General features: G+C 45.3%; 52 protein-coding genes (2 of these 52 cut by a window edge). 33 read left to right on the forward strand and 19 right to left on the reverse strand.

Features of this window, described 5'->3' with window-relative positions; genetic code table 11:
- Positions 1–895, forward strand: the 3' portion of a protein-coding gene (hldE, locus tag AACS00_RS14430; protein WP_110167812.1) for a bifunctional D-glycero-beta-D-manno-heptose-7-phosphate kinase/D-glycero-beta-D-manno-heptose 1-phosphate adenylyltransferase HldE. It extends 536 nt beyond the left edge of the window; only the last 895 of its 1,431 coding nucleotides appear in the window; its start codon lies beyond the left edge, outside the window; its stop codon occupies positions 893–895.
- 106 nt (positions 896–1,001) lie between these two features.
- Here hldE and tolC read toward each other — a convergent pair whose 3' ends face one another.
- Complete coding sequence (gene tolC, locus AACS00_RS14435; protein WP_072671442.1) at positions 1,002–2,315, reverse strand: outer membrane channel protein TolC; 1,314 nt, start codon at positions 2,313–2,315, stop codon at positions 1,002–1,004.
- A 317-nt stretch (positions 2,316–2,632) separates the two neighbouring features.
- On the opposite strand from tolC, the gene nudF reads away from it, so the two are divergent.
- The 6 genes from nudF to parC all read left to right on the forward strand — a co-directional run bounded on the left by nudF (position 2,633) and on the right by parC (position 9,532).
- Positions 2,633–3,262, forward strand: coding sequence for an ADP-ribose diphosphatase (gene nudF / locus AACS00_RS14440; protein WP_110167813.1), 630 nt, complete (start codon positions 2,633–2,635; stop codon positions 3,260–3,262).
- Positions 3,263–3,269: 7 nt separating this feature from the next.
- The gene (locus tag AACS00_RS14445; RefSeq protein ID WP_072671440.1) at positions 3,270–3,719 is read left to right on the forward strand and encodes a DUF1249 family protein; all 450 of its coding nucleotides are present in this window, start codon (positions 3,270–3,272) and stop codon (positions 3,717–3,719) included.
- A 16-nt stretch (positions 3,720–3,735) separates the two neighbouring features.
- The gene (cpdA, locus tag AACS00_RS14450; protein WP_110167814.1) at positions 3,736–4,557 is read left to right on the forward strand and encodes a 3',5'-cyclic-AMP phosphodiesterase; all 822 of its coding nucleotides are present in this window, start codon (positions 3,736–3,738) and stop codon (positions 4,555–4,557) included.
- Between the two features lie 4 nt (positions 4,558–4,561).
- Complete coding sequence (yqiA, locus tag AACS00_RS14455) at positions 4,562–5,149, forward strand: esterase YqiA (RefSeq protein ID WP_110167882.1); 588 nt, start codon at positions 4,562–4,564, stop codon at positions 5,147–5,149.
- A 218-nt stretch (positions 5,150–5,367) separates the two neighbouring features.
- Entirely contained in the window at positions 5,368–7,251 is a 1,884-nt protein-coding gene (gene parE, locus AACS00_RS14460; protein ID WP_072671501.1) for a DNA topoisomerase IV subunit B, read from the forward strand.
- A gap of 1 nt (position 7,252) precedes the next feature.
- Positions 7,253–9,532 (forward strand): DNA topoisomerase IV subunit A, encoded by a 2,280-nt coding sequence (gene parC / locus AACS00_RS14465; protein WP_110167815.1) that lies wholly within the window; start codon positions 7,253–7,255, stop codon positions 9,530–9,532.
- A 91-nt stretch (positions 9,533–9,623) separates the two neighbouring features.
- On the opposite strand, the gene yacG is transcribed toward parC, so the two are convergent.
- From yacG to nadC, 8 genes are all read right to left on the reverse strand, one after another.
- Positions 9,624–9,821 (reverse strand): DNA gyrase inhibitor YacG, encoded by a 198-nt coding sequence (yacG, locus tag AACS00_RS14470; RefSeq protein WP_072671437.1) that lies wholly within the window; start codon positions 9,819–9,821, stop codon positions 9,624–9,626.
- A gap of 41 nt (positions 9,822–9,862) precedes the next feature.
- Positions 9,863–10,603, reverse strand: a complete 741-nt coding sequence (zapD, locus tag AACS00_RS14475; protein WP_072671436.1) for a cell division protein ZapD — start codon at positions 10,601–10,603, stop codon at positions 9,863–9,865.
- A 31-nt stretch (positions 10,604–10,634) separates the two neighbouring features.
- Positions 10,635–11,243: a dephospho-CoA kinase gene (gene coaE / locus AACS00_RS14480; protein WP_110167816.1), complete on the reverse strand. Its 609-nt coding sequence runs from the start codon at positions 11,241–11,243 to the stop codon at positions 10,635–10,637.
- A 5-nt stretch (positions 11,244–11,248) separates the two neighbouring features.
- Positions 11,249–12,115, reverse strand: coding sequence for a prepilin peptidase (locus AACS00_RS14485; protein ID WP_110167817.1), 867 nt, complete (start codon positions 12,113–12,115; stop codon positions 11,249–11,251).
- A 173-nt stretch (positions 12,116–12,288) separates the two neighbouring features.
- Entirely contained in the window at positions 12,289–13,515 is a 1,227-nt protein-coding gene (locus tag AACS00_RS14490) for a type II secretion system F family protein (RefSeq protein WP_110167818.1), read from the reverse strand.
- A gap of 18 nt (positions 13,516–13,533) precedes the next feature.
- On the reverse strand, positions 13,534–15,222 hold the full coding sequence (pilB, locus tag AACS00_RS14495; RefSeq protein WP_110167819.1) for a type IV-A pilus assembly ATPase PilB: 1,689 nt from the start codon (positions 15,220–15,222) through the stop codon (positions 13,534–13,536).
- Between the two features lie 14 nt (positions 15,223–15,236).
- Positions 15,237–15,647: a pilin gene (locus tag AACS00_RS14500; protein WP_110167820.1), complete on the reverse strand. Its 411-nt coding sequence runs from the start codon at positions 15,645–15,647 to the stop codon at positions 15,237–15,239.
- Positions 15,648–15,928: 281 nt separating this feature from the next.
- A complete protein-coding gene (nadC, locus tag AACS00_RS14505; protein ID WP_110167821.1) occupies positions 15,929–16,819 on the reverse strand; it encodes a carboxylating nicotinate-nucleotide diphosphorylase in 891 nt (296 codons plus the stop codon).
- A 108-nt stretch (positions 16,820–16,927) separates the two neighbouring features.
- Between nadC and ampD the strand changes: the two genes are divergently transcribed.
- Positions 16,928–17,473, forward strand: coding sequence for a 1,6-anhydro-N-acetylmuramyl-L-alanine amidase AmpD (gene ampD, locus AACS00_RS14510; RefSeq protein WP_110167822.1), 546 nt, complete (start codon positions 16,928–16,930; stop codon positions 17,471–17,473).
- Here ampD and fldB read toward each other — a convergent pair.
- Positions 17,470–17,988 (reverse strand): flavodoxin FldB, encoded by a 519-nt coding sequence (fldB, locus tag AACS00_RS14515; RefSeq protein WP_110167823.1) that lies wholly within the window; start codon positions 17,986–17,988, stop codon positions 17,470–17,472. The genes ampD and fldB overlap by 4 nt on opposite strands.
- A 131-nt stretch (positions 17,989–18,119) precedes the next feature.
- Between fldB and xerD the strand changes: the two genes are divergently transcribed.
- From xerD to lpdA, 7 genes are all read left to right on the forward strand, one after another.
- Positions 18,120–19,028: a site-specific tyrosine recombinase XerD gene (xerD, locus tag AACS00_RS14520; protein ID WP_072671427.1), complete on the forward strand. Its 909-nt coding sequence runs from the start codon at positions 18,120–18,122 to the stop codon at positions 19,026–19,028.
- Between the two features lie 15 nt (positions 19,029–19,043).
- Positions 19,044–19,796 (forward strand): thioredoxin fold domain-containing protein, encoded by a 753-nt coding sequence (locus AACS00_RS14525; protein ID WP_110167824.1) that lies wholly within the window; start codon positions 19,044–19,046, stop codon positions 19,794–19,796.
- A gap of 60 nt (positions 19,797–19,856) precedes the next feature.
- The gene (recJ, locus tag AACS00_RS14530) at positions 19,857–21,593 is read left to right on the forward strand and encodes a single-stranded-DNA-specific exonuclease RecJ (protein ID WP_110167825.1); all 1,737 of its coding nucleotides are present in this window, start codon (positions 19,857–19,859) and stop codon (positions 21,591–21,593) included.
- Between the two features lie 307 nt (positions 21,594–21,900).
- The gene (pdhR, locus tag AACS00_RS14535; RefSeq protein WP_004394247.1) at positions 21,901–22,671 is read left to right on the forward strand and encodes a pyruvate dehydrogenase complex transcriptional repressor PdhR; all 771 of its coding nucleotides are present in this window, start codon (positions 21,901–21,903) and stop codon (positions 22,669–22,671) included.
- 50 nt (positions 22,672–22,721) lie between these two features.
- Positions 22,722–25,382 carry a pyruvate dehydrogenase (acetyl-transferring), homodimeric type gene (gene aceE / locus AACS00_RS14540; RefSeq protein WP_110167826.1) on the forward strand — a complete coding sequence of 887 codons (2,661 nt, stop codon included), beginning with the start codon at positions 22,722–22,724 and terminating at the stop codon, positions 25,380–25,382.
- A 19-nt stretch (positions 25,383–25,401) separates the two neighbouring features.
- Complete coding sequence (gene aceF / locus AACS00_RS14545) at positions 25,402–27,324, forward strand: pyruvate dehydrogenase complex dihydrolipoyllysine-residue acetyltransferase (RefSeq protein ID WP_110167827.1); 1,923 nt, start codon at positions 25,402–25,404, stop codon at positions 27,322–27,324.
- 266 nt (positions 27,325–27,590) lie between these two features.
- On the forward strand, positions 27,591–29,018 hold the full coding sequence (gene lpdA, locus AACS00_RS14550; RefSeq protein WP_072671422.1) for a dihydrolipoyl dehydrogenase: 1,428 nt from the start codon (positions 27,591–27,593) through the stop codon (positions 29,016–29,018).
- A 93-nt stretch (positions 29,019–29,111) separates the two neighbouring features.
- On the opposite strand, the gene AACS00_RS14555 is transcribed toward lpdA, so the two are convergent.
- Entirely contained in the window at positions 29,112–29,741 is a 630-nt protein-coding gene (locus AACS00_RS14555; protein WP_110167828.1) for a LuxR/HapR/OpaR family quorum-sensing transcriptional regulator, read from the reverse strand.
- A gap of 385 nt (positions 29,742–30,126) precedes the next feature.
- Here AACS00_RS14555 and hpt point away from each other — a divergent pair, with 385 nt between their 5' ends.
- Positions 30,127–30,657, forward strand: a complete 531-nt coding sequence (gene hpt / locus AACS00_RS14560; protein WP_072671420.1) for a hypoxanthine phosphoribosyltransferase — start codon at positions 30,127–30,129, stop codon at positions 30,655–30,657.
- Positions 30,658–30,735: 78 nt separating this feature from the next.
- Here the strand turns inward: hpt and can are convergent, their stop codons facing one another.
- Complete coding sequence (can, locus tag AACS00_RS14565) at positions 30,736–31,404, reverse strand: carbonate dehydratase (RefSeq protein WP_072671419.1); 669 nt, start codon at positions 31,402–31,404, stop codon at positions 30,736–30,738.
- A 260-nt stretch (positions 31,405–31,664) separates the two neighbouring features.
- Here can and AACS00_RS14570 point away from each other — a divergent pair, with 260 nt between their 5' ends.
- Positions 31,665–32,588, forward strand: a complete 924-nt coding sequence (locus AACS00_RS14570) for an ABC transporter ATP-binding protein (protein WP_110167829.1) — start codon at positions 31,665–31,667, stop codon at positions 32,586–32,588.
- Positions 32,588–33,358 carry an ABC transporter permease gene (locus AACS00_RS14575; protein ID WP_072671417.1) on the forward strand — a complete coding sequence of 257 codons (771 nt, stop codon included), beginning with the start codon at positions 32,588–32,590 and terminating at the stop codon, positions 33,356–33,358. Before AACS00_RS14570 ends, AACS00_RS14575 begins: the two co-directional genes overlap by 1 nt.
- A 125-nt stretch (positions 33,359–33,483) precedes the next feature.
- On the opposite strand, the gene panC is transcribed toward AACS00_RS14575, so the two are convergent.
- From panC to sfsA, 7 genes are all read right to left on the reverse strand, one after another.
- Positions 33,484–34,365 (reverse strand): pantoate--beta-alanine ligase, encoded by an 882-nt coding sequence (panC, locus tag AACS00_RS14580; protein WP_072671416.1) that lies wholly within the window; start codon positions 34,363–34,365, stop codon positions 33,484–33,486.
- An 11-nt stretch (positions 34,366–34,376) separates the two neighbouring features.
- Positions 34,377–35,171: a 3-methyl-2-oxobutanoate hydroxymethyltransferase gene (panB, locus tag AACS00_RS14585; protein WP_072671415.1), complete on the reverse strand. Its 795-nt coding sequence runs from the start codon at positions 35,169–35,171 to the stop codon at positions 34,377–34,379.
- 15 nt (positions 35,172–35,186) lie between these two features.
- Positions 35,187–35,678 carry a 2-amino-4-hydroxy-6-hydroxymethyldihydropteridine diphosphokinase gene (folK, locus tag AACS00_RS14590; RefSeq protein ID WP_110167830.1) on the reverse strand — a complete coding sequence of 164 codons (492 nt, stop codon included), beginning with the start codon at positions 35,676–35,678 and terminating at the stop codon, positions 35,187–35,189.
- Complete coding sequence (gene pcnB / locus AACS00_RS14595) at positions 35,675–37,042, reverse strand: polynucleotide adenylyltransferase PcnB (RefSeq protein ID WP_208604795.1); 1,368 nt, start codon at positions 37,040–37,042, stop codon at positions 35,675–35,677. Before pcnB ends, folK begins: the two co-directional genes overlap by 4 nt.
- A 110-nt stretch (positions 37,043–37,152) precedes the next feature.
- A complete protein-coding gene (gene gluQRS, locus AACS00_RS14600; RefSeq protein ID WP_110167883.1) occupies positions 37,153–38,022 on the reverse strand; it encodes a tRNA glutamyl-Q(34) synthetase GluQRS in 870 nt (289 codons plus the stop codon).
- Positions 38,023–38,178: 156 nt separating this feature from the next.
- Complete coding sequence (gene dksA / locus AACS00_RS14605; protein ID WP_072671411.1) at positions 38,179–38,625, reverse strand: RNA polymerase-binding protein DksA; 447 nt, start codon at positions 38,623–38,625, stop codon at positions 38,179–38,181.
- Positions 38,626–38,757: 132 nt separating this feature from the next.
- A complete protein-coding gene (sfsA, locus tag AACS00_RS14610) occupies positions 38,758–39,504 on the reverse strand; it encodes a DNA/RNA nuclease SfsA (RefSeq protein WP_110167831.1) in 747 nt (248 codons plus the stop codon).
- A gap of 229 nt (positions 39,505–39,733) precedes the next feature.
- Here sfsA and hrpB point away from each other — a divergent pair, with 229 nt between their 5' ends.
- The 15 genes from hrpB to AACS00_RS14685 all read left to right on the forward strand — a co-directional run.
- On the forward strand, positions 39,734–42,196 hold the full coding sequence (gene hrpB / locus AACS00_RS14615; RefSeq protein WP_181397596.1) for an ATP-dependent helicase HrpB: 2,463 nt from the start codon (positions 39,734–39,736) through the stop codon (positions 42,194–42,196).
- Positions 42,193–44,574 (forward strand): penicillin-binding protein 1B, encoded by a 2,382-nt coding sequence (mrcB, locus tag AACS00_RS14620; protein WP_110167833.1) that lies wholly within the window; start codon positions 42,193–42,195, stop codon positions 44,572–44,574. The genes hrpB and mrcB overlap by 4 nt, the downstream gene beginning before the upstream one ends.
- A 40-nt stretch (positions 44,575–44,614) precedes the next feature.
- Positions 44,615–46,930: a patatin-like phospholipase family protein gene (locus AACS00_RS14625; RefSeq protein WP_072671407.1), complete on the forward strand. Its 2,316-nt coding sequence runs from the start codon at positions 44,615–44,617 to the stop codon at positions 46,928–46,930.
- Positions 46,931–47,192: 262 nt separating this feature from the next.
- Positions 47,193–49,790, forward strand: a complete 2,598-nt coding sequence (gene acnB / locus AACS00_RS14630) for a bifunctional aconitate hydratase 2/2-methylisocitrate dehydratase (protein ID WP_072671406.1) — start codon at positions 47,193–47,195, stop codon at positions 49,788–49,790.
- A 211-nt stretch (positions 49,791–50,001) separates the two neighbouring features.
- Positions 50,002–50,628 (forward strand): PepSY-associated TM helix domain-containing protein, encoded by a 627-nt coding sequence (locus tag AACS00_RS14635; protein ID WP_110167834.1) that lies wholly within the window; start codon positions 50,002–50,004, stop codon positions 50,626–50,628.
- Positions 50,629–50,692: 64 nt separating this feature from the next.
- On the forward strand, positions 50,693–51,205 hold the full coding sequence (locus AACS00_RS14640) for a DUF2271 domain-containing protein (RefSeq protein WP_072671404.1): 513 nt from the start codon (positions 50,693–50,695) through the stop codon (positions 51,203–51,205).
- Between the two features lie 83 nt (positions 51,206–51,288).
- On the forward strand, positions 51,289–52,110 hold the full coding sequence (locus tag AACS00_RS14645; protein WP_181397600.1) for a DUF4198 domain-containing protein: 822 nt from the start codon (positions 51,289–51,291) through the stop codon (positions 52,108–52,110).
- Positions 52,111–52,120: 10 nt separating this feature from the next.
- A complete protein-coding gene (locus AACS00_RS14650) occupies positions 52,121–52,423 on the forward strand; it encodes a hypothetical protein (protein ID WP_110167836.1) in 303 nt (100 codons plus the stop codon).
- A complete protein-coding gene (locus AACS00_RS14655; protein WP_110167837.1) occupies positions 52,407–53,000 on the forward strand; it encodes a DUF6162 family protein in 594 nt (197 codons plus the stop codon). The genes AACS00_RS14650 and AACS00_RS14655 overlap by 17 nt, the downstream gene beginning before the upstream one ends.
- Positions 53,001–53,016: 16 nt before the next feature.
- Entirely contained in the window at positions 53,017–53,949 is a 933-nt protein-coding gene (locus AACS00_RS14660; protein WP_072671401.1) for a metal ABC transporter solute-binding protein, Zn/Mn family, read from the forward strand.
- Positions 53,949–54,716, forward strand: a complete 768-nt coding sequence (locus AACS00_RS14665) for a metal ABC transporter ATP-binding protein (RefSeq protein WP_110167885.1) — start codon at positions 53,949–53,951, stop codon at positions 54,714–54,716. Before AACS00_RS14660 ends, AACS00_RS14665 begins: the two co-directional genes overlap by 1 nt.
- Complete coding sequence (locus AACS00_RS14670; RefSeq protein ID WP_072671400.1) at positions 54,716–55,594, forward strand: metal ABC transporter permease; 879 nt, start codon at positions 54,716–54,718, stop codon at positions 55,592–55,594. The genes AACS00_RS14665 and AACS00_RS14670 overlap by 1 nt, the downstream gene beginning before the upstream one ends.
- Complete coding sequence (locus tag AACS00_RS14675; RefSeq protein WP_258306873.1) at positions 55,587–56,492, forward strand: metal ABC transporter solute-binding protein, Zn/Mn family; 906 nt, start codon at positions 55,587–55,589, stop codon at positions 56,490–56,492. The genes AACS00_RS14670 and AACS00_RS14675 overlap by 8 nt, the downstream gene beginning before the upstream one ends.
- An 88-nt stretch (positions 56,493–56,580) precedes the next feature.
- Positions 56,581–57,264 carry a response regulator transcription factor gene (locus tag AACS00_RS14680; protein ID WP_072671398.1) on the forward strand — a complete coding sequence of 228 codons (684 nt, stop codon included), beginning with the start codon at positions 56,581–56,583 and terminating at the stop codon, positions 57,262–57,264.
- 49 nt (positions 57,265–57,313) lie between these two features.
- Positions 57,314–57,671, forward strand: partial view of a HAMP domain-containing sensor histidine kinase gene (locus tag AACS00_RS14685; RefSeq protein WP_258306874.1) — the start only. Its footprint extends 947 nt past the window's final position; 358 of the gene's 1,305 nt are visible here — the first part of the coding sequence; it begins with the start codon at positions 57,314–57,316; its stop codon lies off the right edge, out of view.

A 57,671-nucleotide genomic window follows, 5' to 3' on the forward strand; every position in this document is an offset into this window, starting at 1 on the left:
AGGCGCTGACTTTGAACGCTATCGTGGTGCAACCTTATTGACGCCGAATATGGGCGAGTTTGAGCAGGTAGTAGGAAAAGTTAAGTCGGATCAAGAGTTGGTTGATAAAGGACTTCAACTGATTGAGCAATTTGATCTACAAGCTTTGTTAGTGACTCGTAGTGAGCATGGTATGACGTTGTTGCGTCGTGGTATGGAGCCTTTCCATTTGCCAACGCAAGCCAAAGAAGTTTTTGATGTGACAGGGGCTGGTGACACGGTAATTTCGGTGCTTGCAGCCTCGGTGGCAGCGGGTAAATCCTTAGATGAAGCGTGTGTCTTAGCCAATGCTGCCGCTGGCGTTGTGGTTGGAAAGCTGGGAACCTCGACGGTATCGACCATTGAACTGGCTGAAGCCATTCACGGCAGCAAAGAGGCGGATTTTGGCATTATTGGTGAAAGTGCACTGATTGAAGCGGTTAAAAAAGCCAAAGCTCGCGGTGAAAAAGTTGTCATGACTAACGGCTGTTTTGATATTTTGCATGCTGGGCATGTGTCTTATTTGAATCATGCAGCAGAGCTTGGCGATCGCTTAATTGTAGCGGTGAATACCGATGATTCCGTGAAACGTTTGAAAGGGCCTGGGCGTCCGGTTAATCCAACTGATCGTCGAATGGCGGTATTGGCTGGGCTAGGTGCCGTGGATTGGGTGGTTCCATTTAGCGAAGATACACCACAGCGCTTAATTTCAGAAGTGTTACCAAGCATTTTAGTTAAGGGGGGGGATTACCAACCAGAACAAATTGCTGGCGGTGCAGAAGTGATTGCCGCGGGTGGTGAAGTGAAAGTACTGAATTTCGAAGAAGGCTGTTCGACCACAGACATTATCAAGGCGATCAAAGGCGGTAAAGGTTAACGACTATCATCTCGATAGAGATAACCAATCACTGCGTTTTCAGTGCGTAAGAGTATAAAAAATAAGGGGCTTCAATTGAAGCCCCTTATTTCATTTAGGGATCGCTTTATCGACTCACGCGTTGTAGTCCGGCGTTAATATCGAGAATATCTTGTTCGCTGAGAGAGCCAATCGCTTGACTAAGTTGTAGGCGATTCAAAATATAATCGTAGCGCGCTGAAGAGAGATTACGGTTGGCATCATACAGACGTCGAGTGGCATCTAATACATCGACAATCGTCCGAGTACCGACCTCAAAACCAGCTTCGGTTGCTTCTAAGGCTGAACGAGCGGAAATTACCGATTGTTCATAAGCACGTAATGCGCCAATTGAAGCGTTAATATTGTTGTTATAGGCGCGCACATCTTTAACCACGCTGCGGAAGGTCGCTTCTAACTCTTGGCTTGCGGCAACAAACGCATGTTCGGCTTGTTTGGTTAAGGAGGTGACATTACCGCCAGTATACAGCGGAACATTGAGATTTAGCCCAATAGTAAAATCGTTAAAATCGGTATTATTCGCGGAATTATTGCTATTCGATTCACGCGCATAATTATAGCCACCGTTTAATTTTAATGACGGTAAATGGCCTGAGTTAGCAAGCGCAATATTATCTTTTGCGACATCCTGAGCAATACGTGAAGACAGTAAAGCTAAGTTTTGTTGCTGAGCTCGTTCGATCAACGCCTGCATTGATTCAGTATTGCGGCTCGCTGAGAAACGTTGAGTGTCAAGAATGCTTAATTGTGAATAGCCTTGCCCAGTAATTTCTCTCAAAGATTCATAGCTATTGATTAAGGTGTTATCAGCCAAAACTTCTTGCGCTAAAACGCTGTCATATTGCGCTTGTGCATCATGGACATCAGTAATCGCGGAGAGCCCAACATCAAAGCGCTGCTTGGTCTGTTCTAGTTGACGCGCAACGGCGGCCTTTTCGGCACGAACAAACTCTAAGTTATCTTGTGCACTTAATACTTCAAAGTAGGCTTGAGCGACGCGCAACATCAAACCTTGTTGCACGGCGGCATATTGGGCATCGGCTTGGCGAGCTTGTTTCTCAGCGGTATCTAATGATACCCAACTTGAGCGGTTATACAGTTCTTGAGCAAAACTGATGCCTGCAGATAGACGATCGCTATCACGTGCATCCACATCGCTGCGAGTAAGGTTATATCCCGCTGTTAAATTAATTTGTGGTAACAACGAACTGCGGCTCGAGTTAATGGCTTCAAAAGCGGCTTCACGACGAGCAGCAGCACTGAGCAATTGCGGATCATTTTGTTTTGCTTGATCATAAATTTGTGCAAGATCATCGGCCCATGCGTTAATACTAAAGCTACCAAGGGTTGCACTCACTAAAAAAGGAAGCAGTTTTTTCATCGGTCCTATTCCTGCCTAAATATGAAAGGAGTTACGTTGACAGAGTGTAACTCAAATTGTTGGTATTTCATGCGAAAGTTTGCACTTTTTTACACTTAATTATCCACTTGTGCAATATAAATCGATATGTTTACGGATAAGTAACCTGGCTTACGAATGGTTCATTACACAAAATGTTTATTTAATCAGCTATCTATCATCATAAAAGAGCAATTACTTAAATAAAAACATAACTTTTATACAAAAAGTTGAGCAATGTCGTTGGCAGTCGTAAACCTAGATGAGTAAACTAGAAGATTCACCGATAAGGAATAACCATGCAACCGATAGACAAAGAAAAAGACCAGTTTGGCCTTGATGATCTACAAATTGTCTCAAAACAGACACTATTCCAAGGTTTTTTTCGTATGGTTAAATACCAATTTAAGCATCGATTATTCCAAGGTGGCTGGAGTGGGATTATCGAGCGAGAAATGTTCGAGCGTGGCCATGCCGCTGCCTTATTAGCTTATGATCCTCAACGTGATGAAGTGGTGATCATTGAGCAGATCAGGGTAGGAGCATTAGAGCATCAGCAGCCGTGGCAAAAGGAAATTATCGCGGGCATGATTGAGGTTGGTGAAGAGGCACAAGAGGTTGTACGTCGTGAAGCCTTGGAAGAAGCAGGTATATCAGTAGGCCGGCTAGAAAAAATTACCAGTTATTATCCTTCTTCAGGTGGATGTTCTGAGAAACTCGATGTCTATATTGGTGAAGTGGATACGACTCAGGCAGGCGGCGTGCATGGTTTAGACTCAGAAGGGGAAGACATTAAAGTGCACGTACTTAGGCGTCAGCAGGCCTATCAATGGATTAAAGATGGCCAAATTGAGAATGGTGCCTCAATAATCGCACTACAATGGTTAGAGTTGCATCATCAACAATTACAATCTCAATGGCGGAGTTGATAACCTCATGCGCAGATCGATTGCCACTAAGCCGTATCATGTGGATCTTGCGGATCTGATGCGAACTTACGAAACCAATTACGCAAAACTCAATGCTCTGTTGCCAAAACCATCGAGTGTGGGGCAAGTACGTTGCTATCAAGCGGCGGAGCTGATTTATCAGTTACAAGTGCTCGAGGTCACAAAGTACACAACTTTGGTGGAAATTTGTCAAAGTGATGATATTTCAACATTTTCATTGCCCGTGATGTCTGTCAGGCTGTATCACGATGCACGGGTTGCGGAAGTTTGTGCTAGTGATCAATTAACACGTGTTGCGGCTCGTTATGAATATCCTAATCATAAAATGATGCAAAAAGACGAGAAAGCACAAATCAACCGCTTTTTAGGCGATTGGCTAACCTTCTGTTTGAAGCAAGGCATTAGCCGAACACCGATTAATATTAACTATTCATAGCATTAGGTTTATCAATTTGAACGTATCGCCCAGTTTAGACCCATCAGATAATATTAAGCTTGTTCAGATAACGGACACGCACCTGTTTGCGGCTGATGACGGTTGTTTACTTAGTGTGAATACAGCAGACAGTTTTCATGCCATTGTCCAAGCGATTATTGAGCAAAAGGTCGCCTTTGATGCTCTGCTTGCTACTGGCGATATCTCACAAGATCATAGTGCCGAGTCTTATCAGCGTTTTGCCTCTGAAATTAGCGCATTAGAGAAAATGTGTTTTTGGTTGCCGGGCAATCATGATTATAAACCCAACATGGGGAGTGTTATGCCTTCCTCACAACTGCATGCGCCAGAGCATGTCTTGCTTGGGAAGCACTGGCAAATGATTTTACTCGACTCTCAAGTGGTGGGTGTACCGCATGGCCGTCTTAGTGATTATCAGCTCAATCTATTAGATGAAAAACTGACTCAGCACCCAGAGCGCTATGCGTTGATTTTATTGCATCATCACCCTCTATTAGTCGGTAGTGCTTGGCTTGATCAGCATACGTTAAAAGACAGTGATGCATTTTGGCGCGTCATTCAGCAACACAAAAACGCACGGGCTGTTTTATGTGGTCATGTTCATCAAGATATGGATCGCATTTACGCTGGAGTAAAAGTAATGGCAAGTCCGTCAACGTGTGTACAGTTTAAACCGAATTCTGATGATTTCGCGTTAGATCAATGCTCTCCTGGTTGGCGTGAGCTTGAATTGCATGCCGATGGTCAAGTGACGACGCAGGTCAAGCGATTAACGCGCGGAGCTTTTGTGCCGGACTTTACTTCAAATGGGTACTAACTCGATGACTGCGCGTCCTTCATTGCTATTGTATATTCATGGTTTTAATAGCTCACCGCTCTCACATAAGGCACAGGTGATGCGGCAGTATTGTGCTGAGCATCGTTCGGATATTAAAGTGGTTATCCCTAAATTAGCACCTTTTCCACAGCAAGCCGCTGAGCAGTTATGCTGTTTGATTGAGTCTTATCAAGCTGATTACCAGATTGGGTTGGTGGGCAGTTCATTAGGTGGCTATTTAGCAACTTGGCTGAATGCGCATTATGCGGTTCCTGCGGTGTTGGTGAATCCAGCGGTGAAACCGTATGAATTATTGCGTAATTTTCTTGGTGAGCAGCAGAATCCGTATACTCAACAACGTTACCTGCTGACGGTTGAGCATATTGATGAGTTAAAAGCCTTGGAAGTTGAATCAATTGCTCAACCTGATGATTTTTGGTTGTTGCAACAAACGGGTGATGAAGTACTCGATTATCGACAAGCGGTGGATAAGTATCGTCATGCCCGCCAGACGGTTGAAGAGGGGGGAGATCATAGTTTTGTCGGGTTTGAGCGCTATCCTGCGGCAATTATCGAATTTCTCAACTTATAAACTCACGGCTGCCATGCGGGAAAAGTCATAATTTTACCTTAGGCTTACGGATGTCACTTGACATCCAAGAGGCTCTTCCAGACTATGTCTGTCTTGTTCTTACTCCATTAAGTTGCTCCGTTTTACCTTCAAATCTACTTTTTGATGGATAATTCAAGCGTAAATCTTTAATGGGTAGTAAAGTTACCAATCATTTATCGATAAAAGCATTCCGTATTATGACTGAACAATATAATGCTGGAGCCATCGAAGTACTCAATGGCTTAGAACCAGTACGTCGCCGTCCCGGGATGTATACGGATACCACGCGCCCCAATCATCTTGGGCAAGAAGTCATCGACAACAGTGTTGATGAAGCGTTGGCCGGATACGCCACCAAGGTTCAGGTGATACTTCACGCTGATCAATCACTGGAAGTGATTGATGATGGGCGTGGTATGCCCGTAGACATCCACCCTGAAGAGAACGTTTCTGGGGTTGAACTTATTTTATGTAAGCTTCACGCTGGCGGTAAATTCTCTAATAAAAGCTACCAATTTTCTGGTGGTTTACACGGAGTGGGCATTTCGGTGGTTAACGCCCTGTCTAAACGGGTTGAAGTGACGGTTCGCCGAGAAGGTCAGGTGTATGACATTGCTTTTGAGCATGGTGAAAAAGTCTCTGATTTAACGGTCACTGGGACTTGTGGACGCCGTAATCGTGGTACTTCGGTACATTTTTGGCCTGAAGCGCGTTATTTTGATTCTGCTAATTTTTCCGTCTCGCGTTTAGTAAATAACTTGCGCGCCAAAGCCGTACTTTGTCCCGGTCTAGAAATTACTTTCACCGATAAAGTGAACAATAAAGAGTATCGCTGGCTGTATGAAGATGGTTTGAAAGACTATCTTGCCGAAGGAGTAAAAGGTTATACCTTACTGCCTGAAGAGCCATTTACGGGCGAGTTGAAAACCGAGACAGAAGCCGCCAATTGGGCAGTGATTTGGTTACCAGAAGGCGGAGATTTAATTACCGAAAGCTACGTTAACTTAATTCCTACTCCGCAAGGTGGTACGCACGTTAATGGTTTACGTCAAGGCTTACTTGACGCAATGCGTGAGTTTTGTGAGTTTCGTAATTTGTTGCCGCGTGGTGTTAAACTCACCGGTGAAGATGTGTTCGATCGCTGCGCCTATGTTTTGTCAGTAAAAATGCAAGATCCACAATTTGCAGGGCAGACCAAAGAGCGCCTCTCTTCTCGTCAAACCGCTTCATTTGTTGCCAGCGTTGTCAAAGATGCTTTTAGCTTGTGGTTGAATGAAAAACCACAGTTGGCCGAGTTATTGGCCGAAGTGTGTATCAGCAATGCGCATCGTCGAATGCGGGCAAGCAAAAAAGTGGTACGTAAGAAAATCGCTTCTGGTCCCGCGCTGCCAGGTAAGTTAACCGATTGTTCGCAGCAAGATTTGAGTCGTACCGAACTGTTCCTTGTTGAAGGAGACTCGGCGGGGGGCAGTGCTAAACAAGCGCGAAACCGTGAGTTTCAAGCCATTATGCCACTGCGTGGGAAAATCCTTAACACTTGGGAAGTCTCGGCCGATCAAGTGCTGGCTTCACAAGAGGTACATGATATTTCTGTCGCCTTGGGGATTGATCCTGATAATGATGATTTAGAGGCGCTGCGCTACGGTAAAGTTTGTATTTTAGCCGATGCGGACTCTGATGGTTTACACATTGCGACGTTACTATGTGCGTTATTTACTCGTCATTTCCGCGCCTTGGTTCGTGCTGGTCACGTCTACGTGGCGATGCCACCGCTGTATCGGATTGATTGTGGTAAAGAAGTGCATTATGCACTTGATGACAATGAAAAACAGGCGATCATCGAACGCCTCAGTAGTAAGAAAGCCAAAATTAACGTCCAACGTTTTAAAGGCTTGGGGGAGATGAATCCTCTGCAATTGCGTGAGACCACCATGGATCCGAATACTCGTCGCTTAGTACAGTTAACCATTGATGACGATAAAGAGACTGATGAAATGATGGATATGTTGCTGGGTAAAAAACGCGCGGATGATAGACGCAGTTGGTTACAACGCAATGGTGATATGGCCGAGGTACAATAGAATGTCGACTGAAATCAGTTTTGAGGGCGTAGAGCAGCTACCCCTGCGTCAGTTTACCGAGGACGCTTATCTCAATTATTCCATGTATGTCATTATGGATCGTGCGCTGCCTTATATCGGTGATGGTTTAAAGCCGGTTCAGCGGCGGATCATTTATGCCATGTCTGAGCTCGGTTTATCGGCATCGGCCAAATACAAAAAATCGGCACGAACTGTCGGTGATGTGTTGGGTAAATATCATCCTCATGGTGATTCTGCTTGTTATGAAGCGATGGTATTGATGGCGCAGCCGTTCTCTTATCGTTACCCTCTGGTTGATGGTCAAGGTAACTGGGGAGCTCCGGATGATCCTAAATCGTTTGCTGCGATGCGTTATACCGAAGCTAAATTGTCTAAATTTGCTGAAGTGCTATTGGGTGAGCTAGGCCAAGGCACTGTCGAATGGCAGCCTAACTTTGATGGCACTATGCAAGAGCCGAAAATGTTACCGGCTCGCTTACCGCATATTTTACTCAATGGGGTTACTGGTATTGCTGTTGGTATGGCAACCGATATTCCGCCCCATAATGTCCGTGAGGTCGTTGAAGCGACAATTCATCTTATCGAGCATCCGTCCGCTAGTCTTATCGACTTAATGCAGTACGTGAAAGGCCCTGATTTTCCCACCGAAGCGGAAATTATTTCTCCACCGTCTGATTTAGAAAAAATCTATCAAACTGGCCGTGGTAGCATCAAAATGCGTGCTGTATGGCACAAAGAAGGCTCGGATATCGTTATTTCAGCGCTGCCACACCAAGTCTCTGGTGCGAAACTGTTGGAGCAGATCGCGGGACAAATGCGCGCTAAAAAGTTGCCGATGGTGGAAGATTTACGCGATGAGTCGGATCATGAAAATCCGACACGAATCGTGATCGTGCCGCGCTCAAGCCGAGTTGATTGCGATACCTTGATGAATCATTTGTTCGCTTCAACCGATTTAGAAAAGAGTTTTCGGGTTAACCTCAATATGATTGGCCTGAATAATCGCCCTGAAGTCAAAGGCTTAACGCAGATTCTGAGTGAGTGGATTGAATTTCGCCGTGAAACCGTACGTGCTCGTTTGCAATATCGCCTTGATAAGGTCTTGGCTCGTTTGCATATCTTGCAAGGTTTGTTGATTGCTTATCTCAATATTGATGAAGTGATAGAGATTATTCGTCAAGAAGATGAGCCAAAAACCATTTTAATGCAACGCTTTGGGATTAGTGATATTCAAGCCGACGCGATTTTAGACACCAAACTGCGCCATTTAGCGAAACTCGAAGAAGTGAAAATTCGTGGTGAACAAGATGAATTAGATAAAGAGCGCGCTAAGTTAGAAGAGTTACTCGGTTCTGAGCGACGCTTGAACACGCTACTCAAGAAAGAATTAAAAGCGGATGCGGAAAAATACGGTGATGATCGCCGCTCACCGATTGTTGAGCGGTCGGAGGCCAAAGCCTTAACCGAACGCGATTTGATGCCCAATGAAATGATTACCGTGGTGATCTCAGAGAAAGGTTGGGTACGTCATGCTAAGGGGCATGATGTTGATTGCCATAGTCTGAGCTATAAAGCTGGTGATAACTATCTCGCGCACGCTTGTGGAAAGAGCAATCAACAGGTGGCTTTTTTAGGTAGTGATGGACGTAGTTATTCATTAGAAGCACATACTCTGCCTTCTGCTCGTGGTCAGGGAGAGCCGATAACGGGCCGTTTGAACATTACTGAAGGCAGCTCAATTCGCCAAGTGATTATGGGGGAAGATGATCAGCTATGGTTGGTCGGTTCTGATGCGGGTTATGGCTTTGTGTGTAAAGGTTCGGATCTGTTATCGAAAAACCGCAGTGGTAAAGCTTTGGTGAATTTACCGAATAATTCGGAGTTGCTTGCACCACAGGCCGTGAATGATCTGCAGCATGATGAGATTTTAGCGGTCACTAATCAGGGGCGGATGCTACTATTCCCGATCAAAGATTTGCCGCAATTGAGCAAAGGCAAGGGTAATAAGATCATTAATATTCCTAGTGCGAAGGCCAAATCGCGAGAAGAAGTCGTGTCTCATTTGCTGGCTATTCCATCTGGTTCGTCGATTACGCTTTACGCCGGAAAGCGAAAGTTAGGTTTAAAACCGACTGACTTAGATAATTTCCGAGGTGAGCGAGGTCGTCGAGGAGGGTTGCTACCAAGAGGATTACAGCGGGTGACGCAAATCGATATTGATGCAGAACCAGCGGATCCGTTGACCGTCGAATCAGAGTAGAAAAAATCCCCAGCCAATCTGCTGGGGATTTTTTTATGTTCAGATTGAGGTTGAGGATGATGTTCGTTTTACACATCGAGCCCTCAGAAAATCATAATGGATCTTCAGACCAACCGTCACTGTCGGACATATCGGGCGCACCAGGAATGGCATTTTCTTCATCAGCCCAAGTGCCAAAATCAATCATTTGACATTGTTTGCTACAAAAGGGCCGGAAAGGACTTTGTGCACTCCATGGCACATCGTCGCCACATTGAGGACACTTTACAACGGTGATTTTTTTTGACATGACACTATCCTTCGGGGAGACCAAATCAGAAGGATACGGATTTAGCAGCACACCGCAAGATCAAAAGGAATATTTTGGTTGCTGGCTTTACCGGAAGCAAAATCGATAAACTTGATGGCAAAACGATTTTTATGACCAGAAATCATCGGGTAGACGCCATATTCTAAAGGGATCGACAAACGGAGAATATTTGCGTCTTCTGCATCGCTTTGATAGAAACCTTCTTGCGCCATTCGTGCACGAAAATGTCCGGTCTCACGGGTAAGCTTTAACCATAATGCCAGTGCATCGGAGAGTGGTTGTAAGGTGGTAACCCATTGCTTTATATCCTGCTGCTTTTGTTCTGCAGATAAATGCAACCAGTAATGCAGAGCAGGAAGATCAAAGCAACAAGAGCCACCTGGTAGGTTAAATCTTTGACGAATAGCGCTTAAGAATCGATCATCTTTTAGTGATTGACCGAAGCGTTCGCCAGCGAGTAAGCAGCGATGAACACTGTCAATCTCTTGTAATAGACTAGTCAGCATCTGTTGATCGACACCGTCAATATCAATCCATTGGCGGTAGGTTTGACGCTGTTTTTCAATATCTTTGGCTAATTCGCTTTTCAGTTGCATCTGATCAAAAATATCTAATAGGTCAAAGAGAGAGCGAAACAGCAACTGATGCTGAATACCGTCAGCAGTTTGATAGGCTCGATCCATTTGATTGATCAGCGCTTCGACACGTAAATAAATGCGCGTTTTTTCATTTAGCGGATGTTCAAACTGATGTGTGCTCATGAAACTGGCCTTGATTGATTTATCTGTATTCTCACCGATTTGTGCCGCTCATTGCTAGATACTTTTGATGTAATTCTGTGATTTGCGGCAAAAGTTGTTGGTTTTTTGCTTCATTTTTAATCACGTCATCGGCTATCGCTAAACGTTCAGCTCGGGTAGCTTGAGCCGCTAAGATTGCTCGGGCTTGCTGCTCATTCACTTTGTCTCGTGCCATCGTCCGTGAAATTTGTGTTTGCTCATCGACATCGACCACTAACACGCGATCCACCATCGATTGTAATTGATTTTCAATTAATAATGGCACAACGAGTAAACCGTAGGGCGATTTGACTTGCTTTAATTGTTCCGTCATTTTTTGGTTGATCAGCGGATGCAAGGTTGCGTTGAGCCACTGTTTTTCTATCGGATCGGCAAAAATTCGTTCACGCAAAGCCCCACGGTTTAAGTGACCATCGTCTTGTAAAATATTCTCACCAAAGTGCTCGATGACAGCGCTAAGGCCCGGAGTACCAATATCAACGACTTGCCGAGCAATGATATCGGCATCAACGATGTCAATTGAGAAATGTTCTTGAAACAGATTAGCGATGGTAGTTTTGCCACTTGCAATGCCCCCAGTTAAGCCAATAATCAGTGCCATGAACGTTATCCTACTAATGAATGTAGATACCAAGCGATCAGTTTATCGCCCCATAGCATCGCTAGCCAACCTGCAATCGCAAGGTAGGGGCCAAACGGGAAAGCTTTATTAATGCCTTGTTTTTGTAAACGCAATTGAATCAATCCAAACACCAAACCGACCAGTGAAGAGAGCAATACGATTAAAGGTAATAATTGCCAACCTAACCAAGCACCGAGCGCGGCAAGCAGTTTAAAGTCGCCATAGCCCATGCCTTCTTTACCAGTCAGTAGCTTAAATAGCCAATAAATAGACCATAAGCAAAGATACCCGGCTATCGCTCCAATCACAGCATCATTGAGTGATAGTGGGCTAATATTCAAAAGCGCTAGACTGATCCCTGACCACATTAAAGGTAGAGTCAATTGATCTGGCAGTAACATGCTATCGAAATCAATGAAGGTGGCGGCAATTAACACATAAGTAAATAGCAGTAGTGCCACACTATAAGGGCTAAAGCCAAAGTGTAGGGCAATAATTAAGCTACTCACTGCGCTTAATAATTCAATGGCTGGATAGCGGGCGCTGATCGGAGCTGAACAGTGTGCACATTTGCCTTTTAAACAGAGCCAACTGATAAGCGGAATATTGTCTCTTATGCGCAAAGGCGTATGGCATTTGGGGCAGGTTGAGCGAGGCGTACTGAGGGTAAGTTTGCCATCAGGGGGGGAGATGCCGTAGTCAGGAAAAGCATCGGCACATTCTTGACGCCATTCGCGCTGCATTATGACTGGTAAGCGGTAAATCACTACATTGAGAAAACTACCAATGATTAAACCAAATAGTGTGGCTAAGGCAGGAAACAGCCAAGGTATATAGTAAAAAATGTCCATTCAGGGTGCTCTTATCCGCAGGAGTGCCATTCCCTTTTAACTTAGAGTGAGTATGGTATCAGCTAAGTATATTGATATTCAGCGTTCGCTTAGCGAGAAAATGAGCTTATCACTTATCATTGACCCATCTGTTTCTTCGTGATTTTAGGAATAAAACATCGAAAGTGAGTATACTACCCTAATACACTCATTAAGTTAAAGATAGGTAAATACATTGCCACAACCAGCCCACCAACCACGGTGCCAAGAAAGACAATAATTAATGGTTCAAGGATTTTACCTAAATTATCAACCGTGTTATCAACGTCGAATTCATAAATCGTTGCTACTTTATTCAGCATGTCATCGAGCTTACCAGACTCCTCACCAATCATAACCATTTGTAGAACTAATTCTGGGAAAGCACCAGTATTACGCATCGCGATATACATTGGCATGCCTGCCGCAGTATCTCGATAGACTTGTTGAATAGCCGTTTCAAAATGAAGATTACCTGCGGTTTTCGCGGTCGTTTTTAGGCTATCAAGAATCGGGATCCCAGCTGCAAAGCTGGTGGCGAGGGTTCGGCTAAATTTGGCGATCGACGCTTTACAGAGTATGCCACCAATAACGGGTATGGTGAGGACTAAGCGGCTGGTTTTTAAACGGAATTGGAATGATTTTTTACGAATTAGTTTAAAACCGAATACAATGGCAATGCTGAGCAGCACAAAGACTAAGCTGTAGGCTTGAACAAGGTGTGACAGTTTAAGTACTTGTTGAGTAAACCAAGGTAACTCGGCGCCAAAACCTTGAAACATAAGCTCAAATTCAGGAATAATCATGGTGAGCATTAAGTAAGAGACACCAAGCGCAACCAGCATCACCATCGCTGGATAGATTAACGCTTTGATCACTTTGGCGCGCAGTTGTTCGGTTTTCTCTCGATAGGTGGCAAGGCGCTCAAAAACTTCCGCTAAGTTACCCGATTGTTCACCCGTTTGTACCAAATCAACGTAAAGAGGGTCAAACAGGCTACTGGCAGTACGCATTGCTTTTGAGATAGGCGTCCCTGCTGCTACGCCTTTACTTATTTGAGTGATGATCGATTTCATTTCTGCTTTTTGATGGCTATCAGCGACTAACTTTAAGGCTTGAACAATCGGTACCCCTGTTGCGAGCATGGTCGCGAGTTGGCGAGTCAGCAGAGTAATCTCTTTGTTTGTGGCGCGATGAGTAAGACGAGTGATCAAAGAGAGGCTACTTTTTTTGATCCTTTGAATCTGTACATGTTGATCTTTGAGTTTATCGCGCACTTCCAATTCGCTGATCGCTAAAAATTGTCCTGACACTTTTTTGCCAGAGCTATTGATGCCTTTCCAGCGATAATTTTTCAGTTCTTGTGCTTTAGATAGCGTCATAGTGATAAATCCAATCGATTAGAAGTAAAGAACACGCTGCAGCTCTTCAATGCTGGTGATCCCTTGTTGGAGTTTTTCTATTCCAGATTCTTGTAAAGTTTGCATGCCGTTAGCTTTAGCAATGGCTTCGATATGAGTAATCGAAGCGCGCTGCATGATCGCTTCAGCTAATTGGCTATTAAATGCCATCACTTCATAAATGCCGATTCGACCGCTGTAACCTTTGGTACATTCACTGCAACCGTTCGGATCCGCAGAGTAGAGAATCTGATCGGCCGATAAGCCAAACTGCTGTTGTTCCGTTACGTTTGGTTGTTTGGCGACTTTACAGTTCGGACATAAACGGCGTGCTAAGCGCTGAGCGATGATTAAGCTTAATGAAGAAGCGAGATTAAAAGGTTCAATGCCCATATTAGCTAAGCGAATGACCGTCTCTGCTGCCGAATTAGTGTGTAATGTGGAGAGCACTAAATGCCCGGTTTGAGCAGCTTTAACGGCAATTTCAGCCGTCTCGACATCGCGGATTTCACCGACCATAACAATGTCCGGATCTTGGCGTAAAAAAGAACGCAGTGCCTCAGCAAAGCCAAAACCGATTTTAGGTTGCACTTGTACCTGATTGATGCCGGGGAGATTGATTTCGACGGGATCTTCGGCGGTAGAAATATTCACCTGCTCACGATTTAATAAACTCAGCCCAGTATAAAGGGAAACGGTTTTGCCACTGCCTGTTGGGCCGGTCATCAAAATCATCCCTTGTGGTTGCTGAAGTGCTTTGAGATAGAGCTGCTTTTGCACCTCGTTATAACCTAATTTATCGATATCTAAACTGGCGGCGCTGCTATCGAGTAAGCGTAGGACAATTTTTTCTCCCCATAAGGTGGGTAAGGTGGAAACGCGCATATCAATCGCGGTGCTGGTATTTAAACGTAATTTCATCCGCCCATCTTGTGGTAAGCGTCGTTCGGCGATATCCAGTTTCGCTAAAATTTTAATCCGCGCTGCCAGCCGGCGACCTAAATGACTGGCGGGTTGTTGGGTTTGCACCAAAATACCATCGCAGCGTAAGCGAACTCGATAAAGGGACTCGTAAGGTTCAAAGTGAATATCGGACGCGCCTTTGCGCACCGCATCCAGTAAAATTTGGTTGATAAATCGGCTAACTGGAGAGTCATCTTGACTAAGGTCCTCGACTTGTTGCTGCTCATCATCAGAAATATCGACTAAGCTGGCTAGCTCGTCTTGGCTGATCTCTTTGCCTTGTGCAGAATGCCCAGCTAATGTTCGTCCGTATAAACGGCGAATCGCCCCTTGTAGTGATTTATAATCGACCAGCACCACTTCAATCGCGAGTCCGGTGGCAAAGCGAAATTCTTCTTCTGCTTGTAGATGAGTAGGATCAGCCATGGCTAAGGTGAGCACCAAACCATTATTCTCAATCGGTAGCGCTTGGTAGCGCATGATTAACTCACGCAATCCGAGCTGTTGGCACAGCTCTGGGTAGGCATAATCGTTAAGATTTTGGAGCGGTAACGCGAAAATCTGACTGATGTGCTCACTCAGCTCTTGGCTATCGAAGATCGCTAAATCCAGCAAAGCTTCCGGCGCACTGGCGCCAGAAGCTTGGATATGTTCGACCAGCGCTTTTTCTTGGGTCAGGCTAAGTAATTGCGCCTGACGCAAAATCGCTATGAGATTGGTGAGCATAAATTATTGATAACTTATGATTCTTTACTACAAGATTTAGGTGTTACTGACGCATCGAGATCTGTTGTACATTCCCAACCAGTTCCCTTGGTTCTTGTTAAAGTGATTGATTTTTTGTCCAATGCTCCAGCGTTGAAAGTAAATTTAATGGCATTTTCCCCCTCAATCGCTAATGTACCTAATCCCTTCACTTCTTTGGATGTTCCTAAGTCTTCAAGCTTTTCTAATTTACCATGCTCTTGAATATACAGCTCTGCTGGGGTTTGTAACGCTCTTAATGTGGCAATGGCAGATGACGCTTCAGATTTGCTGACATAATCTTTATAAGCAGGTACAGCGACTGCCGCTAGCACGCCAATAATCGCCACGACGATCATCAGTTCAATCAGAGTAAAGCCTTGTTGTTTAGTGTAGCGAGTTTTCATGACTGAATTATCCTTGGGTATGGTCAGTTGTTGAGACCGAATTAGGATAAGTGTCTGGTTGCATTAATAAAACCGTCACACAAGTGTGCTTCGAGTCAGGCGGCAGTTTTTACATCCGCGTTGAAATGTCATTGCTGAAATTTTGCGAGTCAGCTAAAGATATCCCGATAAACAGCGTGGAAATTGGTGTTTATCGGGATTAATAAAGAGGCAATAGTGGTTTGATATCAATTCGATGTAGGCTGAGGCGATGCTTCAGGGGGATAAAACCCGCTTAACCTTTAGTCTTTTAGGCGCATTGAGAGATCCAACGCTTGAATATGTTTGGTTAATGCACCAACGGAAATATAATCTACCCCCGTTTGCGCGTACTCGCGAATGGTCGCTAAGGTAACATTACCTGAGTTTTCCAGTGCAGCCCGACCCGCGTTGATATGCACCGCTTCACGCATCATCTCTAAGCTAAAATTATCGAGCATAATAATATCTGCCCCAGCGTGAATCGCTTCTTCGAGCTCGGCTAAGTTTTCGGTTTCCACTTCAACCGGCTTGCCCGGATTAAGCGCTTTTGCAGTCGTGATCGCGGGGGTGATCCCGCCGCACGCAATAATGTGATTCTCTTTGATCAGGTAAGCATCAAACACACCGATACGGTGGTTAAAGCCGCCGCCACAGGTGACCGCATATTTTAACGCATTGCGCAGTCCTGGTAGTGTTTTGCGAGTATCTAACAAGCGGCATGAGGTGCCTTCCAGCTGCTTAACGTATTGCGCGGTAACGGTAGCGCAGCCAGATAAGGTTTGGATAAAATTCATCGCGTTACGTTCACCGGTCAAGAGTGCGCGTGCAGGGCCGCTTAGCGTGCACAATACTTGATTGGGTTCGAGCGAGTCACCATCTTGCACATGCCAATCTATCGCTACTTCACCACCAAGTTGTCGAAAAACTTCATCAGCCCAAGCTTGGCCACAAAATACACCCGATTCGCGAGTAATAATGGTTGCCACATTATGGGCATCGGCAGGGATCAGGCTGGCGGTAATGTCTGCTGTTGGATCGACACTACCACCAAGATCTTCTTCTAGTGCATCACGCACCGCACGAGTAATATCCAAGGGAAGCTGCTGTTTAAGGTATGCAAGGCGTTGTTGGCTGTTATGGGTATTTTTCATCGCGAATCTAATTTAGTATGCTATCGAATGGAGTCGGAATGATACGCTGACTAGGCGTGAAATTCAGCCACTAATTACGGATTTTGTGTAATCGATAAGGTGAAATTGATGATTGACCCAGCAGGCTGGTATCAAGTCGCTCGACATGTTCCGTCGCCTTTTTTTGATCAGCGCATTCAGCAACAACCCATTTCTCTATTGGTCGTGCATAACATTAGTTTACCGCCGGGGCAGTTCGGAGGGCCTTATATTGAACAGTTTTTTACCGGTCAATTGGATCCGAGCGCACACCCATTTTTTGCCACCATTGCGACGATGCAAGTCTCAGCGCACTGTTTGATTCGCCGTGATGGCGAGGTAGTGCAGTTTGTGCCTTTTTCTGGGCGAGCCTGGCACGCTGGACAATCATCCTTTGCTGGTCAAGCGCGGTGTAATGATTATTCAATCGGCATAGAGTTAGAGGGCAGTGATTATGTCCCGTATACTTCAGCGCAATACCAATCATTAGTACGCTTAACAAAGGCTTTGCAACAGCGTTATCCGGCAATCACTCAGCAGCGGATCACCGGTCATCAATATATCGCTCCGCAACGCAAAACCGATCCAGGATTGGTATTTGATTGGCGCTATTTTTTTCAGCAGTTATCGCTTTAATTGAGCTGTTGATATTCAGTAAGGATTTGTTCTACCCAGTTGGCAATACGTTCATCACTGAGTTCATATTGTGAATCTTCATCGAGTGCTAAACCGACAAAATATTCACCATCGGCAGTCAGTGCTTTCGAGGCATCAAAATGGTAACCATGATTGGGCCAGTAGCCAATAAGCTTAGCGCCGGTCTTCTGGATCTCGTCGTGTAGCATCCCCATCGCATCCAGATACCACTCGCCATAGCCTTCTTGATCGCCTAAGCCGAACAATGCGACGCACTTGTCGTTTAGCGGTACGCCATCGATGTGATCCCATATTGCACTCCAATCTTCTTGGATTTCACCAAAATCCCAAGTTGAGATGCCTAAAATCAGCAGGTCGTAATCACGCATTTTGCTTAGTGGCGTCTCCTTGACATTATGGAGGGTCAATAATTCTTCGCCAATAATGGCACGCATTTTTTCCGCTGCCATTTCGGTATAACAGGTGGTAGAACCGTAAAATAGGCCAATTTTCATAGAATCTTATTCATGGTTTAGAACGATGGACGAATTCTATACCCAATCCGACCTGAGATGCCACCTAGGAGTAGCGACTATTTTGTGGTATTAAGTTGGGGTTTGAATCTAATAAATAATGAGAAGAAGCGGTGTCAAAACAATTGTCGACAGACCATGGACTGGTTGAGCAGTTTTTAGATGCAATGTGGATGGAGCGAGGGTTAGCAGAAAATACCCTGATGTCCTATCGTAATGACCTTACAAAATTATTGCTTTGGATGGAGCAACACAATTACCGATTAGATTTTATCAGCTTGGCTGGGTTGTTGGAGTATCAGAGCTGGCTAACCGATCAAGATTATAAACAAACCTCACGGGCGAGAATGTTATCGGCGTTACGTCGTTTATTTCAGTATTTACACCGTGAAAAGGTGCGTAATGATGATCCGAGCGCCTTATTGGTGAGCCCTAAATTACCCCAACGCTTACCGAAAGATCTCAGTGAAGAACAAGTTGAAGCACTGTTGAATGCACCGGATCCTAATGATCCATTGGAGTTGCGTGATAAAGCCATGTTAGAGTTGTTATATGCAACGGGGCTGCGCGTGACGGAGCTGGTCTCATTAACTATGGAAAATATTAGTTTACGTCAAGGCGTAGTGCGGGTGATTGGCAAAGGCGGTAAGGAGCGTTTGGTACCGATGGGCGAAAATGCTATTGAATGGATTGAAACGTTTATCACTCAAGGGCGCTTGCATTTATTGGGCAACAATACGTCTGATGTTGTCTTCCCGAGTAAACGTGCCCAGCAAATGACTCGACAAACCTTTTGGCACAGGATTAAATACTATGCCGTGATTGCTGGGATTGATGTCGAAAAGCTGTCTCCCCATGTCTTACGTCACGCCTTTGCGACCCATTTATTGAACTATGGCGCCGATTTACGCGTGGTACAGATGTTGCTCGGTCATAGTGATTTATCAACTACGCAAATTTATACTCATGTTGCGACTGAGCGACTCAAGCAAATACACAGCGAGCACCATCCAAGGGCTTAAAAGAAAGGATTATTTATGAAGGTTTTACCGCGTCTGACACTTTTCGCTTTGCCATTTTTTATCATGGCATGTCATGCTCAGGAATCCAAAGAGCAAACGCCAAGTTTGGATAAAGCAGGCTTTGAGCAACGTTTTGCTCCATTAGGTATTGATGTCACGGCTATCGTCCCTTCTGAGATCAGCGGATTGGTCGAAGTGCAAACGCCTGGTGGTGTATTATACGCCTCACCAGACGGCAAACATTTTATTGCCGGAACCTTATACGCCTTAAAGGATGATGGTAGTTATATTGATGTCTTAGCTAAGCGCCAAGCGCCAATTAACGCAAAAAAACTACAACAAGTTGCGTCGAGTACGATTGAATTTAAAGCGCCTCAAGAACGCTATGTCGTCAGTGTGTTTACCGATACGACCTGTGGTTATTGTGTTCGCTTGCATAGCCAAATTAAAGATTACAATGATTTGGGGATCACCATCCGTTATTTAGCTTTCCCTCGTCAAGGTGTTGCCGGTCCCGTTGCTGAGCAAATGGCGGCGATGTGGTGTGCTAGCGATCCGAAGCAAGCCATGCATGAGGTGAAAATTGAGCGCAAAACTTTGACTCCGCAAGGAAATATCGCTCAGTGTAAACAAATTGTTACTGAGCATTATCAATTAGGTCAAGAGCTGGGTATTTCAGGTACGCCAGCAATGTTCTTACCAAGCGGTGAGATGATCGGTGGCTACTTACCCGCAGCTCAATTACTGCAACGCCTTCAACAAGGCTAATCTCACGACGTTGTTTATTACGAGGAAACAGGCTTGGCATGTCCAAGCCTGATTATTTTTATGATAGAGATCCACAGAAGACCAGAAGTCGATTTAAGCCTATTGCCCGACAGTATCCCCGATTTATTGAAGCGTATTTATCTTAATCGAGGCATTACCCGTGTTGAGCAATTAGAGAAAAGCGCTAAATCTTTGCATTCGTACCAAAGTTTGCACGGGATTGAATTAGCCGTGTCACTACTATTGAATGCCATTGAGCAGCAAAAGCGGATCATTATTGTTGGTGATTTTGATGCCGATGGGGCAACGAGTTGTGCGCTTTCGGTATTGGCGCTAAGAATGCTGGGTAGCCGTAATGTTGATTATTTAGTCCCTAATCGTTTTGAAGATGGCTATGGACTCAGTCCCGAAGTGGTTGATCAAGCCTTACATATGGGCGCTGAAATGATCATGACAGTGGATAATGGCGTCTCTTCCATCGAAGGGGTACGTTATGCCAAGCAGCATGGTTTGCAAGTGTTAGTCACCGATCACCATTTACCCGGACAAGTATTGCCCGAGGTCGACGCTATGGTGAATCCTAATTTACAACTGTGTGCGTTCCCGTCGAAAGCGCTTGCTGGGGTAGGGGTCGCGTTTTACTTAATGATGGCGTTGTGCGTGCATATGCGTCAGTCAGGATGGTTTATTAAACACGGTATTGCTGAACCTAAACTCATGGAATTGATCGATTTGGTTGCATTAGGCACGGTAGCTGATGTGGTTCCGCTGGATGACAATAATCGCATTTTAGTTCATCAAGGTTTACAGCGTATTCGCGCTGGTAAAGCACGTCCGGGTATCCAAGCCTTAATTGAAATTGCCAAACGCGATGCGCGAAAACTAGTGGCTGCCGATTTCGGTTTTGCGCTTGGGCCAAGGATTAACGCCGCCGGGCGGTTGGACGATATGTCGTTTGGGGTTGAACTGTTGTTAACCGACAATATTCATGCCGCGCGGCGCATGGCCAGTGAATTGGATGCTCTGAATCAAACTCGTAAAGAAATCGAAGAAGGGATGAAGCAAGAAGCGTTGGCGTTTTGTGAGCGTCTGCAATTTGCCGATAATAGTGTGTTGCCGCAGGGGTTAGTCTTGTTTCAACGAGATTGGCATCAAGGGGTGATCGGTATTTTGGCTTCCCGAGTTAAAGACAAATATCATCGCCCAGTGATTGCCTTTGCCGATGGTGGTGATGGATTGATTAAGGGTTCTTGTCGTTCGATTCCTGGCTTACACATGCGAGATACCTTAGATAAAATTGATACTCAGAATCCAGGGATCATTATCAAATTTGGTGGTCACGCGATGGCGGCAGGGTTAACCATCGCTGAAACTAACTTGTCGCGTTTTCGCCAGTTGTTTGAACATGAAGTGGCTCTGCAGTTGGATGAAGCCAGTTTAAAAGGGATCGTACTTAGTGATGGTGAGTTAAAGCCGGAAGAGTTTTCGCTGCATACCGCCGAGCTGTTGCGATCTGCAGGGCCTTGGGGACAAGCCTTCCCTGATCCACTGTTTGACGGTGAGTTTAAAGTTCTGCACCAAAAATTAGTTGGTGAAAAGCACTTAAAATTGATGCTTGAACCTTTATTTAAAGGTCATCCGACCAATATTATGATCGATGGCATTGCCTTTAATGTTGATCTTCGTCGCTGGCCCGATGCTTCGGTGAAAACGGTACGTTTAGCTTATAAACTCGACATTAACGAATTCCGTGGCAACCAGTCTTTACAGTTACTGATTGATTGCTTAGAAGCTTAATTCCCCCTCGCTAATTTCTCATTCTGGACTGAGTTCACCTACACTCAGTCCGGTTATTCTATTTCTACAACGCTTTGCTAATAGCTTGTCAGGTTATTGACTTAGGCTTAATTTGTAATTGGTCTGACCTATACTATTGCTGTTTTAATACGCAGTTGTTATCAAAGTGTTTTAACTTGGCGGGTTCTATGATTTGGGTCAACTTTTGACTGGACACTCGCGTTTTAATTATGTTAATTTCTACCCCAACTTGAAATTGGTATTACCAATTGCCTGCAAAAAATGACCAGTAGAAGAACAATAAATTATGGCTTATCAAAGGATTCGTCAGCCGAAACTTTCTGATGTGATAGAGCAAGAGTTAGAGCGGTTGATTGTGGAAGGAACATTAGCCCCAGGGCAGCAACTCCCTCCTGAGCGCGAGCTGGCAAAACAGTTCGAGGTTTCTCGTCCTTCGATACGTGAAGCGATACAGCGCCTAGAAGCAAAACGTTTATTGACGCGTCGCCAAGGCGGCGGAACCTTTGTCAGTGAACATATCTGGCAAAGTTTCTCTGATCCTCTGCTAAATTTATTGTCTAGTCATTCGGAAACCCAGTTAGATTTACTGGAAGCACGCCATGCGTTGGAAGGTATTTCAGCTTATTTTGCCGCTTTGCGTGGTACCGATGAAGATTTTGCTCGTATTCAAACCAGTTTGGCGCGAATTAGCGAAGTTCAAGACTTGAAAGATACCGAAGCAGAAGCCAGCACGGTAATGGCCTTTTTGATAGCGATTACCGAAGCCACCCATAATGTGGTGCTGCTGCATATCGTTCGTAGTCTTGCGCCTTTGCTTGAGCAAAATATTTTGCAAAATTTTAAATTATTACGCCGCCGCCCAGAAGCGGAGGAGAAAGTAACTAAGCACCGAGCTAATATCGTGGATGCGATCGTTTCTGGTCAGCCAGAAAAAGCACGAGAGATGTCACACTCACATTTAGCTTATATCGAAGAAACATTGTTGGATTTGACCCGAGAAGAGTCTCGACGTGAACGTTCTCTGCGTCGCATCCAACAGGGTAATGAACCGCAATAGCGGTCCATTGCGGTTCTAAATAAATCCAACCAACAGAAGGATAGATCGCCATGTCTGACATGAAGCATGACGTAGATGCACTGGAAACTCAGGAGTGGCTTGCTGCCCTGGAATCCGTTGTACGTGAAGAAGGCGTAGAGCGTGCGCAATTTTTACTAGAAGAAGTTCTAGAAAAAGCTCGTCTTGATGGCGTTGATATGCCAACTGGCATTAACACCAACTACATCAATACGATTCCTGCAGCCCAAGAGCCCGCTTACCCTGGCGATACCACGATTGAAAAACGTATTCGTTCAATCATTCGTTGGAACGCGATCATGATTGTTCTTCGTGCTTCGAAGAAAGATCTTGATTTGGGCGGCCATATGGCTTCTTTCCAGTCTTCTGCCGCGTTTTATGAAACGTGCTTCAACCATTTCTTCCGTGCTCCTAACGAAAAAGATGGTGGTGACCTCGTTTATTATCAAGGTCATATTTCTCCAGGAATCTACGCGCGTGCCTTCGTTGAAGGTCGCCTGACTGCTGAACAATTGGACAACTTCCGTCAGGAAGTCGATGGCAAAGGTCTGCCTTCTTACCCACACCCGAAACTGATGCCTGAATTCTGGCAATTCCCGACCGTATCTATGGGTCTGGGTCCAATCGCCTCTATTTATCAAGCTCGTTTCCTTAAGTACCTAGATGGTCGTGGTCTTAAAGACACTTCTGAGCAACGCGTTTACGCTTTCCTTGGTGATGGTGAAATGGATGAGCCAGAATCACGCGGCGCAATCTCTTTTGCTGCTCGTGAAAAACTGGATAACCTATGTTTCCTTATCAACTGTAACTTGCAGCGTCTTGATGGCCCAGTAATGGGTAACGGCAAGATCATTCAAGAGCTAGAAGGCCTATTTAAAGGCGCTGGCTGGAATGTGGTAAAAGTGATTTGGGGTAACAACTGGGATGCACTATTAGCGAAAGACACCTCTGGTAAGCTACTGCAATTGATGAATGAAACCATCGATGGCGATTACCAAACGTTCAAAGCTAAAGATGGTGCTTACGTTCGTGAACACTTCTTTGGTAAATACCCAGAGACTGCAGCACTTGTTGCCGATATGACCGATGATGAGATTTTTGCTCTCAAACGTGGCGGTCATGAGCCATCAAAACTGTTTGCTGCGTTCAAGAATGCGCAAGAAACTAAAGGTCGTCCAACCGTTATCCTAGCAAAAACCGTTAAAGGTTATGGCATGGGTGAAGCGGCGGAAGGTAAAAACATTGCGCACCAAGTGAAGAAAATGGACATGACCCATGTTCTTGCGATGCGTAATCGTCTTGGTTTACAAGATCTTATTTCAGATGAAGCGATCAACGATTTACCTTACTTAACGCTAGAAGAAGGTTCAAAAGAGTACGAGTACTTGCACGCGCGTCGTAAAGCCTTACACGGTTATACCCCACAGCGTTTGCCTAACTTTACTCAGCCTTTAATTATTCCTGAGTTGGAAGAATTTAAACCGCTACTTGAAGAGCAAAAGCGTGATATCTCTTCTACTATGGCGTTTGTACGTACGTTGAATATTCTTCTGAAAGATAAGAATATTGCTCAAAACATCGTACCGATCATTGCCGATGAAGCGCGTACCTTTGGTATGGAAGGTCTGTTCCGTCAAATAGGTATTTACAACCCACACGGTCAGAACTACACCCCACAAGACCGTGATATCGTTTCTTACTATAAAGAAGCCACGTCAGGTCAAGTATTGCAAGAAGGTATTAACGAGCTAGGCGCTATGTCGTCATGGGTATCAGCGGCGACCTCTTACAGCACTAACGATCTACCGATGATCCCGTTCTATATCTACTACTCAATGTTTGGTTTCCAACGTGTTGGTGATATGGCGTGGATGGCGGGTGACCAACAAGCGCGTGGCTTCCTATTGGGCGCAACGGCGGGTCGTACTACGCTAAACGGTGAAGGTCTACAGCACGAAGATGGCCACTCACACATTCTAGCCAGCACAGTACCAAACTGTATCTCTTATGATCCAACCTTCGCTTATGAAGTCGCGGTGATCATTCAAGATGGTATTCGTCGTATGTATGGCGACCAAGAGAACGTGTTCTACTACTTGACGCTCATGAACGAAAACTACGCAATGCCAGCAATGCCAGAAGGCGCTGAAGAAGGCATCCGTAAAGGTATCTACAAGCTAGAAACCTACACCGGTTCAAAAGCCAAAGTTCAATTGATGAGCTCAGGTACTATCATGAATGAAGTGCGCAAAGCGGCACAAATTCTGAGTGATGATTATGGCGTTGCTTCTGATGTTTACTCGGTGACTTCATTTAACGAATTGGCTCGCGATGGTCAAGCGTGTGAGCGTGATGCGATGCTTCATCCTGAAGCGGAAGCTAAAGTACCTTATATTGCTCAAGTGATGGGTACAGAGCCTGCTATCGCTGCAACCGACTACATGAAGAACTATGCGGAGCAAGTACGTGCTTACGTTCCTGCCGCCGCTTATAAAGTATTAGGTACAGATGGCTTTGGTCGTTCAGACAGCCGTGAAAACCTTCGCCGTCACTTTGAAGTGAATGCAGGTTATGTTGTGGTTGCGGCACTAAACGAACTGGCCAAACGTGGTGAAGTTGAGAAATCGGTAGTGGTTGAAGCGATCAAGAAATTTGATATCGACACCGAAAAAACTAACCCGCTATACGCTTAATTGAAGGTAGGAAAGAATAATGGCAATCGAAATTAATGTACCGGATATCGGTGCCGATGAGGTTGAAGTTACTGAGATTCTTGTCAGCGTTGGCGACAAGGTTGAAGAAGATCAATCGCTTCTCACTGTTGAAGGTGATAAAGCCTCAATGGAAGTACCTGCTTCTCAAGCAGGTATTGTTAAAGAGATCAAAGTGACTGTGGGTGATAAAGTCACCACGGGTTCTTTGATCATGGTGTTTGAAGCTGAAGGTGCCGCTGCAGCGGCTCCTGTGGCTGAGGCTCCTGTTGCTGCTGCGGCCGTTGCTCCTGCCTCTGCTGAATTAAAAGAAGTTCAAGTACCGGATATTGGTGGTGACGAAGTTGAAGTCACTGAAATCATGGTTGCCATCGGCGACGTGGTAACAGAAGAGCAATCGTTGATCACCGTTGAAGGCGATAAAGCCTCGATGGAAGTACCCGCGCCTTTCGCTGGTACAGTGAAAGAAATCAAAATTGCTTCTGGTGACAAAGTGACCACGGGTTCTTTGATCATGGTCTTTGAAGTTGCTGGTTCTGGTGCTGCGGCTCCAGCACCTGTTGCTCAAGCTAGCGCTCCAGTCGCTGCCGCAGCAGATAAAGACGTTCAAGTGCCAGATATCGGTGGCGATGAAGTTGAAGTGACTGAAATCATGGTTGCGGTTGGCGACATGGTTGAAGAAGAGCAATCGTTGATCACCGTTGAAGGTGATAAAGCGTCAATGGAAGTTCCGGCACCTTTTGCTGGTAAAGTGAAAGCGATTAAAGTCGCTGCTGGTGACAAAGTTTCTACCGGCTCACTGATCATGGTGTTTGAAGTGGCTGGCTCGGCTCCTGCGCAAGTATCGGTTGCTGCTCCTGTACAAGCTTCTGCACCAAGCGCTGCCGCTGCTGCACCAAGCGCTGCCGCTGCTGCACCAAGCGCTGCCGCTGCTGCACCAGTAGCACAAACGAGCGCTGCTGCGACAGCAGACTTCCAAGAGAATCATGAATACGCTCATGCCTCTCCAGTGGTTCGTCGTCTCGCTCGTGAGTTCGGTGTTAATCTTGCCAAAGTGAAAGGATCTGGTCGTAAGAGCCGCATCTTAAAAGAAGACGTACAAAACTACGTCAAAGAAGCGCTAAAACGCCTTGAATCTGGTTCTGCGGCGGTTGCTTCTGGCAAAGGCGATGGTGCGGCACTTGGTTTGCTTCCTTGGCCAAAAGTGGACTTTAGCAAGTTTGGTGAAACTGAAGTTCAACCATTATCGCGCATTAAGAAGATCTCTGGTGCTAACCTGCATCGTAACTGGGTGATGATCCCACACGTAACCCAATGGGATAACGCGGACATCACAGAGTTAGAGAACTTCCGTAAAGAACAAAATGCGATTGAAGCGAAGAAAGACTCTGGCATGAAGATCACTCCACTGGTGTTCATCATGAAAGCGGTGGCTAAAGCACTAGAAGCTTTCCCGGCGTTTAACTCTTCATTGTCTGAAGATGGCGAAAGCTTAATCCTCAAGAAGTACGTTAACGTGGGTATCGCGGTTGATACACCAAACGGTCTTGTGGTACCTGTGTTTAAAGATGTTAATAAAAAAGGCATCTATGAGCTTTCAGCTGAGCTAGCTGAAGTCTCGAAAAAAGCGCGTGCCGGTAAACTGACCGCCGCTGATATGCAAGGTGGCTGCTTTACTATCTCTAGCCTAGGTGGTATCGGTGGTACGGCATTTACGCCAATCGTTAATGCACCAGAAGTGGGTATTCTTGGTGTATCTAAGTCGGAAATTAAGCCAGTGTGGAATGGCAAAGAATTTGCTCCACGCTTACAGCTTCCATTATCACTGTCTTACGATCACCGAGTGATCGATGGTGCGGAAGGTGCACGCTTTATTACTTACTTAAATGGCTGCTTGAGCGATATTCGTCGTTTAGTATTATAAGCAGTTAGCGAGTGAAGGCGGCTTTTCAGCCGCCTTGATTCAACTATTATCTTGCAATTGGCTGATAGGTTGCTTTTTATTCAGCGAATTGTCGTCTAGCTCACAGGCTAAATGGATTTACTTTTCACACCATTAACATCTCTGTAAACTGTTGCGGTCTGAAAAATAATCGTTTTAAACCATTATGTTTGATTACATTTTGTATTATCAAACAAGATAGAACCCTCCACTCAGCCTGTTAGGGATATTGACTATAAGAGGTCGAAATGAGCAAAGAAATTAAAGCCCAAGTTGTTGTACTGGGCGCAGGTCCTGCCGGTTACTCCGCGGCTTTCCGTTGTGCGGATTTAGGTCTTGAAACCGTACTCGTTGAACGTTATAGCACCCTTGGCGGTGTTTGTTTGAATGTCGGTTGTATCCCATCAAAAGCGCTACTCCACGTTGCCAAAGTCATTGAAGAGGCGAAAGCGCTGGCTGATCACGGCATTGTATTCGGTGAGCCAAAAACCGATATTGATAAAGTTCGTTTATGGAAAGAAAAAGTTATTAACCAGCTAACGGGTGGTCTTGGCGGTATGGCTAAGATGCGTAAAGTGACCGTGGTGAATGGCTTTGGTAAATTTACTGGTCCAAATACGCTTGAAGTTGATGGTGAAGAAGGTAAGACACTGGTTAACTTCGATAATGCGATCGTTGCTGCTGGTTCTCGTCCAATTAAATTGCCGTTTATTCCTCATGAAGACCCTCGTATTTGGGATTCAACTGATGCGCTAGAACTTAAAGAAGTACCTGGAAAACTGCTTATTATGGGCGGTGGTATCATCGGTCTTGAAATGGCAACGGTTTATCACTCTCTCGGTTCTAAGATCGATGTCGTTGAGATGTTTGATCAAGTGATTCCTGCAGCAGATAAAGATATTGTGAAGGTGTATACCAAACGCATTCAGAATAAATTTAACTTGATGCTTGAAACCAAAGTGACAGCAGTAGAAGCTAAAGAAGATGGTATCTACGTGTCAATGGAAGGTAAGAAAGCACCAGCAGAAGCAGAGCGTTATGACGCCGTGCTTGTAGCGATTGGTCGTGTACCAAACGGTAAACTGATGGACGCTGAAAAAGCAGGTATTGAAGTTGATGAGCGCGGCTTTATTCACGTTGACAAGCAAATGCGTACTAATGTACCGCACATTTTTGCGATTGGTGATATTGTCGGTCAACCGATGTTGGCTCACAAAGGTGTCCATGAAGGCCACGTTGCTGCTGAAGTCATCTCTGGTAAGAAACACTACTTTGATCCAAAAGTGATCCCATCTATCGCATATACTGAGCCAGAAGTCGCTTGGGTTGGTAAGACTGAAAAAGAAGCGAAAGCAGAAGGTCTTAACTACGAAGTTGCCACGTTCCCATGGGCTGCATCAGGTCGAGCGATCGCTTCTGATTGTGCAGATGGTATGACTAAGCTTATCTTTGATAAAGAGACTCACCGTGTGATCGGTGGTGCGATTGTCGGTACCAATGGCGGTGAACTGCTTGGTGAAATTGGTCTTGCGATTGAAATGGGTTGTGATGCAGAAGATATCGCACTCACGATTCACGCTCACCCAACGTTGCATGAATCAGTTGGTCTTGCTGCAGAAGTGTTTGAAGGGACAATTACTGACCTGCCAAACGCGAAAGCAAAAAAGAAAAAGTAATTGATCGTTGTTAAATAATAAAAGCCGCTGAATCATTCAGCGGCTTTTTGCTATCTACCGGATGTTAACTTTACGGCATTCAGCTATGGTTCACTAAATAGCTACTGCGCGATCGCCTTGATAGATGCAGAGCATATTCAAATAGTTATTAACCAGTTTCTGCATATCGGCTTCATCACGCGCCCGATTGGCTTGAACGAATAGCGAGTAGCAGATACCGTGAAACAAGGTAGCAAGATCCTCAGGATTATGTTTGCTACATACCTCTGAGCGCTCAATCGCTTTTGAAAAGACATTTTTCACTAGCAGTTGATTGGTACGATTACTCGACATAAAGAGTGGCCATACTTCATCACGCGTAGAGGCGCTCCACTCAAACCATACTTTTAACCAGTGACAGTCGTCGATAGCCAAACTCACCATACCAGACGCGATATTGTGCATATTTTGTTTTGCATGCAAATCGAGATCGATATGGTCAGTTAAGAAATTAGAGAACTCACGTACTACAAAAGTGAGAACATCGTCGACGAGATCTTCACGAGTCGGGAAGTAATTGAATACTGTGGCTACAGAGACCTGAGCGATCTCAGCAATATCTGCATGACCGCCGCGGCCGATCCCTCGTTTTGCGAAGACTTCCAGCGCGATTTCCATGAGCTGCTGTTTACGTTTTTGTGGAGATAGCCTTGTTCTAGGGCGTTTCTCAATAGATGCGTCCATAGTTGTTTTCCTTGCCAATTGACTGAGTTGTTGCGTATTTAGTTACGCTAATGATTTTTTTATAGTTTGTTTAAAAAACCGTATGAGTGTAATGGTGCATATGTTACAGGTCAATACGTTGTGGGTAAAAAGTACACTTAGTTATGAAATGACTTGTCATTCAATGAGTTTTATTGATGGTTTAGCAAATGAAAATTATTATTCTGATCTCAATCTTTGGCTGTGATCCCTCTTTGAAACGAGAGCGTATTTTTCTGGAGTAATTATTCACAGTGACTCGGTGAAAGGTTAACACCCTGCGTTGGCAATGTTATTATACGTGCCGAACTAACCAGCGATCGGCTACACACTGACGTCGAGTGTCGCTCTAACCCATGAGATAGGTATGAAACATACAGTAGAAGTGATGATTTCTGAGCACGATGTTCAGCAACGCATTCGTGAATTAGGTAAACAGATTACTGAGCATTATCAAGATAGCGAAGATTTAGTCTTGGTTGGATTATTACGCGGTTCATTTGTCTTTATGGCCGACTTAGCTCGTGCGATTGATAAAATTCATCACGTCGATTTTATGACGGCGTCGAGTTACGGCAATAGCATGCAAAGTTCACGTGATGTGCGCATTTTGAAAGATTTGGATGATGATATTAAAGGTAAAGACGTTTTACTGGTTGAAGATATCATCGATACTGGCAATACCCTAACCAAGGTGAAAGAGTTTTTAGCGCTACGTGAGCCTAACTCCATCAATATTTGTACTCTATTAGATAAGCCTTCACGCCGTGAAGTTCACGTCGATGTTCAATGGGTTGGTTTTGAAATCCCTGATGAATTTGTTGTAGGTGTCGGTATTGATTATGCACAGAAATACCGTCATTTGCCTTACATTGGTAAAGTGGTACCGCAAGAGTAATGTCAACTTTCACCGGATGTTGATGATTAAAAGTATGCCCACAACCGTGGGCATTACCTCATCGCTGAAAGCTATTATTTAACGACACAATAGCTGATGCTGTGGATTGAGAATCTTCTCCATCGCTTTACGATAGCTTCCGTCAACTAATTCTTGAGAATCGCAGCGCAGACCTAAGTACTCAAGCTTACCGTCCTCAATACCATAGACCATACCATGTAGCTCAACATCTTGACCGCGCAACCAAGCGGTTTGCATGATGGTGGAGTTACCTAGGTTGTAGACTTGTTCAGCCACGTTAATTTCTGCCAGTTTGTCTGATCGGTCTTTTTCTGGCATCTGCTCTAAATAGTGACGATGCTTGAAGTACAAATCGCGAATATGCAGCAACCAGTTATTGATTAAGCCCAATTGAGGATTATCGATCGCTGCCGTTACCCCGCCACAGCCATAATGACCACATACGATAATATGTTTTACTTTCAATACATCGACCGCATATTGCACCACCGACAGACAGTTAAGATCGGTGTGAATCACTTGATTGGCGACATTACGATGAACAAACAGCTCTCCGGAGTACAATCCAGTTAAGCGTTCTGCCGGGACTCGACTATCTGAGCAACCAATCCATAAGAAATCGGGGTTCTGTCCTTTGGCTAACTTCGCGAAGTATTCTGGCCGTTCGGACTTGATTGACTCTGACCAACGAGAGTTATTTTCAAAAAGCTGTTTAAGTACTGGCATCTTCGTTCCCTTTATTAACTGAGCCAACTATACACAATGTGCTTACACGATTCTCTGATAAATTAGCAGATAGATTACTCATCTGAGCAGTTTATCATAGCGGTTTTTATGCAAAATAATCTTGTCCTCTGCTGCTTATTTGGGCTGATAACGCTAAGGGGGATATTTTATTATTTCCTAATGTAAGGGTTGAAAAATCGGCATCTCGCCAGCACATCTAAAGATGTTGTTATCGTCATAGCCTAGAGGCTGTCATTAATATGTATGCATTAGAAATTGAGCAGTTGCGTAAAACTTATCAGGGTGGGTTTGAAGCACTGAAGGGCATTAGTTTAACGGTAAAAAAAGGCGATTTTTACGCGTTACTTGGGCCAAATGGAGCGGGAAAATCGACCACCATCGGTATTATTTCTTCTCTCGTAAATAAAACCTCAGGCCAAGTTAACGTATTTGGATATGATATAGATACGCATCTTGAACAGGCTAAGCAGTATTTGGGGCTAGTCCCGCAAGAGTTTAACTTTAATCCTTTTGAAACCGTAGAGCAGATTGTTATCCAACAAGCGGGTTATTACGGCGTGCCGAAAAGCTTAGCGAAAGAGCGAGCGAAAACGTATCTCAGTCAACTGGATTTATGGGATAAGCGTAAGGAGCGTGCTCGTAATCTCTCCGGCGGTATGAAACGACGTTTGATGATTGCTCGTGCTTTGATGCATCAACCACAACTGCTGATTTTAGATGAGCCAACCGCAGGGGTTGATATTGAGCTGCGTCGCTCGATGTGGGAGTTTTTAAAAAAAATTAATGAGCAAGGCATTACCATTATTCTGACCACTCACTACCTAGAAGAAGCGGAAATGCTCTGTCGTAATATTGGTATTATTCATCGTGGTGAGTTAATTGAGAACACCACCATGAAGGCGCTGTTAGGTAAACTGAGTGTCGAGACGTTTATTCTCGATATCGATGATGAGCAGAAAGTGCAACCCTTATCCGACGTAATCTCTCAGCGGATGGTCGATGGTTCTTTAGAAATTGAACTGGATAAAAGCCAAGGCTTAAATAGTGTTTTTCAACAGCTAACTCAACAGGGCATTAACGTACATTCAATGCGCAATAAAGCCAACCGCTTAGAAGAGTTGTTTGTCACGATAGTGCGTGATTCCAATCAGGGGGATAACTAATGTACGCGATTTATTGGACGGCTTTTTGTAGTCTACTGCGTAAAGAGATTACCCGTTTTACTCGTATTTGGGTTCAGACTCTGGTTCCCCCGGTAATTACCATGAGCCTGTATTTTGTGATTTTCGGTAATCTGATCGGTTCACGAATTGGTCAGATGAATGGCTTTAGCTATATGGAATATATTGTCCCGGGCCTTATCATGATGTCGGTGATCACCAACTCGTATTCCAATGTGGCTTCGTCATTTTTTAGTGCGAAATTTCAAAAGAACATTGAAGAGTTATTAGTTGCGCCAGTGCCGAATTACGTGATCATTGCTGGTTACGTGATGGGGGGAGTGGTACGCGGTCTATTAGTTGGTGCGTTAGTGACCTTTGTTTCATTGTTTTTTGTGAACTTACAAATCGAACATTGGGGAATCATTGGGGCAACGGTTTTCCTGACATCGATAGTCTTTTCTCTAGGTGGATTAATTAACGCGGTTTTTGCTCGCACCTTTGATGATATTTCGATCATCCCGACGTTTATTCTCACGCCATTGACGTATTTGGGCGGTGTTTTTTACTCAATCAGTTTATTACCGGACTTTTGGCAAGCCGTATCAAAAATTAACCCAATCGTTTATATGGTGAATGCGTTCCGTTACGGTTTCTTAGGGGTATCGGATGTTAATGTGGCGACGTCGTTTAGTGTCTTAGCGGTATTTATTATTGTCCTCTATTCGATTGCCCATTACTTAGTCAGTAAAGGTAAAGGATTACGCAGTTAATTATTTTTTCGATGATCATCACTCAGATCTCAGTTGTCAATTAAAAAGGTCAACTTGTTCAGGTTGACCTTTTATATGGGGTATTACTATCGATCGTGATAACCATCACCGGAGTGAAAAGGCGGTTACTCTTCTTCGCTACTATTTTTCACTTCAGCGTTAAGATCAACCACTTGATTATCAATCAGCCGGACTTTACCTAAAAAAGCCGCCATTAAAATGACTGCTTGTTTACTCTCTGCACTGATCGGTAATAGGGTTTGTGCATCGCGAATAAACAGATTATCAGGTTCAATATCCGCGGCTCGTAATTGATCAATCGCATCTTCAATGATCGAAGGATAATCATCACGACCACCACGGATAGCACTGCTTATCCAACGCATCGTTCGAGCGAGGACGGGGGCTCGTTGACGCTCATCAATGGTTAATAAGTTATTGCGTGAGCTCATCGCTAAACCATCCATTTCACGTACGGTAGCGACACCGACGATCTCAATGTCTAGACATAAGTCTTGAACCATTTGTCGAATAACAGCTAACTGCTGATAATCTTTTTCGCCAAAACAGGCGATGTTCGGCTGAACAATATTAAATAGCTTATTAACGACCGTCGCGACGCCACGAAAGTGGCCGGGACGAGAGGCACCTTCCAGCATCTGCGAAAGCCCAGGCACTTCAACAAACGTCTGTTTGTCGAGTCCATTTGGATAGATAGTTTCTGCCGTCGGCGTAAAGACTAACTCAACACCTTCACTATTTAGTTTACTGAGATCATCGTCTAAAGTGCGTGGATAGTTATTGAGATCATCGGCACGTTCAAACTGCATTGGGTTAACAAAAATGCTAACCACGACAACATCGGCGAGTTCACGCGCTTTACGAACTAAGGTCAAATGGCCTTCGTGTAAATTGCCCATGGTTGGCACAAAAGCCACTTGGCGACCATCACGCTTATACTGTTTTATCTGCTCGCGAAGAGCTGAAACATCAGCAAAAGTCTGCATGGATTACTCCTTTAGGCAATAGTATGTGCATCATCAGGAAACGCGCCACTCAATACATCCGCCATATATTTGGCGACCGCTTGGCGCATATCTCCAGTTTCTGCGAGGAAATTTTTGGAAAATTTGGGCATATAATTGGCGGAAATACCGAACATGTCGTGCATCACTAAGATTTGTCCATCCGTGCTGTTACCAGCACCAATGCCAATCACCGGCACGTCAAGTAACTCAGTGATCCTTTTCGCCAATGCTGCAGGTACACACTCTAATACAATCAGTTGTGCCCCTGCGTCTTGTAAGGCGATCGCATCTTTAACCATACGATCAGCTTTGTCTTGTTCACGACCTTGTACTTTATAACCACCAAAAATATTCACCGATTGAGGAGTAAGCCCTAAATGAGCGCATACTGGAACGGCGCGTTCAGTGAGCATTTTCACGGTTTCGACTAACCAGTCACCGCCTTCAATCTTGACCATATTGGCCCCTGCACGTATTAGCTGAGCGGCGTTCTCACATGCTTGCTCTGGCGTGGCGTAACTCATGAATGGCATATCTGCCATCAGTAGGCAATTGGGGCTGCCAGCTCTTACACAGCGCGTATGATAAGCAATATCAGCAATGGTGACTGGCAGCGTATCATTTTGTCCTTGCAGTACCATGCCGAGTGAATCACCAACCAATAACACTGGCATCTCTTGGCTTTCAAACAATTGAGCAAAACTCGCATCGTAGGCGGTTACCGTTGGAAATTTACGGCCTTGCTGTTTCCAGTTCATCAGGTCGTTAATGGTTATTTTTTTCATGGGCTGTCCTTATACTCAGGTTGGCGAATGCCAAATACTAAGTCCATTACGATCAATTTTTGGTAGTAGATCGCTCAGCTTAGTTCCATCAGGGAGAGATAAATCAGGGACGATTTCAGCTAGGGGATAAAGTACGAATTCACGCACTTTCATACCGTAGTGAGGTACCGTTAAACGTGGTGAATCAATGATCTCATCGCCATAAAGCAGGATATCTAAATCGAGCGTTCTTGGTCCCCAGCGCTCCGCTTTGCGCTCACGTCCGTGCTCTAGCTCGATAGCTTGGGTGCAATCGAGCAGAGCGAATGGATCGAGCTGCGTATCAATCGCGACGACGGCGTTGATGTATTCCGGCTGATCTTGAGGCCCCATTGGTGTACTACTGTACAGCGATGAGCTGGTAATAAACTGTGATTGCGGCAGCTGTTTCAGTGCTTCAATAGCTTGTCTGGCTTGTGATGCGGGATCCGCTAAATTACTGCCAACCGCAATATAAGCGATGGTCATAGCGCTGTTTTACCCTTAGGTTTACGCTTACGAGTAGACGGCTTGCGGCGACGAGTCGTTGGTCCTTCCTCGGTACTGTCTAGATCGTTAACCATGGCTTGGCGCATATTACGCCCCGCATTTTGGAACGTTTGCCACCATTTAGCGAGTTTTCGCACGTCACCGCCTTCAATTTCACCGCGCATTTCAAGGAAGTCAAATCCAGCACGGAACTTATTGAGCTCTAATAAGCGGAAAGCTCGTTTGCCGTTACGGCGTGGTAAGCGCAACTGCATTTGCCAAATTTCGCGAATGGTCGTGGTATGACGACGAGGAATGGCAATCGACTTAACCACTTGGTCAAGAATATCGTTACTTGCTTCCATGACTGCATCGTAAAAACTCAGGTTTTTGGATGCCATTAATTGTTCAGCAATCGTAACCATTGGGTACCAAAGAAACGCCGCAAACATAAAGGCTGGATTGATGCGTTTGCCTTCTTCGATACGCAAATCGGTAGAATCAAGCACCAGATCAAGCATTTGCTCAGTTTGTGATGAGTAATCTTCCGTAAAGTATTTGGCTACGTGCGGGAACAACTGTTGGAATAAGTTGTATTCACGCATCAAATGATAGGTTTCTAAACCATAGCCACTTTGCAGCATTTTCAGTGATTCTTCGTACAAACGTGCCGAAGGGATCTCTTTTAATAATGGTGCCAGAGCTTCAATCGGTGCTGCGGTATCTTCTTCGATATCAAAGTCCAATTTAACCGCGAAACGAATCGCGCGTAGCATGCGCACCGGATCTTCACGATAGCGAGTTTGCGGATCGCCGATTAAGCGGATCAGCTTATCATCGAGATCTTCAATACCACCAGCATAATCATGAATGCTGTAGTCAGCGATGTTGTAGTACATAGCATTGACTGTGAAATCGCGACGTTCTGCATCTTCATCGATGGTGCCATAAACGTTATCGCGTAGCAGCATACCTGCTTCGGATTGCGCCGCGATCTGTTGATTGATCTCTTGATGGTGGCCACGGAAGGTTGCCACTTCAATGACGTCACGGCCAAACATGATGTGTGCTAAACGAAAGCGGCGACCGATCAAACGACAGTTACGAAATAACTGACGGATTTGCTCTGGGGTTGCGTTGGTAGCAATATCAAAGTCTTTTGGAGTCTGGTTGAGCAGTAAGTCGCGTACGCCCCCTCCGACTAAATAAGCCTCGAATCCCGCACCGTGTAAACGATACAAGACTTTTAAGGCATTTTCGCTAATCAACTGCCGAGAGATATTATGCTCTTGGCGAGTGATTACATTGAGCGCAAGCTCTGGGTATACGCGAGGTTCGCGTTTTTCTATTTCATTATTATTCATGTGCATCTGACAATGATTGGTGTTGGCTATTCAAGCGTTGTGGTGCACCTGTTGTGGCTTAAATGGGCCGAATTGCGGCTAATAATAGCGTACATAGCGTCGTTTGAGAATCACGGTGTGATCTTTGTCGCTTCAGGGAGCTGGGCGACTTGCCAATGTTGACATCCCCAAGTGATGATCTCATCGAGCTGAGCATCGATAACATCGTCTGGTATGACAAAGCCTAAAAACTGCATCGCGCGAATCAACGTCGGTTTGGGATGATCAATATCAATCGCTGGGGCGTGATTTTGTTTAGAGAGTTTATTCCCGTTACCATCTATCGCCAATGGTAAATGTAAGTAGCGAATCGGCTTTTGTTGTAAAGTGTGATACAGGCTAATTTGTCGTCCTGTTGGCTCAATTAAATCGGCTCCACGAACGACTTCTGTGACACCTTGTTCGATATCATCAATAACGACGGCGAGATTGTAAGCAAATAAGCCATCACGGCGTTTGATGATAAAATCTTCTTCTGCTAATGCTCTAGGAATGGCTATTTGGCCTTGTTTTAAATCCGTGAATTGATAGGTCGGATGGTCCATACGTAGACGAATTGCACACGGTTGCTGTGTGGTGAGCACTGAATTGCGGCAAGTGCCGATGTAAAATCCACCACTTTGTTTGATCTGTTGGCGAGTGCATTGGCAGCGATAGGCTTGCCCTGAATCTAGCCAAGTATCGATTTGCTCTTGATAGAGAGCATGCCGCTGGCTTTGATAAACGATTTCGCCATCCCACCTTAGGCCATAAGCTTCCAGAGCTTGTAAGATCCATTGTGCCGCGCCGGGCATCTCTCGTGGTGGGTCGAGATCTTCAATGCGTACCAACCATTTTCCTTGCTGACTTTTGGCTTGAAAATAACTGCCCAATGCAGCAATGAGCGATCCAAAATGCAATGGACCAGAAGGTGAGGGAGCGAAGCGACCGATGTAATTCATAGTGATGACAGTTAAATGCAGTAAAAATACCGTCCGTTGAATGGACCATATCCGCCACAACGTGAGCGTAGTAGTCTTCAATAGTAAGGGAATCATTGCCAATAAAAAAGGAGCGTTGTGCTCCTTTTTTATCATCAATCAGTGCTGAGGCTTTAGTTAGCCCATCATCTGCTTTTCTTTGATTTCAGCCAGTGTCTTACAATCGATACACAAATCTGCCGTTGGACGAGCTTCTAAACGGCGAATACCGATTTCAACACCGCAAGATTCACAGAAGCCGAAATCGTCTTCTTTGATCTTATCGAGCGTCTTTTCAATTTTTTTGATCAAGCGACGTTCACGATCGCGGTTACGCAGTTCTAGGCTAAATTCTTCTTCCTGAGAGGCGCGATCCACCGGATCGGGAAAGTTTGCTGCTTCATCCTGCATATGGTGAACGGTGCGACTGACCTCTTCCCTAAGCTGGTTACGCCAAGCTTCTAAAATTTTAGTAAAATGAGCGATCTGATCCGGTGACATATACTCTTCACCGGGTTTGGTCTGATATGGCTCAACACCTGCAATGGCTAGGGTGCCTAGCGTTTTCTTTTTGGATTCTGGCATACAGCATCTCCTACTAACACCTAGTCAACTGCGAGAGCAGTTAATTTGAGGCGGGTATCTATAGCAAAAAGAAGGGTCCGAGGCAAATACTCAATCGTAAAGTTATCGTCAATGTGAAGGTGCCATCATTTTTTACAGTGCAGGCACAAACTCGATGGGCGATACCAATTGGATTTCTCGTGGTGAAAGTTGTGCTTTATAACACAGCACTTCGACACCGGCTTCTTGAGCCATGGTTAACAATTGTGAATAGTTTGCGTCAATATGGTGAGCGATAGAGACTTTTTCAATCCCTGAATGTAAAACAGCGAATAAAAGTACTGCTCTGCTCCCATTTTTGGCCATTTCAGTCAGTTCACGTAAATGTTTTTGTCCCCGTATGGTCACGGCATCTGGGAAGTAACCTTGGCCGATGGATGGCTTTCCTACGCAATCACCGAGATAACGATCATCGAGTAAAGTGACGCTTTTCACTTCTACATAACAGTTTGGCAAATCTGGGCCACTAAGCAAGAGATCGATGCGGCTATTTTCTTGACCATATTTGACTTCGCAGTGCCGCTGTGAATAGCCTTGTAGTTCTTTAATCGTGCCATTTTCTATTGCTTCTAGTACCAATTGATTAGCTCTTAGAGTATTCACCACAATTTGGTGGGAGGCGGTGGTCTCGGTGAGTTCCCAACTGTGTGGATATTTACGTTTAGGATTGTCCGAGGTGGAGTACCATACTCGACTGCCGGGCTGAGCACAGCCCGTCATTGCTCCCGTATTGGCGCAGTGAATGGTCATGACCGATCCATCGTCTAATTGGACATCAGCTAAAAACCGTTTGTAGCGTTTGATTAAGATGGCGCTGTGTAGCTCAGGGGTAAATTGCATCCGATAACCAGTTTGATAAGGGAAAGGCTTATTTTATACGTTAAAAACAATCTAAAGGCACGTTGAGTGATTCGGATTGACCATCAATCATGCCTATCGCGTCTGGTTTTTTACTGTTTGTAAAAGGTTTACTTTCGGGACACTACATAATGCACTGAAAGTAAGTTAGTTGGGTTTCACTACTGTTTTTATGTACAATACTGCGTTGCTTTTTGAGAAGGACACTATTTTGTCAGCTTTACCTATTGATGCGGTTATTCCTGAATTACTTCGTGCTATTCAGCAGCAAAATCAAGTGATCCTTAAAGCGCCTCCTGGAGCCGGAAAATCGACCCGTTTCCCACTACAACTTCTGCAGGCAAATATTATTCAGGGCAAGATCATTATGCTTGAGCCACGAAGGCTTGCTGCGCGTAATATTGCTTATTATTTAGCCCAGCAATTGGCAGAGTCGGTTGGTCAAACGGTGGGGTATCGAGTGCGCGGTGAGAGTCAGGTTAGTGCACAGACTCGCTTAGAAGTCGTCACTGAAGGGGTCATGACGCGGATGATTCAGCACGATCCAGAGTTAAAAGGCATTGACTTAGTGATCTTTGATGAATTTCACGAACGCAGTCTCCAAGCAGATACCGCCTTAGCATTCAGCTTAGAAGTACAAATGGCACTGCGTGATGACTTAAAAATAGTGGTTATGTCCGCTACATTAGACAGTACGGTATTACAAACGTTATTACCTTTAGCCGCTTATCTTGAATCTCAAGGGCGCAGTTATCCTGTTACGGTCGATTATTATCCGTTATCGGCCAACCAAAACTGGCTGGCAGCCATGGAACAGCAGATTCGTGGTTTGCTCGCCCATCAACACGGCTCGTTGTTGGCATTTTTACCCAGCGCGGCCAGTATCAGTCAGTTACAACAGAAGCTTAGCGATTTGCCTGCCGAGATTAGCGTGCATGGCTTATTTGGTCAGATGCCTTTTGAGCAGCAACAACAAGCGCTGCTTCCTGCTAAGAGTGGTCAACGTAAAGTGGTGTTAGCGACCAATATTGCCGAGACCTCATTAACCATTGAGGGCATTCGTTTAGTGGTTGATTCAGGACTTGAGCGGCGAGCTCATTTTGATTTGAAAACGGGGATTACTCGTTTAGAGCAAGTCAGAATTAGTCAGTCTTCGGCTCAACAAAGAGCTGGTCGTGCTGGGCGTTTAGAGCCAGGTTTGTGCGTGCGACTGTATAGTGAAGCGCAGATGAAACAGCAGCCATTTGCACCACCACCAGAAATTTTACACAGTGATTTAGCCTCGCTAGCTTTAGAACTTGCTCAATGGGGAGCCCAATCAGCCAGTGATTTATTATGGTTAGATGTTCCGCCATCCTCCGCTCTTCAGCAAGCTCAAGCATTATTGTCTGAATTACAATTACTGGATACGCGGGGGCAACTGACTCGTGCGGGAAAACAAGCTCATCAATTAGGTGTTGAGCCTAGATTGGCAGCAATGCTTATTTGGGCGGCTTCTCAAGGGGCGGCTTATTTATCCGCGGCTTTGGCCTTAACGGTTCTATTGGAAGAGCCAGAACGACAAATACTGGATATTCAGCACAGTCTGCATCGTTGGCAGCAGCGCTTACACCGTCAATCATCCCAGTTGCATCAGCGAGCGAACTCATTAGCCAGTCTATTAAGCACTCGTTTTTGTCTTTCAGATGTCGATGAACGGTTGCTGGCCAGTGTTGCCTATTTTGCATTTCCCGATCGTTTAGCCCAGCAACGGGGGCGTCATGGGCAGTATGTTTTAGCTAATGGCCATGGTGCTTTTACCTTTGATGATCATCCTCTTGCCAGTAGTCAATATTTGCTGGCGCTGGATTTGTTGCGTGGTCAGCAGCAAGCGAGTCAAATTTTTACGGCTCTGCAGGTTGATATTCAATCATTAATTACCGATCACCGTGAGCGTCTTATCGAGCAGGAGTGGGTTGATTGGGATGATAAATCCCAGCGCTTTGTTGCGGAAAAACAACAGCGATTCGGGAAGCTAATGATTGCTCGGCAAGCGCTTCCCGCTCCAGCATCTGAAAAAATCACCGAGGCTTTACTTAATTTTGTCCAGCGCCAAGGGCTCTCCGTATTACATTGGGATAGTGCCAGTCAAGAATGGCTTGCGCGGGTGCGCTGCGCTTGCCAATGGTTACCGGAAGAGGCGTGGCCTGATATGAGCGATGAAGGGTTATTGAATCATCTGGCTGATTGGTTAGCACCATATTTGATAGGGATTCGCTCAGGAAAGGCTTTGCAGCAAGTGCCAGTTATTGAAGCTTTGAATGCCTATTTGGCTTGGCCCTTGAATCAGCAATTAGACGAATGGTTACCCACTCATCATCTTTTGCCAACCGGAACTCGGAAAAAAATACGTTATCAAGTGGGAAGTGATCCGGTGTTGTCGGTGAGAATGCAGGAAGTGTTTGGCGAGAAAAGCTCACCATTGATCGCGAAAGGCCGGATTGCTGTGGTGATGGAGTTATTGTCTCCTGCGCAACGCCCCCTGCAGATCACCCGTGATTTAGCCAGTTTTTGGCAGGGTGCTTACCGTGATGTGCAAAAAGAGATGAAAGGGCGATACCCAAAACATATTTGGCCGGATGATCCGGCTAACCACTGTGCGACAACGAAAACGAAACGACATTTAAACTCATGACCAATAAAAAAACTCCGCTTAAACGGCCAGCTTCGAAAAAAGCAGAGCCTACCAGTAAAGCATCGAAAAAAACGACGGCCAAAAGCCATCGATCCTCAGCCGCTCAGCGGGTCACTCCCTCTTGGTGGCGGCGATTATGGGGCATTACTTGGAAATGTGCGTTGGCTTTATTGGCTGTGTTACTGTTCGCTGGGCTGTATTTGGATAGTGTGGTCAAACAGCGTTTTGAAGGCCAATTGTTTGACTTACCAACCGTAATGTATGCCCGAGTATTGACCTTGCAACCGGGCGATAGCATTACCCTAGCCGAGGTGCGTAATGAATTGGATATCTTAAATTATCGTAAAGTGAGTCAACCTCGTTTGGCTGGTGAGTATTCGTCTTCGGCGACGCGTATTGAGTTAATTCGTCGTCCCTTTGAATTCGCCGATGGACCAGAAGCGGATCGGCACGTGATGTTGACGTTTGATCAAAACGGTCTACAACAGATCCAATCTTTGGAAGCGCGCCAAGGTCAGCTCGGTTTTTTCCGTTTAGATCCGAAAATGCTCGGCATGTTAGAGCGTAATGCGTTAGAGCAACGCTTATTCCTGCGGCGTGAGCAGTTTCCCGAAGTGATGGTTGATGCCTTGCTCGCTACCGAGGACCGTTATTTTTATCAGCATGACGGTATCTCTCCGTGGTCGATCGCACGTGCGATGCTTGCCAATCTCAAAGCGGGAAGAACCGTGCAGGGGGGGAGTACCTTAACCCAGCAATTGGCAAAAAATATCTTTTTATCCAGCGACCGCACCTTATGGCGAAAAGTTCGTGAAGCTTACTTAGCGTTGATTATTGATTATCGCTACAGTAAAGACCGGATCCTTGAGGCTTACCTGAACGAAGTGTACCTTGGACAAAATGGCCGTGAGGCGATTCATGGTTTTGGATTAGCGTCGCGCCTGTATTTTGGTCAGCCTCTACAAGAATTACGCATTGATCAATTAGCTTTATTGGTGGGAATGGTCAAAGGGCCGTCTTTTTATCATCCAGTACGTTTTCCTGAACGAGCGCGAGAGCGACGTGATCTGGTACTGAGATTAATGATGGATCAAAACATTCTCACCGCTCAACAATATCAACAAGCGATAGCCAGACCATTGGATGTGCAGCCGCAACCAAGAATCGCCAGCCGACAACCCGCTTATTTCCAGCAAGTTTCGATTGAATTAAGATCGCAATTGGCAGAGCGCTTTCAAGCGGATCAAGGGTTACGAGTGTTTACTTCGCTTGATCCGGTATCGCAAGCCAAACTGGAGCAAGCCATTGCGGAGCAAGTACCAGTATTAGCCAAGCAAGCGGGTAATGAATTAGAAGCGGCGGCGATTGCTGTCGATCGGACAAGTGGTGAAATTCGTGCCATGGTCGGAGGTAAGCGCACGGGCTATGATGGCTTTAACCGCGCCCTCAATGCCAGTCGTCCGATTGGTTCATTAGTCAAACCAGCTGTGTACTTAACCGCGCTCGCGCAGCCGGAACGCTATCATTTGGCTACCACCTTAATGGATAAGCCAATCAGCCTAAAAGGCAGTGAGGGCAGTGTTTGGACACCGCGCAATTTTGATCGTCAATACCGAGGCGATGTGCCTTTGTATCAAGCGTTAGCCAAATCATTCAATGTACCGACTGTACAACTGGGTATGGCATTAGGCATTGATAATGTTTCAAAAACCTTGCAGCAATTGGGTGTCGATAGCCAAGAGATTCGTCCTGTGCCAGCCATGTTACTAGGGGCATTTTCACTCACACCTTATCAAGTCGCGCAAATGTATCAAACCGTGACCAATTCCGGTAGAAAAGCGCCACTTTCTGCGCTACGTTCCGTCGTTGATTTACAAGGCAATGTGCTTTATCAGTCAATCCCGAGAGTTTCTCAGGTGGTGGATGAGCAAGCCGCATGGCTGACCACTTACGCCATGAAACAAGGCGTTCAGCAAGGTACGGGGCGATATCTCACTAATCAGTTTGCTTGGGCGGCATTAGCTGGAAAAACGGGTACCAGCAGTGATCGGCGTGATAGCTGGTTTGTCGGCGTTGATGGCCGTGAAGTGACCACCATTTGGCTTGGACGCGATGATAACCAACCGACACAATTAACCGGAGCGAGTGGCGCATTACGTGTCTATGCTGAATATCTTCGTCAGCGTACTCCTGAAGTTTTATCATTACCTTGGCCAAGTGGGATTACGATGATGGGTTTCAAACCTACCGCATCGGGCGCCTTACAAGCCGATTGCAGCAATCAATTTACCTTGCCAGTTTGGGATCGATCCGGCGAAATGAAAAAACAGTGTGAGAACCGCCCTCAAGAGTGGTTAAAAAATCTCTTTCGGTGGTAATTTATCGTCTAGCTCGTTTATAGTAGCTTGATTTTTAAGGATGAGAGGACAAGGCGTGAAGCGTTTACAGCTTGGTATTATCGGTATCTTTGCCACCGTGTTTGCTTGGTTTGTGTCAGCCGAAAGTACGGTTGTTACTGGTGATGATATTAACCATCCTCGTCCGATCATCGCTCTTGTTTTAGCGGGTGGCGGTGCGAAAGGCGCGGCCCATATGGGAGTGCTTAAGGCACTCGAAGAGATGAAAATACCGGTTGATATTGTTCTTGGTACCAGTATGGGCGCCTATGTTGCCGGTCTTTACGCCACCGGAATGGACGCCGAAGAAATAGAAGGTGTCATTTATAGCGTTAACTGGCAATCGGGCTATCGAGATCGGGTCAGCCGTAGTCAGCGTCGAGTGCGTGATAAAGAGTACGAAGACCGTTATCAATTAACCACTGATTTAGGGTTTGGTTGGGATGGTATTCGTGCACCGCGTGGCGTGGTTCAAGGGCAAAGTATGCTGCGTATTTTGCGTGAAACCTCAGGAAATATTGCTAAATTAGATTCATTTGATGATTTGGTGATTCCGTATCGTGCGGTAGCGACGGATATTATCGAAATGAAGCCTGTGGTATTAGATAAAGGCTACTTAGTCGATGCGATGATGGCCAGTATGTCAGTACCTGGCGCCTTGCCACCTTATGATATTGACGGCCGTTGGTTAGTCGATGGGGGGGTAACCAATAATATGCCGGTCGACATTGCCAAGCAAATGGGGGCTGATGTAGTGATTGCGGTCGATATAAGCTCCGATTATAAACAGCAAGACTCATTCAGCAGCTTTTTAAGTGCCGCCAATCAGTTGTCCAATTACCTTGTACGCCGCACAACAGAGCGTCAAGCTTCTCAACTCAGTGAACAGGATATTTTACTAAGGCCAAACGTTGGGCTGATGGAAACCACCGATTTTTATAAAATGCCCGATGCTTTTATTGAAGGCTATCAGACCGCACTAGAGCATCAGCAACAATTGCAAGTGCTTGCTTTAAGTAGTGCTCAATATCAAAACTATGTTGATGGTAAAGCAGAGCGTCGTCGAAAGCTGCACTATGGCGATCAGCTAACGGTCGATAACATCGCGATTCGTAACCACTCTCATTACAGTGACTTATTGTTAAAAAATAGGCTGAACTTAGCGCAAGATACAACATTAAGTACCGAAGAAATTGAAGCAAGCGTTGATCGGCTCTATGCCTTAGACCGATTTAAACTGGTCCGCTATCAATATGAACAGGTTGAAGAAAAAAATCATTTACTGATTGATGTTTACGAAAAAGGTTGGGGGCCTAATTACTTAAATTTCCGCTTTTTTTTAGAGGATGATTTTAGCACCACCAGTCAATACTCGTTAGGTGCGTCTTTGAATTTTACCGATCTGGGTTCTCATGGCGCTGAGTTAGCACTGAATATGGATTTAGGGACAGATAAACAATTAGAAGCCGAATTCTATTCACCGCTGTTCTCCAGTCAAAAGACCTTTGCTTCGTTTACTGCGCGTTATCGAGATGATAATCGCCAAGCTCCTCTCGATGATCTGTTTGAAAATACCGGATTGTCCGCGACGCGCAACTATGTTCCGATTTCTTATCGAACGTTAATGGGGGAAGCCGCGCTTGGCTATCAACAAACCTTGTGGCGTCAATTAAGAGTAGGCGCGCGTTATGTTGATGGACAAGTTCAGCCATCGACGGCGCCAGATTATGGCAATGGCAAGTTTACTCGCCAAGGTGTATTTGTTAATTATCGTATTGATTCATTAGATAATTTTAGTTTGCCTCGTGAAGGAAATTACATCGATCTTGAATATTTTATTTCGCATGATGATGTGAATGATCTGGTCGACCAAAGCAATAATAGTTCTGATACGGTATACGATATTTCAGCTAAATTGATGTCAGCGAAAAGTATCGGTCGGCACACCGTGGTTGCCAATTTAGATTATGGAGAAGTGCGGAGTAAAAATTCAATTACTCCCGTTGAACCTAAAACCATTGGTGGTTTTTTGAACTTATCGGGTATTCCGCGCAAAAGTTTGCTGGGACAGAATAAAATATTCACCAGTTTAGTCTATCGTTATCGTTGGTTTGATAATGATTTTGGCTTATTTAACGCGCCATTTTATTTAGGAGCATCAATTGAGTATGGGGGCGTGTGGTCGGATCCTGATTTAAAAATTGATACCGCACCTAAATATGTCGCGGGGTCAGTTTTTGCGGGTATTGATTCGCCGATTGGTCCCGTGATGTTTGGTTATGGACGAACCGAGCAAAATTACGATTCATTTTATCTCATTATTGGCACGACATTTTAATGCGGCCCAGCGGTAAGTTGTTATGATGCACGTTGATCTGATCTAGTGAGTAACTTTCATCTTAACTTGCTATGTTGGTCAACATGATGAGATTTTAATTTATCGTTAATTTTGCTATTCTATTGTCCACAGTTTGGCCTCTAGGGCACGGTTTCTCAATCATACTTGAATGAAAACATGAGCAATGGAGAGCCAAGTTTCCAAGGATGTTCACTCACCTTTTAATAATAACTGGGGTGAACCGCAATGAGAGGAAAAAGTCGTGCTTGAAGCCTACCGTAAACACGTCGCAGAGCGTGCCGCTGAAGGAGTTGTACCCAAACCTTTAGACGCTGAGCAAGTTTCTGGACTTGTTGAGTTATTAAAAAATCCCCCCCAAGGTGAAGATGCCTTCATCCTGGATTTACTTGAAAATCGAATTCCTCCTGGTGTTGATGAAGCGGCTTACGTTAAAGCTGGTTTCTTAACCGCGATCACTAAAGGTGAGGTTTCGTCTCCTCTCGTTAGCCGTGAAAAAGCAGCGCAACTGCTTGGCACCATGCAGGGTGGTTATAATATTGAACCACTGGTGTCTTTATTAGACGATAACGCACTTGCTCCGATAGCCGTTAAGGCGCTTTCACATACCTTATTGATGTTTGATGCTTTCTATGATGTGGAAGAAAAAGCACAAAAAGGCAATACCTTTGCTCAGCAAGTCATGCAATCTTGGGCGGAGGCCGATTGGTTTTTATCCAAGCCAGCCTTAGCTGAAAAAATCACGTTAACCGTCTTTAAAGTCACCGGTGAAACCAATACCGATGATCTATCTCCCGCGCCAGATGCGTGGTCTCGTCCGGATATCCCGGTTCATGCTTTAGCGATGCTGAAAAATGAGCGCGAAGGTATTCAGCCAGACAAACCGGGTAGTATCGGGCCGATAAGCCAAATTGAAGCACTGAAAGAGAAAGGCCACCAGTTGGTTTACGTTGGTGATGTGGTTGGAACGGGATCTTCTCGTAAATCAGCGACCAACTCAGTGTTGTGGTTCATGGGCGATGATATTCCTTTTGTGCCCAATAAACGCGCTGGTGGTTATGTACTTGGTGGTAAAATTGCGCCTATTTTCTTTAATACCATGGAAGATGCGGGCGCTTTACCAATCGAAGTGGATGTCTCCAAACTGCATATGGGTGACGTGATTGACGTTTATCCATATGAAGGCAAAGTCTGCAATCACCAAACGGGTGAAGTACTCGCTACCTTTAAACTAAAAACGGACGTTTTGATAGATGAAGTACGTGCTGGTGGTCGTATTCCATTGATTATCGGCCGAGGATTAACCGATAAAGCGCGTGAGTCTCTAGGTTTGGAGCCGTCAACGGTATTCCGCCGTCCTGTGCCTGTGGCTGAAAGTAACAAAGGCTTCACTTTGGCACAGAAAATGGTTGGTAAGGCGTGTGGCGTAAAAGGGATTAGACCTGGAACGTATTGTGAGCCTCGCATGACCACGGTTGGCTCACAAGATACTACTGGGCCGATGACTCGTGATGAGTTGAAAGATTTGGCTTGTTTGGGTTTTTCTGCCGATTTGGTGATGCAATCTTTCTGTCACACTTCCGCTTACCCGAAACCAGTGGATGTTAATACGCACCATACCCTGCCTGATTTTATTATGAATCGTGGCGGCGTTTCACTGCGTCCAGGAGATGGTGTTATTCACTCTTGGTTAAACCGTATGCTGCTACCTGACACTGTGGGAACGGGGGGAGACTCTCATACTCGCTTCCCATTGGGTATTTCTTTCCCTGCTGGCTCAGGTTTAGTGGCGTTTGCGGCGGCAACAGGAGTGATGCCACTGGATATGCCAGAATCGATTTTGGTCCGTTTTAAAGGTGAAATGCAACCTGGTATCACATTACGCGATCTGGTTCATGCGATTCCTTATTTTGGTATCAAGCAAGGCTTACTCACGGTAGAGAAAGCGGGCAAGATCAACGAGTTTTCCGGCCGTGTGTTAGAAATTGAAGGGGTTGAGCACTTAACGGTTGAGCAGGCCTTCGAACTGTCTGATGCGTCTGCTGAGCGCTCTGCAGCTGGTTGTACGGTTAAGCTATCACAAGCTTCAATTGCCGAGTATCTAAACTCGAATATCACCATGCTTAAGTGGATGATTGCTGAAGGATATGGCGATCGCCGGACGATTGAGCGCCGGATTAAAGCGATGGAAGAGTGGTTAGCGAATCCAGAGCTGATGGAGGCGGATAGCGATGCAGAATATGCTCATGTGATAGAGATTGATTTAGCCGATATCAAAGAGCCGATTCTATGTGCGCCTAACGATCCTGATGATGCTCGTTTGTTGTCTGATTGTGCGGGAACCCCAATTGACGAAGTCTTCATTGGTTCTTGTATGACTAATATCGGCCATTTCCGAGCGGCGGGTAAATTGCTGGAGAAATACAACGGCCAACTGGATACTCGTTTGTGGGTCGCGCCTCCGACTAAAATGGACCGCGATCAGCTCACCGCTGAAGGCTATTATGGTATTTTTGGTCGCGCTGGCGTGCGAATTGAAACACCGGGATGTTCATTGTGTATGGGTAATCAAGCGCGAGTCGCTGATAAATCGACGGTGATGTCCACTTCAACTCGTAACTTCCCGAACCGTTTAGGTACTGGCGCTAATGTTTATTTGGCTTCCGCGGAGTTATCTGCGGTAGGGGCCATATTAGGTCGTATTCCGACCATGACCGAGTATTTGGATTACGCGAAACAGATTGATGCAACGGCAGCGGATACTTATCGCTATTTGAACTTCCACTTAATGCCTCATTACACTAAAAAGGCAGATACGGTGATTATTCAGCAAGCAGTATGATGTAACGTGTCTTAAGTTAATATGATCAATCAAGAGCCACCATTGCGGTGGCTCTTTTTTTATCGCCCTTTAGGCCAAACTTAACGGTTGGTATGCTGCTGGCCAGTTTCCCTTCTATCAATGACTTGATATGTAAATATTGTAAATTGAATAAAAATGAGACTGCTTATCATGTAGCTTTCTGGAAGTTTTATTCTTTAATAGATCAGTCATGTTTTATAAGCACCGTACTTTTCAGCTTTGGGCTCGCCGTTTACACATTTATGTCTCTATGGCGGTATTAGGGCTAATGCTGTTTTTTGCTGTCACGGGGATAACCCTTAATCGGCCGGATCTATTTGTAGCCAGTCAGGCGAAGACAACCGAATGGCGAGTCACTGTTCCGCAACATTTATTATTCGCTGAAGGTAAGGTTGCCATTAATGAACCCGAATTACGCCAATATCTTTCCCAGCATACGCCGATTCGTGGCCATATGTCGCGACTCGATATCTATCTAGATTCAGACAATGGTGTCTTACAAGAAGGTGAGGCGAGTGCAAGCTTTACCGCTCCCGGCTACAGCGCTGCGCTGTTTATCGATTTAGTTTCTAGAGAGGCGGAGCTTGATATCAGTGATTATGGTTGGGTAGCTAAATTCAATGATTTACATAAAGGACGTCACAGTGGTGAGTGGTGGAAGTGGGTGATTGATGTCTCTTCACTATTGATGTTGGTGTTTATTTTATCAGGCCTTGCCCTATTACTACCGAAGAAAAGCACACTGCGTTATGCCATACGTTGGTGCAGCTTTGGCACTTTGATCACGTTTGTTATTTATTGGCTGGCAGTGCCGTAAAGCTTGTCTATGCGCCCAGCTATTTTAGGTTGGTTATGATTACTATTTTTGTGGACGACAGAGCATGAAAAAACAGCGAGGGCGTATTTACGCTTGGTTATTAGGGTTTAGTGTACTGAGTGCAAATGTCTTGGCTGCGCCTTTGGGTAAGCTGGATATTGAGTTTGAACTACCAAAACTGGACGTTGGAATGTACGCCAGACCTTATGTCGCGATTTGGATAGAAGACGCTCAAGGTCAGCCTGTACGCACTGTTGCTTTATGGCAAAAAGAAGACACTTGGTTAAAGGATATTCGTCGTTGGTGGCGACAAGTCGGTCGTTACGATCGGGCATTAATTGATGCGGTAACATCTGCGACTCGTCCAGCAGGACAATACCGTTTGCAATGGGACGGCTTAGATGATCAAGGTCAGCCATTAGTGCAAGGAGAATACTTGTTTTATGCCGAAGTGGTTCGTGAGCATGGTGGTCGAGACGTGGTGCGACAAGCAATGACGCTGCAGGCTCAGCCTAAGCAGTATCAACTTGAGGCCACTTATGAGACTGGCGTGATCCGGCTACGTTATCAGCCTTAATGATAGCCATTTAACCCCCAAGGATAGTCGTTAATAGTATGACGGCTCTTCAACTAAGATCACTACATAGGAATGAATAAATGATGTTGTATCGCGTATTTTCTACGGCTTTATTAGCGGTAGCGGCCTTAGCGTCAGCGGCTTCGGTCGCCCATCCTCGTTGGGTATTACCGAGCGAGTTTACGGTCTCTTCACAGGACGGCGAATGGATCACTACCGATGCCAGCGCGTCACACGGTACTTTTGTTTTCGATAAGCCGCTAGGATTAGATTCTGGAGTGGTGATCACGCCAAGTGGTCAGCGCGAGCGCTTTGCGTTTGTGGCTAAGCATAAGCGTAAGTCGAGCTTCGATTTCTTTTTCTCAGAGCCAGGTACTCATAAAATCAGTCTTACAGGGCAGCCATTTTATATGACCACCTACACCATTGGTGCTCGTCAAACGCCACGACGTATTGCTGCTAATGCCGCAGAGCGTGATGCGGTGTTGCCTGAAGGAGCACAGAATGTGCAAAGTGTTTTAGTCTTTAACCGAACCGAAGCTTACGTGACGGTGAATCAACCATCTAGACAAGTTTTTGAATTAGAAAAGAAATTCTTAGAGTTGGTTCCTGTTACTCATCCAGCAGACATTATTGAAGGCGAAACGGCCGTTTTGCAGTTTTTCTTTAATGGACAACCCCAAGCAGGTGTTGAAGCGGAAATTCGTCAAGATGGTACTTTATACCGCAATCAGCAAGAAGCGGTGATTTTGACCAGTGACAAGGACGGTAAAATTCAATTCACGCCACATCAAGCGGGTCGTTATTTATTAATTGCCGGTTTTAGCGGTCCTTTGGATGACAATCCACTTGCTGAACAAGCTCGTTCTTCCATCCATTTAACTTTTGAAGCGGTTTTAAAATAAGAGGTATGCAATGAAGTGGCAACAGTGGCTTGTGCTAACGAGTGGTTTATTGACTGGGTTGAGTTGGGCTCATTTTCCAGTCATGGAGTGCCAAAAACAGGCTGATCACATCTTGTGCCAAGCGGGATACAGCGACAGTAGCCCAGCCATCAATGAAACGGTACGTATGTTTGATTATGACGATGTACTGATTAACATTGGGAAAACCGATCAACGTTCTGAAGTGACGTTTACTATCCCAAACGGTGACTATTACATTGTGTTTGATCCCGGCCATGAAGCGCCTGTTGAGATTGATGGCGTTGAACTTTAATTCTCACTCATCAACACCGTCGACGGTGCGCGTTCAGGTCAAGGCGGATAAGGGCAGTCAAGAGACATGGTGGGTACTAGGCAGCATGCTGTTGATCCTACTGGTTTCGGCACTGTTGTTACGCGGTATGCGGGTGGATGTGACGTCTCAGACCTCGCCGCTCTCTTTTGAGCTGCGCGCTACGGATCTCAATGAAAAGCAAAAAAGTTTGTTGATTGAACTAAGCCTTGCTGAACAAGAGTTGCGTTTTTTTCATCATCTAGAGCGTCAATGGCCTACGGTGCAATGGTTAGCAGAAGAGGGCATTGCGCCTTTTGTTCGTGACAGTAGTTGGCATTATTTCGGTGAACATCAATGGCAACTGGTCGCTCAAGGTTATTTGGGATTGGCGCAGGACCCTAGTCAAGTTGGGCATGTATTGATCTGGTATCCAGAAGGCCTTGATGCCGACGCACAAGTCTGGTTTTTTACTCAGCCGATTGTGGGAGAGTTATCAGACTGGTTAGCACTTACTGATTCATCATGGATTCAAGCTGGGTGGAAGCGTTGGCCGCTGTCTGCTTCACTATCGCATTAATAAGAGAAAAATTGTTATGTTATCAAGCCAGATTAGAGCCATCTTTCATAGAACGCTGTTAACGATCTCCTTACTGTTGGCCAGTCACGCGGTTGCGGCAGCTGATAAACTGACCATCGGCATTACGCTACATCCTTACTACAGTTATGTTGCCACGATTGTGCAAGATAGAGCGACCATTTTGCCACTGGTTGATGCGGGTTTTAATCCACACAATTATCAACCGCAACCGGGAGATTTATTGCGTTTACAGCAGATGGATGTCTTGGTGGTCAATGGCATTGGTCATGATGACTATGCGATGAAAGTGCTTGCTGCCGCTCAGCGTTCGGATCTACAGGTTATTTATGCTAATCAACAGGTGCCCTTACTAGCCGCAATGGGCGCGAGTGTTGGCGATGGTGCTAAAAATCCACATACTTTTGTGGGTATCGCGACTTCGATTCAAAAGGTCTATACCATTGCTCAGGCTTTGGCTCAGCTTGACCCGGATAATGGTGAATTTTATCTCGCCAATGCGCGGCAATTTGCTCGCCAAATGCGTCAAATGAAGCAAGCGGCTATGCAACAATTAATCGATGCTAATGTACAAGCGTTAAAAGTGGCAACCACTCATAACGCCTACAACTATTTACTGCAAGAATTTGGGATTGAAGTCAGCGCAGTGATTGAGCCTGCTCATGGTGTAGAGCCGAGTGCCAGCCAGCTACAAGATACAATCAATAAAATTCGTCATTCAGGAATTAATGTACTGTTTTACGAATTAGAGATGCCGAATCGCTTTGTCGATACCATTGAGCGCGAAACCGGCGTTAAGTTATATCGATTTTCACACATGACTCATGGTCCTTTTACGGCCGATAAAGTGATGAAAGAGATGCAAGACAACACACAGACGTTAGTGCAAGCCATTCATTATGCCAATCAGATGAGCGAGCAAGCCCAATGATGCAGGGGCCTGCTATTCATCTAAACCAATTGAGTTTGGCTTACGCTCATCAACCGGTATTAACCCCGTTTGATCATACTTTTGCCGCTGGTCAGTGCCATATTATTATGGGGCCAAATGGCGGAGGGAAAACCTCTTTACTGCGTTCGATTATGGGCTTAACCCCTTTTCAGGGCCGTGTCACTCTTGAGTGGCCGCTGGGCGCTAAGCAACAAATGGGTTATGTACCTCAAAAAGCCTTATTTGAATCAAGTTTACCGATCTGTGTGATGGATTTTATGCTGCTCAATGTCAGTCGGTTACCGCTGTTTTTACAAGCGCTGTCTCCTTATAAGCGAACGAATCGCGAGCTGGTTTTGAATAGCCTACAGCGGGTTGGTATGGCGAGTCGTGCCCATTTACGTCTTGGCCAATTATCAGGCGGTGAATTGCAACGGGTGATGTTTGCTCAGGCGCTACTCGATAAACCACAACTCTTAATTTTAGATGAGCCGACAACCGGTATGGATGAGCAAGGCGTACAGTATTTAGAGCAGCTGATAGCGGATTTAGTGGCTGAAGGTGTGACGGTATTAGCGGTACATCATGATATTGGCGCGGTTCGGCGTATCTTACAGACCACGCCTGGCCAAGTCCATGTCATCAATCGTCAATTGGTGGCCTCGGGACCGGTCGAACAAGTCTTACACCCCGATAATATTGAGCGGCTTTTTGAGCACTACAGTCAGCATGGACATTTGGCTTCCAAACAAGAGCGAGCAGCTTAATGGAGACATTACAACAATGGCTGATCACCGGTGTTGAACGTGGTTGGTTAGCGGAAAGCTTTGCCTACGCCTTTATGCTCAATGCGTTGATTGCTGCGGTAATTTTAGGTCCTTTGCTCGGAGGGTTGGGAACTTTAGTGATAGCGAAACGCTTGGCATTTTTCTCCGAAGCGGTCGGCCATGCAGCGATTACCGGGATTGCTATCGGTATTTTATTGGGTGAAAGTCCTGAATCGCCAATGATTGGCTTGTTCAGCTTCTGCTTGATTTTTGCCTTACTGCTGCATTATGTGCGCAATCGTACCCAAGTACCTTACGATACTTTAGTGGGCGTATTTCTCTCCGCTGCATTAGCGTTAGGTGCGGCGTTACTGATGTACGTAGCGCGAAAAATCAATATTCATCTATTAGAAAACGTGTTGTTTGGGTCGATTTTAACCGTCACTCGGCAAGATATTGTTTTACTGGTTTTGGTGTGTAGCTTGATCATGTTAGTACTGCTGCTCAGTTATAACCGTATCTTACTGGCTTGTTTAAGCCCTGATATCGCGAAAGTACGCGGCTATCTGGTCAACGGTTATGACTACCTGTTTGTCATCATGATAACTCTAGTAACGATAGTTTCGGTCAAAGTCATTGGCGCAATTTTAGTTGGTGCATTGCTGTTGATTCCCGGGGCGACGGCGCGTCTATTAACTCGTAATAATGCCAGCTTTGTCATGTTATCTGCTTGCTTAGCAACCTTAGCTTGCATTGGCGGAACCATTTTACCGGTTGTTTATCAATGGCCTTTACCTTCTGGGGCGGCGATTATTTTACTCTCAACCCTGTTTTTCATCAGCGCCACTTTATGGCGAGTATTAAGACCGAATGGATAATATTATGTACCATCACTGCCGAACCATCATCAGCCAATTGTGGTTGCTATTGTGTAGTTCATTGCTGCTGGTGTCTCTATCAGTACAAGCTCAAGACCGTGTATTAACCTCTTTGCCGGTTACCTATTGGTTAACCAAGCAGCTTGTTACTCAGACGCCAATAGAGGTTGTCTATCTGCCATCCCCCCGCTTTAGCTTACAGCGTCATCAAAGCTGGTTTGATAGTGAGCAGCAAAAGGTCGCCAAGTACGCTAGAGAAGCGACAGCCGTCGTGACTATCCGCTCTATTTGGCCGCAAGACCCGATTTATCCTCAGGTACGTCAATACAATATTCATCTGGTTCCTATTGATGCCGCGCAGGCCTTGACGCCAAGAGCGCCGGCAGTTTCATCATTACGAGATGGACAAGGACAGATCTCGCCGTATGTGTGGCTCAATCCGCTGAATTTAACCACCATGCTGAATAATATTAGCCTCGATTTACAGCAAATTTTCAGCTCACAACAAGCTACTATTCAGACCAATCAGCAGCGCGTGGCGCGTGAACTACAGCAGCAACTTTTTGCCAATCAAGCTCGATTGTTTAATCATGAAGTCGAAAGTGTGGTGTTGTTGGATGAAGCGCTGCTCGATTTTTCCGCAGGGTATAGTTTATCGATCCAAGGGCAGCAATTTAAGCCAGAGCTGGAGTGGGATACGCAAGATCAACAACAGTTAAAACAATGGTTGCAAACGTCATCCGATGTTTGGTTATTGATGACTCGTCCGCCAAGCCCAGCGTTAAAAGCCTTATTGGGCGAATTTTCGCGCTACCTTGTGATCGATCCGTTAAGCCGTTTTGGTCAAGGGTTTAATCACCAACACCCCTGGCAGCGTTGGCAAATTGATCTAGATTAACCCGTATAAGGGCTATCGGCTGTTTTGCTTGTATTTGAGTTAATAATAAATAGAATAATAACAATTCCTATTTGTTATTATTAAGCTCATGCCGACCATTTTAATTGCTGATGATGATCCGATGATGTGCCAACTGCTCGAATCCGTGTTAGTCAATGAAGGCTATCAAGTCATCTGTGCTCATGACGGCGAGCAAGCGTTAACTCAGCTCGCCAATCATCCCTTTGATCTCGTGTTACTCGATGTGATGATGCCTAAACTCAATGGGTTGCAGGCGGCAAGACGTATCTGTCAGCGTTTTTCGACTCCGATTGTGATGATCAGCGCGTTTGCGGATGAAGCGGCAAAAATCGATGGTTATGAAGCCGGAGCGGATCATTATTTAACCAAGCCATTCAGTATTCCTAAACTCCTGACTCTGATCAAAGCGACGTTGCGTCGAGTCGCTCTAGAGAAACAGCGCCATACCCATCATTTTGCACTGAATTTTTCTGGACCGCTGTCGGCGCATATTGATACCTTGCGTCGGCTACCGTTTACTCAAACTGAACTGGATCTGGTTACTTATCTGGCGGCTAATCCGCAGAAAGTGATCTCTAAATCTGAGCTCCAACATCAAGTGTTAAAACGAGAGCTGTGTCCGTTTGATCGTAATTTAGATATGCATATCAGTAATATACGCCGTAAATTATCGCAAGCAGGATGGCCTAAATCCACCATTCGTACAGCTCGAGGTGTAGGATATCAGTTCGCCAGTGTTCATGCTCAATAAAAGACGGTGGTGTTTTTTTTCAGGAAAAGGCTTTTATCAACGATTAGTTGTGCGTCTTTTTGCCAGTTTAGCACTCAGTGTACTGCTGATCTTGCTCTCTTTTACCGCTGTAGAAATGGTGCTCTACGAGCGTTTCTTAACCCTACCCAATAAAATTCAACGAGAGTTACAGCAATTAAGCACCATTGCCGATCAACAGCGTCAGCTCGGTGCAGAGGCGTTAGCGCAATGGGAGATGTCTCAACCTTATTTGTTGTACGTGATAGACGGTGCTAATCATGTACTGAGTGAGCGAGATATTCATCCCCATGTGCAGATGAAAATGCGCAACGCTCGTCAGCTTAGTGAGCCTATGGGAACTCGTGTCTCAAAGCCGATGATCATTGTGCCGATGACTGAGGGCCATT

The sequence above is a fragment of the Vibrio sp. 11986-1-5 genome (assembly GCF_963878025.1).
Taxonomy (GTDB): domain Bacteria; phylum Pseudomonadota; class Gammaproteobacteria; order Enterobacterales; family Vibrionaceae; genus Vibrio; species Vibrio injensis.

Bases quoted from the DNA above. Each gene is read 5' to 3' on its own strand.
- parC (WP_110167815.1), top strand. From the start codon at position 7,253: ATGTCGACTGAAATCAGTTTTGAGGGCGTAGAGCAGCTACCCCTGCGT.
- coaE (WP_110167816.1), bottom strand. From the start codon at position 11,243: ATGGCACTGATTATTGGCTTAACTGGGGGCATTGCAAGTGGCAAAACT.
- yqiA (WP_110167882.1), top strand. From the start codon at position 4,562: ATGACTGCGCGTCCTTCATTGCTATTGTATATTCATGGTTTTAATAGC.
- AACS00_RS14525 (WP_110167824.1), top strand. From the start codon at position 19,044: ATGAAGGTTTTACCGCGTCTGACACTTTTCGCTTTGCCATTTTTTATC.
- AACS00_RS14625 (WP_072671407.1), top strand. From the start codon at position 44,615: ATGAGAGGACAAGGCGTGAAGCGTTTACAGCTTGGTATTATCGGTATC.
- AACS00_RS14645 (WP_181397600.1), top strand. From the start codon at position 51,289: ATGTTGTATCGCGTATTTTCTACGGCTTTATTAGCGGTAGCGGCCTTA.
- ampD (WP_110167822.1), top strand. From the start codon at position 16,928: ATGATTGACCCAGCAGGCTGGTATCAAGTCGCTCGACATGTTCCGTCG.
- nadC (WP_110167821.1), bottom strand. From the start codon at position 16,819: ATGAAAAATACCCATAACAGCCAACAACGCCTTGCATACCTTAAACAG.
- AACS00_RS14575 (WP_072671417.1), top strand. From the start codon at position 32,588: ATGTACGCGATTTATTGGACGGCTTTTTGTAGTCTACTGCGTAAAGAG.
- AACS00_RS14490 (WP_110167818.1), bottom strand. From the start codon at position 13,515: ATGACGCTATCTAAAGCACAAGAACTGAAAAATTATCGCTGGAAAGGC.
- AACS00_RS14555 (WP_110167828.1), bottom strand. From the start codon at position 29,741: ATGGACGCATCTATTGAGAAACGCCCTAGAACAAGGCTATCTCCACAA.
- parE (WP_072671501.1), top strand. From the start codon at position 5,368: ATGACTGAACAATATAATGCTGGAGCCATCGAAGTACTCAATGGCTTA.
- pilB (WP_110167819.1), bottom strand. From the start codon at position 15,222: ATGCTCACCAATCTCATAGCGATTTTGCGTCAGGCGCAATTACTTAGC.
- pcnB (WP_208604795.1), bottom strand. From the start codon at position 37,042: ATGAATAATAATGAAATAGAAAAACGCGAACCTCGCGTATACCCAGAG.
- AACS00_RS14675 (WP_258306873.1), top strand. From the start codon at position 55,587: ATGGATAATATTATGTACCATCACTGCCGAACCATCATCAGCCAATTG.
- AACS00_RS14680 (WP_072671398.1), top strand. From the start codon at position 56,581: ATGCCGACCATTTTAATTGCTGATGATGATCCGATGATGTGCCAACTG.
- AACS00_RS14670 (WP_072671400.1), top strand. From the start codon at position 54,716: ATGGAGACATTACAACAATGGCTGATCACCGGTGTTGAACGTGGTTGG.
- mrcB (WP_110167833.1), top strand. From the start codon at position 42,193: ATGACCAATAAAAAAACTCCGCTTAAACGGCCAGCTTCGAAAAAAGCA.
- yacG (WP_072671437.1), bottom strand. From the start codon at position 9,821: ATGTCAAAAAAAATCACCGTTGTAAAGTGTCCTCAATGTGGCGACGAT.
- nudF (WP_110167813.1), top strand. From the start codon at position 2,633: ATGCAACCGATAGACAAAGAAAAAGACCAGTTTGGCCTTGATGATCTA.
- AACS00_RS14665 (WP_110167885.1), top strand. From the start codon at position 53,949: ATGCAGGGGCCTGCTATTCATCTAAACCAATTGAGTTTGGCTTACGCT.
- AACS00_RS14500 (WP_110167820.1), bottom strand. From the start codon at position 15,647: ATGAAAACTCGCTACACTAAACAACAAGGCTTTACTCTGATTGAACTG.
- aceF (WP_110167827.1), top strand. From the start codon at position 25,402: ATGGCAATCGAAATTAATGTACCGGATATCGGTGCCGATGAGGTTGAA.
- gluQRS (WP_110167883.1), bottom strand. From the start codon at position 38,022: ATGAATTACATCGGTCGCTTCGCTCCCTCACCTTCTGGTCCATTGCAT.
- zapD (WP_072671436.1), bottom strand. From the start codon at position 10,603: ATGAGCACACATCAGTTTGAACATCCGCTAAATGAAAAAACGCGCATT.
- panB (WP_072671415.1), bottom strand. From the start codon at position 35,171: ATGAAAAAAATAACCATTAACGACCTGATGAACTGGAAACAGCAAGGC.
- aceE (WP_110167826.1), top strand. From the start codon at position 22,722: ATGTCTGACATGAAGCATGACGTAGATGCACTGGAAACTCAGGAGTGG.
- AACS00_RS14570 (WP_110167829.1), top strand. From the start codon at position 31,665: ATGTATGCATTAGAAATTGAGCAGTTGCGTAAAACTTATCAGGGTGGG.
- folK (WP_110167830.1), bottom strand. From the start codon at position 35,678: ATGACCATCGCTTATATTGCGGTTGGCAGTAATTTAGCGGATCCCGCA.
- can (WP_072671419.1), bottom strand. From the start codon at position 31,404: ATGCCAGTACTTAAACAGCTTTTTGAAAATAACTCTCGTTGGTCAGAG.
- AACS00_RS14660 (WP_072671401.1), top strand. From the start codon at position 53,017: ATGTTATCAAGCCAGATTAGAGCCATCTTTCATAGAACGCTGTTAACG.
- dksA (WP_072671411.1), bottom strand. From the start codon at position 38,625: ATGCCAGAATCCAAAAAGAAAACGCTAGGCACCCTAGCCATTGCAGGT.
- recJ (WP_110167825.1), top strand. From the start codon at position 19,857: ATGATAGAGATCCACAGAAGACCAGAAGTCGATTTAAGCCTATTGCCC.
- AACS00_RS14640 (WP_072671404.1), top strand. From the start codon at position 50,693: ATGAAAAAACAGCGAGGGCGTATTTACGCTTGGTTATTAGGGTTTAGT.
- panC (WP_072671416.1), bottom strand. From the start codon at position 34,365: ATGCAGACTTTTGCTGATGTTTCAGCTCTTCGCGAGCAGATAAAACAG.
- AACS00_RS14650 (WP_110167836.1), top strand. From the start codon at position 52,121: ATGAAGTGGCAACAGTGGCTTGTGCTAACGAGTGGTTTATTGACTGGG.
- AACS00_RS14635 (WP_110167834.1), top strand. From the start codon at position 50,002: ATGTTTTATAAGCACCGTACTTTTCAGCTTTGGGCTCGCCGTTTACAC.
- lpdA (WP_072671422.1), top strand. From the start codon at position 27,591: ATGAGCAAAGAAATTAAAGCCCAAGTTGTTGTACTGGGCGCAGGTCCT.
- AACS00_RS14445 (WP_072671440.1), top strand. From the start codon at position 3,270: ATGCGCAGATCGATTGCCACTAAGCCGTATCATGTGGATCTTGCGGAT.
- tolC (WP_072671442.1), bottom strand. From the start codon at position 2,315: ATGAAAAAACTGCTTCCTTTTTTAGTGAGTGCAACCCTTGGTAGCTTT.
- hpt (WP_072671420.1), top strand. From the start codon at position 30,127: ATGAAACATACAGTAGAAGTGATGATTTCTGAGCACGATGTTCAGCAA.
- AACS00_RS14655 (WP_110167837.1), top strand. From the start codon at position 52,407: ATGGCGTTGAACTTTAATTCTCACTCATCAACACCGTCGACGGTGCGC.
- AACS00_RS14485 (WP_110167817.1), bottom strand. From the start codon at position 12,115: ATGGACATTTTTTACTATATACCTTGGCTGTTTCCTGCCTTAGCCACA.
- sfsA (WP_110167831.1), bottom strand. From the start codon at position 39,504: ATGCAATTTACCCCTGAGCTACACAGCGCCATCTTAATCAAACGCTAC.
- pdhR (WP_004394247.1), top strand. From the start codon at position 21,901: ATGGCTTATCAAAGGATTCGTCAGCCGAAACTTTCTGATGTGATAGAG.
- fldB (WP_110167823.1), bottom strand. From the start codon at position 17,988: ATGAAAATTGGCCTATTTTACGGTTCTACCACCTGTTATACCGAAATG.